Here is a 57,465-nt window from a genome sequence, read left to right on the forward strand (position 1 = left end):
ACTCGCCGGCGCCTTTTTCACTTATAAACCCGCCCACTCCGGTAATACCGGAGGCATATGATGGTCCAAATTGTGCCCCTGCGTTGAAAGTCATTCTACCTTTGAACGTATCGGGTGCCTGCTTGTTGGCAAACTCCCATATTGCCCTTCGTGCAGAATAAGCATTTGTATCGGTCGGGAAAGTATTATCGTATCGGGTGATTAGATATATAGCCGCTCCATTCTCCGCAATGCCTATACGTTGGGAATAGAGCGATGCTTTCACGTCCGATTCAATACTGCCCAGGCGGGAATAAGGAGTATTGTCGCCTATCGTATAGGTTGCGATGTACTCGTTGTATAGTTTTTTTTCATAACCTTGAATCCGGGAAAGACGACCGTCTATACCGAATTGAGGACCCATTAATCGTACAGCCTGTCCTGCTTCGTAGTTTTTTTCGTTGTGTGTACAATACACGGGATTCGTTTCACAGTCATAGACTGTCGTGTCGCTGCTATGTTTGGCAGCATAGGAAGTGCCGACCTCAAGAAGTTCTTGTTCTGCTTCGTCTATGCGTTGCTGGGGGAGTTTGACGCCTGTGAGTACGAAAGTGTCAGGCCCTCGGTCATCATCTTTTCCACGAGGACGCATGTTTTCATTCGGTATAATCTGCTGACTTTCGCCGGACGTTTCGACTTGGGCGATGATTTCAAATTTCTTGTTGAATCCGTCTTCGGGTTTCCAGGTCGCGGGGTCGATATTGTCGCCATTGTCGTCGATAAGGGCGAGTTCGAAATCCCAGCCGATCAAATCGCCGCTCGTAAAATGTGCCCCCAGCGTTTCTCCTTCGATTACGTCTGAAGGTAGAAATGGCGTGTCGTTGCATACCATGACGTATGCCTTGTCGGTCTGCCCTTCAATGATTGTCCGATCGATAGTTTCTACCGAAGTGACGGTTTCCGTGTTCTTCGGGTAGATGTCGTCGAAAAACACTACGACTTCCTTGATTTCGTTTTTTGTAAGTCCGGGACGTGCGTCTATGTATTGCTGCCCATCCGGAAGCCGTAACCGGACTTCGGAAACGTGGTTCGTTACGCCGCCCTGTTCGGATTGTCCGTATTCTTTCGTCAGGTTGCGCGTGGAGCCGAATACATAGAAACGGGTCCCGTATTCGGAATCGTCCCCTTTCTTGGCCGGGATGCTTTTGACGACTTCTCCGCGTTTGAATGTTTCCGGCGTTCCGAAGTTCAGTTTTCCGAAATGCAGGGTTACGATACTGCCGTTCTCCTCGGTCCACCATTCGACATCGAAAGTCTCGGCAATGGATGATAAGGCATCCCAACAGGTATCGCCATTGAACGATACGAGCTTGTTGGTTTCCGGATGTTCGACATTTACACTTCCCATCTGCCAGTTGTTTCCTCCCAGTGCCTTGTTCATGTTGGCGACGATGAGCGCCCCGAAGGATGCCAAGTCTGTCGTGTTGTGGAATACAGCTTCAGGATTATCGCCTCCCAGCCAGAAGCAGATGAAATTTTTCATGTGGTTTTGCTGCGCCTGGAACTGAAGCGTGTATTTGTAGCCGCCGGTTTTGTTGTCGAAATCCGGATAAACCTCCGACATGATTTCGAATTTGCGGCCTTTGTAGGTGATGTATGATCCGAGGGGGAAATCCAGCGGGGTAAGCAAACTAAAGGGGAGTTCGATGTAATAATCCCCCATAAGTGCGTATTTGATAATGGCACTCGTTGTTACGGGCGCATCGTATATCGCTTTACCGGAAGGGTTGTATATTGTCATTTCGTCGATATATGTATCCTGTGCCATCACAGGGTCGATACAAAAGTGTGGGGTTTCGGCACATTATGCAAGTAATTTTAAGAAAAAATACAGAAAAACGCCCCGGTCTTTTGACCGGGGCAAGAGGGGGTTGCTTCCATCCGTATTTTAAGGTTTAAGCCATGAACTTTGCGGCTTAACGATTAGACGAGCGTTGTTATATGCCATCTTCAATGTTAAGCATGTGCGCGCTGTATAGGTATTATTCCCTATTTTATGCGTGGCTAAAGCTAAATCCGGATTGGGTGATCCAGGGGTAAGGCATAAGGGCAACAGAAGTTGTATTTTCCCTTCGTAATACTGGGGGACAGCTATTTTGTAATTTGACCTTGCTTTTTTTTGGGCTTCATTAATCGCGCCAACGAGTCTTCTGCGCATTTCGTCTGAACTCAGCCCTTGCATGTGTGCAGGAAATCTGTCCATGTTGTCCGCAATGATATGGTCGATTTGAGGGACTACCCTGCATTGAGGATTGAAAATCAAATCCTCGGGTTTCTGGAAAAAATCAGCAATGTCCGGAATATTATCGCCGAATTTGCTAATTAGCTGAATATCGCTTTCCCTGACAAATGCCTTGAAAACATAAGGCGATAAACCTTTCTCGGCTACATCTGGCCTATTGTTGCGTTCAGCAAGAGCAAATATGCTTTCCAAATTTGCAGTTACAAGTCCAGTATTGAAACATGCAAAATTGTTATCAGAAGAAAAGGATATTTTATTTTCAGATTTAATTTTGCGGAAAGTATGTTCGATATAACTTTTCAAAATGGAATATTTGGCTTGCGTAGCATCTGAGAAATCCCATGGTTCCGGATCTGCTATATTATTCGCAAGATATTCAATAGATGCGTCATAATTAGGGAACCAACAAAAGTCAAAAAGAGCCGAATGAAATTTTTTCATAAACGTAAGTTTTTTATATTGTCAATAAATAAAAAGACCGCCATGTAATATTATGACGGTCTTATTGTATCCTTTATGTTCGATATTCGTGGTTACGGATAGACCCGTACGTCTATATTTCATTATATGATGCAAATATAATACACGTTTTTTCGAGGTGCAAATTTTTTGCCAACTTTTTAGTTGCACTATGAAAACGTAGCCGAATACACGTTTATTGTCCTAACGTATGGAAATGATAAAGAGCGAAATTCGTAAGATTGGAGAAGAACTGCAATTGATTTGATAAGGATGGGGAGGGGCTAACGCATCATTTTACGATGAATAGCAGAAGCGAGTAAAAGGCTGGGATAGATTCCCGGCCTTTCCTATTCGCGTGCCGCCCGATCTGCGGGGTTGGGTTCTCGGAATTTCACTGCTAATTTACAGGCATTCAATCGATAATTTTCAAATTGAGTGCTGTTGCTATATAAAAGATTATACGTATTGCCTAAATCCGGGACATATAGTGTTACGGTTCCTTTGTGTAATTCTGCAACAAAAGCAGCATAGTTAGATAAAAATGCCTCTTGTGATGTTCCTTTGATCAAAAATGTCAATGTTACGTCACGTTCATTTACAACCGGTGAATCCGGAACAATAATATCTATTCCGTTTTGTGTTGGATCGTCATTTTCGACAAATTCTTTGAGAGATGGAGGTGTAAGGAGGGCTGCATATGCTCCTGAAAGCATGGCAACTCCCATTGTAGATAACGGTTTGTTATTTATAGTTACTTCTGTTGTTGGCATGTTTTATAGGTTATCAAGTTTTCGATTTATTGCAACAAGAGTTTCGCCCATTGCAGGCAATATGCGGGTGTATGTTCGAATATCTGCGACATTACCATTCAATTGAATCATAATATCTCGGATGTCGAAAGTCACATTACGCGTATCCATATTGATCGATCGAAGCAGCTCCATACCATTGACAAGGATGTTCATTTTACCTTGCATGTCAGTAAAGCGACCGTTGAGTTCGTCGCTTGTGTCTTGGGACATTGCCTGAAAACCGCGTGAAGTAGCATTCTGGGTAGATGCCTGATTGTCGGATAGCAGAGAACCTGCCCATCCATATTTATCATCTAAATATTTTTGTAAGTCATCAGCCATTTTATAGGCCTCCTCTTGTTCCTCGGCTGAAAATACCCCATCTAACCAGAACTCTTGCAATTTCTCGCGAATTTTCTTCATGGCTTCGGAAGATTGTATGGCAGATTTAATACTTTCTATTACCATTTGACGCATCATATTCCGAACCACATCTCGTGCGGTTCTTGCCCGATCTTCCCCGTTTGCCCATGCATCGGCGTAAGCTGTTGCGAAATTATCAATTGCAGATTTTAGATCTTCGCCAAAAATTGCATCTAAGGCCTTTTCCTTATTTTCTTCTATTTGTTTATTTATCTCATCAATTTGATTTTCCCATTCTTTGATTCGTTCTTCATCCGTGTCTTTTTTACTACGCTCTTCTGCTATTTGATTTTGTATCAATATTTTTTGCTGTTCGAGTAATTCATTTTGTTGTTCGATAAGTTCAGAAGCATCTGTAGAGTATGCCTCTTCAACGGCCTCCCCGAGTTCATCATATGATTTTTCGAGAGCATCAATTTGATCTTGTAAGCGCTGAATGTTACGTTCTTTTCGTCGATCTCCGCTGAAAAGGTTTATCAGGCTGGTGATAGCCGACACAGTTCCTTGAATGCCTTGAACAATATTTCCAGATGCGAATCCACTCACAGCTTGTGCTGCTCCGCCTACAGCACCTGCAATGTTGTTAATGGAGGCCGTCGTGTCTTCATCTGCTCCCAATGCTGACGCAATAGAAGACACACCGCTTATCGATGCAGCAACGATGTCAATTGCCTCCGCTACTGCTTGCCAGGCATCTTCACGTAGCTTTACAGCTCGAAGATCATCCCCATCTGCAAGTGCCTTTTTATAAGCCTTGAAGTTTGCCGAAATACTTGCGAATGGATTCTTCCGAGTGGCTATATCTGCTGCTTGGTCAAGTTGATCGGTTACTGTTTTCAGATTGATAGGGTCGAGGTCGGCATCTTGGAGCAGTCTGTTTATGTTGTCAATAATACGCAATATCTCACGGCTCGACAAGGCGTCGAGGTTTTGGAACAGATTAATCCAGTCATCGGTTTTCATCAGTTCGTCCACCTTGATTTGTCCGATTTCCTCTGTTTCATGTTTGTCGATTTGAGGAATAAGGTCGGAGCGGCCGTTCTTTGTTGCTGTTTCCCTGTCTTTGGCGTGTTTCTCGCGTATCTTGGCAATCTTATCCTCCATCGTACCGTATTTCTCGACAATGGTATTTAGGCTGGCCGCAATTTCCGCTTGGTCGATCTTGATACCCAAATCGGTCGCTTGCTCTTTGGTGATATTTCCAGCCTTCAGAGCATCTTCTACCCACTTGCGGAACTCCTCGTATTTGTCTTTTATGCCTTTGATGCGGCGATCTTCTTCCGAGAGCGTGTCATCGGTGATCTGCTTGTATATCTTGTCAAGCTCTTGGGCGTATTTCAGTTCTATGGCAGCTCGGTCATCGGCATTTTTTTGCTGAATATTCGATTGCCTTTCCTGAAAATCTTTTGTTTGATCTGCAGTTATGATTCCACCCTGCGCGGCTTTAAGTTTCGATTTATCCTGCTCGAGTTTGTTCATTTCCTCTTTTGTGCGCAAGTCTATTTCGGCCAGCTCTTTCTGCTTGCCATCTTTCAAAATATCGATGCGCGATTGCTGAAGGGCTTTATCATTGGCGAGAATAAGATCGGATAGCTTTTTCTGGGCTTTGGCGGCATCCGTCACCGTTTTGCCCGAAACGCTGTATTGTTTAATTTTCGAATCGTATTCGGCGATTTTGGCGATCAGCTCATTCCATTTCGCTGTCCCTTTCAATGAAACGTCCATCGCTTCGAGAGCTGCTTCCGCCTCCTTCTTCTGTCCTTCCCAATAGGATTTGTTGCGATTGGTTTCTTTTCTGTCTGACCGTAGGGATGATATTTCATTTTGTTTGGTTGCGATTTGAGATAGATTCGACTGTTTAAGCGACTGATAATAATCTTCGCTCTCACCATACAGAGGAAGCAAATACGGGGCTTCTTTTTGCTTATTGCGTGCATTCTCAATTAAACGGTCGATTTCTGCGTTTTGGGCTTTCAGCTCGTCGATATTGCCCTGCAATGTGGCAATCTTGACCTCCGCAGGGGCAGCGTCCCACTCGGCGGCTTTTTGTGTTTCTTTTAGTTCATAGAGCTGTTTGCGGTACTCGTCCAACTCAGCCTCTGCATTTTTATAAGAAAGACTAAGTCCGGCCATTGCTGTCCTATCACCGAATTTCATAGCATCTGCTATCGCTTGATCTAACCTTTTGACCTTTTCGAGGGCGGCATCATACTGCTCTTGCAGATTGTTCTCCTTGCGTGTGTCGTTGATGTCGTTGAGCTCCTTTGTAAGATCGATAAGCGACAGGAGCTTGATTTCCTCCTCGCTGTACCGCTGCAACAGTTCGGGGTAGAGACGTATCAGCTCCTCGTAGGCTTTGCGCTTGGTGTAGGCCGTGCTGACCTCGTCCTGCATGGTCGCATGCAGCTGCTCGGCCTTATTCTTCTGTTCATCGAGCTTCTGATTGTAGGCGTCGATGGCGGCGTTTACCTTTTCGTAGGCTATCTCCTCTGCGGATTTCGCCGTGATAATCTTGTAGAGTGTGACGGCAAACGCGGAGGCGGCCGCAGCGATCAACACATAGGGATTCTTCATCAAAGCCGCATTCAGTGCCTGCGTCTTCTTGGTCAGCGTTCCCATTACGGTTTGGAGGGTGGAGAGACCGAAAGCGTGGGCGAGCGTTACCGTCCTGTGTACCCTTTCCGTTGCCGTCAGGACAACCAGAGCCGCCTTATATGTACCATAGGCGACGACAAGCTGGGCGACAATGTCCAGCACCTGATTATAGTTCTCGACGAGTGAAATCGTGCCTTTGAGTGCACCTGCAATGATGCCTTCTTGCGACTTGCCGAGGTCGTTGAACATCATGTCGAGAGCATCGCCGAGATTGGAGATGAGGCCCGTAATGGTTTTGGATTGCTCCTGCATGAGGTTGTGGAACTTCCCGCCCTCGTTCGTCATGCTTTCAATAGCCTTCTGCACCTCTGGAAAGCCTATTTTGCCTTCCGTGACCATCTGTGAGATTTCCGCGCGGGTCTTGCCGAGTTGCGTTGCCAACTCTCCCGCGAGGTCGATGCCTCGGCTTTGGAACTGCATTACGTCACGCGTGTATAAACGCCCCTGTACGGCCGTCGTGCCGTACAACCACGTGAGGTCTTGCAGGTTCAGTCCCAGACCGGCCGCAACATTACCGAGCCGAGTCAGTGTGTTGGTAATATCCTCTGCTGCGAATCCATATGCGAGAAGCTGGCGGGCGCCGCTGGCCACGCCTTGCAGGTCAAACGGCGTTTTGGCGGCCAGTTCGACCATTTGTGACATCAATGCATCAGCCTTTTCTTTACTTTGGAGCAGAGTTGCGAAGGCCACTTCGAGCTGTTGAAACTCGCCACGAGTTTGCGCGATTTGTTTCACCAGCCCCGCAAGCGACACTCCGACGCCGATTTGTCCGAGGGTGGTAGCCAGGCGACGCATTGCAATATCCATACGGTCGGCGTCCGTCACGACACTGGACGTTACGGTTTTGGCCGTTTTCTGAAGTTCACGGAACTTGCGAATTGCTTCATCGTTATCTATGACTACGGTAAGGTTTATACTCATAATACGATGACGGTTTTATCTTTATTGATTTCTACCTTTGATCCGCTGATGTTCACGACTTTTATTACGGCATAATTCGAAGCGTTGATTGTGGCCGAGGCTCCATGCATAAGAATGACAGTGTGGACGAAATCTACTCCCGAGGCTTCTATTTCAGCCGACGTATTGCCGACTAAGCAAATGTATTTTCGCTTGTCGAGCCTTATGCATCCGCAATCCACATACATGTTGCAATCACTCACTTCGTTTTTGTGAGCTTGAAATATTCCCAGCGGAGGGAAATTGTTTTTATGGCAAAATTCAAGTCCTTGTGGCGTAAAAAACAGAGAGGTCAGGGAGTGAAAATTTTTCACTTTGTCCAGTCGTTCGCAGGCGCCGAGTGCGGACGCGGATTTTAGGATGTTGTCAAGCATATAAATTATTTCGTTTGTTATCGTTTGCCTCCTGCCATCAGAAGAAGTGTGTTCATTGCATTAGGATCGTTCATGTCAATTATATCGGGAACTTTTGATTGTTCATTGTTGGGAATATTAGTTGTTGATTTACTTTTACAATCCGTTTTTAGAGCGTCGGAAATCATAAGCTGTACGTTAGCCCATGAAATCCCCCAAAGAATATATTCAAGAGTCCAATGATAGCGGTTTATAAGATTATCTATTTGTCCCCAGATACTGCGCCCTCCGTAGTGGCTATCCGCTCCGCTGTTGTCGTTGGGGAAATCATTACCCGCAGCGTTCTTACCAAGCGAATAGCGTTCATAAAATCCGCGTAGTAGGATTGAAATACGATGGTGGACAAAATGTTTGTAAGAGCTGTTGTATCCATTGTAGGGGACCAGTATATAAGTTTTGTCCGCTCTTTTAGCATATCTTCGATTTCTTGTTGCGTCCGAAGTGTGGCGATAGCGATTATTTCGGCCACCTCTTTTGATTTTTCGGAGCATATGGTCCACATACGTTTAACAGCACCCTCCATCTGTTCGTCGTCGAAAATCAGATCAAGGTCTATTAGTCGGCGACTTATCATCGCGAGTCGTCCGAGTTGGAGGGGGTATAGGTAAAGGGTTATTTGTTCTTTGTCATTGCCTTCAATCTCGAACGATTCAATTTTTTCAGTCAGTGTGTCAAGTGCACGTTGTTCTGTAAGGCGGCCGACTTCTTCTTTTTTCATATTATAAACTATTGTTTTTGCTCCCGCCCCGTCCTCGAGACGTGATGCAAGTCGTCAGCTTTCCAGCGGGATAGAGAATTTACAAAACGCTCTTGGTATATTCCGGAGTTGTAATCGGCCACCAGGAATAACCACCTTGTTCCGGAGCTAAAACTTTCGCAGATACTTGAATTTGGAGCGGGTCGGTTTTATTGATTCCACCACCCAATGTCGCTACATATTTTAACCTTGCAAAAGCGATGGAGCCTCCACTTTTGGAATCGAATACGAATGCTTTTACTCCTTCGTAAATCTCGCCTTTTGCAGGTTCTGTAGTTCCGAAGTAAAATTCCATCGTGTCGTCGTCAAAATCTACGACATTCCAAGTAACTTCTTTTGTGCCTGTCGTTTCGTCGATTGCAGAGTAAAATGGGTCTGCTTCTCCTTCCCGATAAAAATCATTACTGGAAGGTATCGCGAAATTGGTGGAAACACCACCATTATAAGGCTGACTGATTTTGGTGAAAGCCTTCATTAAGTCGGCAGCCTCAGCGTCTTTTACTCCTTTCGGGAGAGGATTACCTGCATGAACGGCTTTCAGTCCGATTATTTGTCCCATGTTTAATATTTTTTAAGTTTTACTTTGAGGTTTGAAAATGTGTAGGAGATCCCCTCCTCACTAATAAGAGTTTCATCGCTCACATCAAAGAACCAGCGTTCGTTGATAGGGTAGTATCCTAGTGAATCGAAAGCGAGACGAGTTAGTTCGTTCAGACGGTTGCGATCGGGGTAGCGTTGCTCTTCACGACCGATTGTCGGTGTTGTGTCCGGTACATAAATGTTTACATTTACGGTTGCCACCTGCGAATCTCCGACGACATTTGACAATGAGCCTACGACGATAAATTCTCCCGAAGGATTATTCGGGTAGTGGTCCGCATACATCATCGGCACGGTCTTCCCTAACAGCGAATCCCGGATGCGATCCCAGACGAGTTTGAATATTTCCGTAGAGGTCAGGTTCATCGCTTTTTCGATTTTAAGAATCGAGCGAACTCCGCTTTGAGTTTTTCAGCAGTAGATTCCACCCAGTTTCCCGACCCTTCGAGAACGTCGAAACCTTTAGCCTCGACATATTTCGCGTATTCCATACCGGCTACCCATACGAGATATGTTTTGTTAGCGGGAAGTTCACGGGCGACAGACCGGGCATGTTCAAGCCCTTTGGCATGAGCTTCATCGGCACCTTTGTTCCCTTTAGGATTGCCGTCCGGTCTGACACGGCGGTTATACTTGAAAGATTCAGCAATGATTCTTCCGTATTGTACCACAACATACCCGATGGAGTTGCGTAGGTTACCCGTGTGATCGGTATAACTACCGTGTTCGCGGGCGTACTTCACCACTCTTTCCCCCAACGCCGACAACCATTCTACAGCTTTTCGGTCGTACTCTTCTTTTGCTCGCGCAAATTCAAGTTCCACCTCACGCCAGTTGGTACACTTTACAGCCATAATCTCGTGTTTTCGTAACGTTGTCCGCTTTTGTAGAATCCCTGTACCGGATACGACGCCGTGTCCTTGTCTTTCGGTTTGGCCTCAGTGCGGAGCGAACGGTCGAAGATGTTGAATCCTCGGCTGTCGAATATGCGTACTTTCGTCCCGATAGGAATTGGCTGTGTATCTGCAGGCATCGTAACCTCGAAAGAGTAGAGGAAGGCATCCCCGTTTTGCCCTTTGATTTGCTGTGCTCGTCCATTCTGACGGGCATTGCATCGTCCGATGACACGCCATTCATGCGCACCTTCGATCCACGAACCATCAGGATTTTGCGAGGCGTCCTCCTCGTACCACATTTCGAGCGTATAGGGGAATCTTACCATTGGTCGGAAATGTCGGTAATTTTCGATCGAGTATCGAACTCTTCGGCAATATCGTCCAGCCCGTTTTCCTTTGCGATATGGAAAATGCGCTTTTCCAGTTTGTCCGTGTACGACAATGAATAGCCCCCGTTGCTCTCACTCGCAAGAACAATGAGATTTCGCAGAATGGCGATTGTGGCTTTTGCCACGCTAATTTTATCGGTTACCGTATAGTCTGCTTGAGTGTCTATTCCCTCGTCAATGCAGGCCTTTTCTTTGAGGAAAGGATCCACATCGTAAGGATACAGACTTGCCGATATTGCCTCGAAATTCTTCATACAACTACGATTCTACGGTCAGCGAATAGATGCCGTTGATTTCGGTGATAACCGGAAGTGACAGCGACTGTGCTTTCGTGAACTCTACGCCGTTAGAGTTGTCGGTTTCGCCCTTGCCCCACTGTGAAATGCGGATGCGTCCGTAGTTAGAGTAGGTGACACCCGGCTCTTGCCGCAGCTCGTTGTCGGCATAGGCGTTCTTGATGACGCCCAGTTTGCCCGCAGGTACGAACACGAGGTTCTTGTCGTTCCACGGCGAATACTCCGTAAGTTTACCGTTATCCTGAATACGGGTCATGCGGCGGATGACTTCGAATGTCGGGAATCCGTTCGAACGCATAAACTCGTTCAGGTTCGCCAGCAACAGCGGTGTGGACGACTTGTCACTACCGAATACCGCCAACTTCATCTTCTTGTTGCGGAGGATATACGACAGGCGTTTCTGCGAGAGCAGAATGCGGTCGAACGTAACTTTGTCCTGTGCAGCATCGAGGATGGCTTGAATATCCTCCAGCGTATCGACCGTATCTTTATTGCCATCCGTCCATAACGTTTTCGCGGTGGCAATGTTCTCGCTCGGCATTTTGTAGTCGATCGTACCGCGCACACCACCCTCTGGGTTATTGGACGCGTCAAACGTGAATACGCCTTTGTTCGACAATGCTCCGAGGAAGATGATGTCCAGTTTCGATTGCACGGAGTTCACGACCTTCGTAACATTGTTCCACATCAGATTGATGAGCTGCTGTGTCTTGGCCGAATCGGACAGCATCCGCGAATCGAGAATCTGCAACACCTTACGATACTCTTCGATAGGCATCGAATAAGACATCTGGTGGGTTAATACCTTCTGCTTGATCGTTTCCAGTCCCTCGGTTCCCATGATAGGCTCCTTACCTTTGGAGTCGAGCGTTGCAGCGGCGACGCTCAAATTGTACGAGCCGATCAACTCCTCGAAGTTCAGTCCGACGGTGGGGGTGTCCCAGTCGAGGAATCGCTCGTAAATATTTTGGTCGAATAGCCGCTTACGCAGTTCAGAGGCGGCATCGATGCGAATCTGCACCTGTTTAGTCAGTTCGCCGAAAATGGATGAATAAAATACTTCGTTCATTGTTTACCTCCTCTTTTACTGTCGTACATACTTGATTTCGGGGTTGTTCTTCAGGCTGTAACCCTGAAGCCATGCAGCAGGGACGGGATAGGCTACATCCTTGAGGATGATACCTGCATATCCGGCCGATACGGTCTGGAATCCGTTATTGGCGGAATAGACCATGTCGGTTTCGACAACTGCATCAGGCAGATTGTCGTCCGAGAGGACATCTACGCCTTCAGTCGCACCCGTTACGGCCGCTGCGAACGTGATCACATCGTAATCTGCATTTTTGGTATCAATGCTTTTTACGGTCGAATTTGACTCGCCGACCTTAACCGCATCTCCTACTTGGAGCATGGAACCCTTCTTGACATGTGGAGCAGTGGTTGTGCCGCCCGACAGAACACGTGCACTCTTGCATATGGAACATTCCATGTTGTCGAAGTCGAGCTTGATCGGCGTACCTTTGGGAATCTTTGTCCCTTCGGGATAGGTTCCCTTCAGTTTGAAGTCCCCCGGCAATACGGCGAACTCACCGCGCCAGAATATGGGGAAACCGCCCTTTACTTTTGTTTTTTCAAATACGATTGCCATGATTTTACGTTTTGGTTACTCTTTGTCCGGAAGTGTTTCAGCCCACGCCTTTGCGAGTTCTTTGCCCTGCGCTTCGGGCGTGGACATCGGGAATCCCGAACCTTTCCCTTCCAGCCCTGCGGTAACCAGATTTTTCTGCACGTTTGCGAGGTAGTCGCCGATCGTTTTTTCATCTGCATCGTCGGCGATGACGAATCCCTCTTTCATGCGCCACTCCGGAATACCGAGTTCTTTTGCCTTTGCGGAGATGAGATTGGCCCGGTCGTTCTTGGCCTTTTCAGCTTTCAGAGTATCGCTCTCCGCTTTGATGGCGTTGTAACGCTCCTCCTGTTGCTTCTTGTAGGCTTTGAACCACGCAGGTTCCTCATCGTCGGGTTCGTTTTTTTTGCCCTGCCCGCCCCCATTTGCAGGAGATGCCTCACTCTTTGCCTTGAGTTCGTCATACAGTCCTTTCAGTGCGTTGTACTCGGTGCGTGCACGATCAGCGTCAGACTGGAAAACTTTAAGGAAAGGTTCGACCCCGCTGACTGCGGTTTCAATTTGCGATTCATCGGTGACGGATTTTTCCAAAATGGAGGCTACTCCGTCGAGAGCCTTCGCTCCGAACCCCAAATTAGAATACTTGGTTTTCAGCGCTACGAGAATTTTCTCTTTCATGTTTTTTCGTTCTATATGGTTTCGAATAAATCATCATATTCGCACAAAAAAGGTCTGTCAGCCGACGCCAACAGACCCACTAACAATTACATGAAGGTTATATCGTTCTGCAACTGGTGGGCTGCGACTTCACAGCCTCTGCGACAAAAGTCAGTATGTTCGGCACATTATGCAAATTATTTTAAGGAAAAATTCGTTAAAAAAAGAGGAGAGCAATTCTCACTGTCGGAAAATAGCTTTATTGAAATGATTCATTCCAAAAAGTGCGAAAAATAGTGCAAGAAGGAGAGGTATCCCGCAATGGGAAATTAGATTGGGTTTGTGTCTAAATTGTGTGCCCGACTAAAAACAAACCAGTCACCTACAGGGCTGTAAGTGACTGGTTTTCTGTGTGGTGCCACCGGGAATCGAACCAGGGACACAAGGATTTTCAGTCCTTTGCTCTACCAACTGAGCTATGGCACCATCATCGACTGAAACTCGTGTGGGTTTCGAATCGTGGTGCAAAGATAGATATTATTTCCTGAAAACCAAAAAAACGACCGAATATTTTCCATCTCAGACTTTCATTTCAGGAACGGCAGGCCGGAATATCGGAAAATTTTTTCGGCCAGGATACCGGAAATTCAGGATTTTGGTTATTTTTGTAAAAACTGTAAAGATTATGAAAACAAGCAGTTTGATGATGTGTGCGCTGGTTGCATTGACAGCCTGCGGTACCGGAGTGAAGCAGAGTGTCCGTACGCCCGTCGAAATGGGCGAGCGGATCGAATTGAAGACGCCGGATCCCAAGATGGGACTGACTATCAACGAAGCGCTTGCGGCGCGCAGCTCGTCGCGCGACTTTTCTCCGGAGATGCTCTCTCTGGAGGAACTTTCGGGTGTACTGTGGGCTGCTGCCGGGGTAAACCGGGAGGATGGGCATCTTACCGCGCCTTCGGCTATGGCGCTCTATCCCATTCGGGTCTATGCTTTCCTGCCTGAAGGTGTGTATCGTTACGATTCGAAAGCGAATGTATTGAATCGGGTCATCGAAGGAGATCGTCGGGAGCTTACCGCGATGCAGGATTTCGCTTACACTGCGCCGCTCAATTTGGTGTATGTGGCCGATTACAGCGTTTATGCGGACCGGAATCAGCCGGTGGACCGCATCCGTTTCTGGTGCGCGGCCGATGCGGGCGGATATACGGAGAACGTGAACCTTTATGCCGCCGGAAACGGTCTGAAGGCCATTACACGGGGCAGCTTCAAGGAAGAGGCGCTGTTGGAGTTGCTGGGGCTCGATCCCGCACAATACGGTGTGATTCTCGCCCAGACGGTTGGCCGGTAGTATTTTCGGAAAGAGTATCGACGAGGAGTTCCCGGAAACGGGTGGCTCCTCGCTGCGTTTTGTCAGGAGCGGGCAGACTGCAGGTCCGGTACCGGGTGGATTTTTCGGACGAACCGTGCTATCGTCGCTTTTTCCTGACAAATGAAAGGGGAATTTCACTATCTTTGACTTCGTTTTGGATACTCCGCCTCGGCAAAACGCAATAAAAATTTGCTTTTGCATTCGGCTTATTCGTAATCTTTGACTTTGTCTTAGATACTTCGCCTCGGCAAAATGCAATAAAAATTTGCTTTTGCATTCGGCTTATTCGTAATCTTTGACTTCGTCTTAGATACTTCGCCTCGGCAAAATGCAAATAAAATTTGCTTTTGCACTCGGCTTATTCGTATCTTTGCCGTGGAAAATTTTCGTATGGGCGGCCAGCTGTTCGGCGTAGTTCGAAAAATTCGGCATTACGTTCGATGTGCGCTGTCTTTGTATTGTAAATAACGACGATTTTATGCTTTCAAAACCCGAACGGGAGCAGATAATTGCTCTGATAAAACGAGAGGTCGTTCCGGCGATCGGCTGCACGGAACCCATTGCCGTTGCGTTGTGCGTGGCCAAGGCCCGCGAGATACTGGGGACGGAACCGGAAAAGGTTTCGGCCCGGTTGAGTGCCAACATACTGAAAAATGCGATGGGAGTGGGAATTCCCGGAACGGGCATGATCGGATTGCCGATCGCGATCGCTTTGGGCGCTTTGGTCGGACGGTCGGAGTATCAGCTCGAAGTGCTGAAGGATTCGGATGCGAAGGCCGTCGAACGGGGTAAGCGCTTTATCGAGCAGGGGCGGATCGACATCTCCCTGAAAGAGGGCATTACCGAGAAACTCTATATCGAGATCGAAGTTTCGGGCGGCGGACACTCCGCTGTGGCGATCATCGCCGGCGGGCATACGAATTTCGTCTTCATTTCACGGGACGGCGAAACGCTTCAGGAGAGTCGTCGTACCTCCGGCAGCGAACAGGAGGCGCAGGGCGTCGAACTCAACCTGCGCAAAGTGTTTGACTTCGCCATGACCACACCGCTGGATGAAATCCGCTTCATTCTGGAAGCCAAGCGATTGAATAAGGCTGCGGCAGAGGATTCGTTCAAGAACAACTACGGGCATTGCGTGGGAAATACTTTGCGCCATGCTCCCGAATTGCGGATTATCGGGGATTGTGCCCTCTCCCGCATTCTCTCCTATACTTGCGCGGCCTGCGACGCCCGCATGGCGGGAGCCATGGTTCCGGTGATGAGTAATTCGGGCAGCGGCAACCAGGGCATCGCGACTACGTTGCCTGTGGTCGTTTATGCCGAGGAGATCAAGGCGGACGAGGAACATCTGGTGCGTGCGCTCGTTTTGAGCCATCTGACCGCTATCTATATCAAGCAGAGCCTGGGACGTCTTTCGGCCTTGTGCGGTTGTGTCGTGGCGGCGACCGGTTCGAGTTGCGGCATCACCTACCTGATGGGCGGCGGGTACGAGGCCGTTTCCTTTGCCGTGAAGAATATGATCGCCAACCTGACGGGTATGATGTGCGACGGTGCGAAGCCGAGCTGTTCGCTCAAGTTGATGACGGGAGTTTCGACGGCTGTGCTTTCGGCGATGCTGGCTATGGAGAACCATTCGGTTTCGTCGGTCGAGGGCATTATCGACGACGATGTCGATAAGTCGATCCGCAACCTGACGCTGATCGGACGGGACGGCATGAACGAAACGGATCATCTGATCCTGAAGATCATGACTTCGAAATAGCCCCCTCGAAAAATAACAAGCGTGCCTGCCTTGCGGCCGGTGCGCTTTTTTTGTACAGAAAGTAAAGACGGTGCGGAGCGTTTATCCGTTCGATCGGAATATGTGCGGAACAGGGCGAATCCCGAAACCGGTATTGTCGGGAAAGGGGTGCGGAACGACCGGTCTGAACGAAGAACCTATTCCGGCTTTCCGAAAACGGTATGCAGGACGATGTTCGTCGCCCCTTGGTGGGCCGTCGTGTAGTCTTTGGCGATGCGGCTGCATTGTTGAAGCAGATGCTCGTCGTCGCGCAAGGGGGTGAACCAGGTTTTCAATTCTTCGTATGAGTGGATGGGCGTTGCCGCTCCGAGCGTTACCAGGTCGCGGGCTTCCTTGAATTTTTCGTAGTTGGGGCCGAAAGCGATCGGCAGACCGAACGTGGCGGCTTCGAGCGTGTTGTGGATGCCTACGCCGAATCCGCCGCCGATATAACCCCATTCGGCATAGCCGTAGGCCGAGGAGAGAATACCTACCGTATCGAGAACGAGCAGTTGTTTGCCATCGAACGATGTTTCGGCGGTGCATTGCGTATAGCGGACAGCTCCTCCGAGGGTTTCAGCGAGCAGGCGGTTGATGCGGCTTTCGTCCATTTCGTGAGGTGCCACGATGAATTTGACCGAGGGGTTATCGTTTATCAGGCGGATCAGAAGGTCTTCGTCCGGTCCCCAGGTCGAGCCGGCGATCAACAGACGGGTGCCGCCTTTGAACCGTTCGATGAGGTCGATTTTTTTCGCCGCAGCCGCAATTTCGGCAACCCGGTCGAAGCGGGTGTCTCCGGCGACTACGACGTTGTCGAAGCCCAGTTCTGCCAGTAATTTTTTGGAATCGTTGTTCTGAACGAAGATCGTGTCGAAACTTTCGAGTGCCATGCGCCAATAGCCTCCGTAGGGGCGGAAGAAGATCGAGTTGCGGCGGAAGATGGCCGATACGATGTAGCTGCGGATCGAGCGGCGGCGCAGCTCGGTGAGCAGGTTGATCCAGAATTCGTATTTGACGAAGATGGCGATTTCGGGGTGGGCGATGTCCAGAAAACGGCGGGCTTTGCGCGGTGTGTCGATCGGCAGGTAGAAGATGTAGTCGGCCTGATCGTAATTTTTGCGGATTTCGTAGCCCGAAGGGGAGAAAAACGTGAGCAGGATTTTGTATTCGGGATGTTCCTTGCGGATTTTTTCGATCAGGGGACGGCCCTGTTCGAATTCGCCCAGGGAGGCGGCATGTATCCAGATAATGCGAGCCGAGGGGTCGATGCTCTCTTTCATGCGGCGGAAGAGTCCTTTCCGGCCGTCGATCCAGAGTTTCGCCTTTCGGTGCCAGGGTGAGGCCAATGCAATGGCCCAAACGTAGAGTACCAGCCCCAAATTATAGATCCACATCCGCTTTCGTTTTGTGCGTCTTTATATCGCGGATGCAAAGATAAGATAAATTGTCAGAACTGCCAAATTACCAGTGGAGTTCGATGGCGTCTTCGATATAGCGCACCTCCGGTGTGCCTGCGGGGGCGGTTTCGACTGCGATCAGGTCGAATTGCACCTCTCCTGCGAACGGATTTTCTGTCAGATAAGCATTTGCGGCCCGGACGAGTGCCCGGCGCTTGTGCGAGTCGAGTGCCTGTTCCGGCGGGGTGAGGCCGTCCCGCCGGCGTGTCTTGACCTCGATGAAGTGGAGGGTGCCTTTTCTGGCAGCGACGATGTCCAGCTCGTAATGTCCTTGCCGCCAGTTGCGGTGGAGCAGGGTGAATCCGTGGTCGAGGAGCCACCGGGCGGCGGTCTCTTCGCCCAGCCGCCCGGTATGCTGTGTCGTGGTCATCGGTTCGTCGGAGAAAGCTGTCCTGTTTTTTCGAAATATTTTTTCATGACCAGCAGCGAAATGAACCGTTCCCGGCGACTGTCGTAGAATTGTCGTGCGAAGTCGTTCGCATGGTCGATGATCTGTTGGGCCTGTTCGGGGTGCGCGATGTAGTAATCGATCTTCTCCTCCAGGTCGGAGTAGTCGTCCCTCACTTCGATGTAGTGGTAGCCGGGGCGCAGGCGTCCTTCCATGAACCAGGATTCGTTGCGAGGCCGGGGCATCACGGCGATCGAATTGGTGGACATGACCCACCGGATGTTGCTGGCGATGTCGTTGCCTTCGAACGTCATGATGAACTTCGAATCGAGGTGGGCGTAGAGCGTGATTTGTTTTGCTGTACCTGTTTCCTGGGCGCTGTGTCCGCTGCGGGTATCCGCCGTGTCGATGCGGGGATTGTCCCGGAATGTTTCGATGAAGCGCCGACGCTGCTCGCTACTCTTAACCGATCCCCGGAAAATCACCCGGTCGGCTTTCTCCGTAAACGGAATTTTGTCGTGCAGCCGGATATCTAAGCGGCAGCGGTCCAAGTTGAGCAATACGGAGTTATCTCCTTTGCCGGAAGCGGCTTCTCCCCCCCCCGGTCGATTTTTCGAGCCTTGATGATCGTCGGATGAAGCAGGTCGAAAACTCCGTCGCCGAAATAGGTCTGCCAACGCAGGGAATCGTCGAAAAAACGGGTGGTTTGGTAGGAGTCGAAAATATAGGCGCTGTGCCGGCCCCTGAACTTGTGTTCTTTCAGGGGTGTCGCTTCGGTCGGAGAGAGGCGCTCTGCGCCGGTCAAACGGTTGTAGTAATTGACGCGGTCGAGCACATAGTCCATGTCATAACGTTTCTCTCCGTCGCGCAGAATCTCTTCCAACCGGCTGCGGAGGAGCACCTTCGGTACGGCATAACGGGATAGCTGGGCGATGAAGTAGGGCAGCTTGATGTTCTTGCCGCCGTGCAGTCGGTTGAGAGCGGTCATTAATTCCATACTTGCGAATACGGTTTGTCAGGGATTGCGGAAAATACGGGGCATACCATAATTATAATAGGAATGACAGGTCGTCCCCGGCTTTCACCTCGTAGGGGGCGATGCCCTTCTTGAAAATACGCATCGGACGGCTGCCGATCAGTTCCAGTTTTCCGTTTTCATAATGAAGCATGCAGCCTTCGCGCAGGCCGACGACGTAGCGGCGCGGATTGGCCGTGATGTACTCCAGAATACGCTGCTCGCGGGTCTCTCCGGCGTGACCTTCGGGGTTGGCGTCCAGGTAGTGGGGGTTGATCTGGAACTTCACGGCCCCGATAGCCTTGAACGATTCCGGTTCGACGATGGGCATGTCGTTGGTGGTGCAGATCGTCGGGCAGCAGACGTTGCTGCCGGCCGACCAGCCGATGTAGGGCGTGCCGGCCTTGATCTTGCCGAGGATGGCTTTCAACAGCCCCTGCTCCTGCATTTTCTTGGTCAGGGCGAAGGTGTTGCCGCCGCCTACGCAGATGGCCTGCGCCTCGCGGATCATACGCCGGGGATCTTTCGAACGGTGTACGGAACGTACCTTGATGCCGTATTCCGCAAAACGGGCCTGCACTTTCGCTTCGTATTCGGCGTAGGAAAAGGTGATGCCTGCATAAGGGACGAAAACCACTTCGCGGACACTTCCGAGGAACTCGTCGATGCGGGGCATCGGGTATTTCAGATAGGGTTCTCCGGCGTTCGTGGAGTTGGAAATTAACAGTAGTTTCATAAAGTATTGATTTATATTGTGTTATATTGAATACGCGACCGAAGAACGGCAATTTCTTTGGTTGTAATGTCAAAAGTAATAAAAAAAGTGTTATTTTTGTGCGATTGTTTGATAGAAAGAATTTCAATTTTTAATAAATGATTGTTTAACTAAAAAATTAAAATTATGTCAGAAGTACAGTCAAAAGTTGTCGAGATCATCGTTGACAAATTGGGTGTTAAAGAGTCTGAGGTTACTCCGGAAGCGAGCTTCACCAACCACCTGGGAGCCGATTCACTCGACACCGTTGAGCTGATCATGGAATTTGAGAAGGCTTTCGATATCCAGATCCCTGACGAGGATGCAGAGAAGATCGCTACCGTTGGCGACGCTATCTCCTATATCGAGGCACACAAGAAATAATTTACGATTTTTCCAACCGGCAAACCTTAAAGCCTTAAATTTATGACAGAAAGACGAGTAGTCGTGACGGGTATCGGTACCATCAACCCGCTCGGCAATAATATTGCAGAGTTTTTTTCCAATCTCGAAAAAGGAGTTAGCGGCGCCGCGCCGATTACTCATTTTGATGCCGAGAAATTTAAGACGAAGTTCGCTTGTGAAGTAAAAAATTACGACTGGACGCAGCATTTCGACCGTAAGGAGGTGCGTAAATACGACCTCTTCACTCAGTATGCCCTCATCGCGGCCACGCAGGCTGTCGAGGATTCGGGACTCGATCTCGAGAAGGAGGACCTGGAGCAGATCGGCGTGATCTGGAGTTCCGGTATCGGAGGACTTAAGACGTTCTTCGATGAGTGTTTGGGCTACGCCGCAGGAGATGGAACTCCTCGGTTTAGCCCATTCTTTATTCCGCGCATGATCGCCGACATCGCGGCGGGCTACATCTCCATCAAATATGGTTTCATGGGCCCCAACTACTGTACGGTTTCGGCGTGCGCTTCGTCGAATCACGGTCTGATCGATTCGTTCAACGCCATCCGTTTCGGTGTGGCCGACGTGATGGTCGCCGGCGGTTCGGAGGCTGCCGTCAATGAACCCAGCGTGGGCGGTTTCAACTCCATGCAGGCTCTCTCGACGCGCAACGACGATCCGGTGCACGCTTCGCGTCCGTTCGATAAGGATCGTGACGGTTTCGTCATCGGCGAAGGCGCCGGTGCGCTGATTCTCGAAGAGTACGAGCACGCCAAGGCACGCGGTGCGAAGATTTACTGCGAGATGGTCGGCGGCGGCCGTTCTGCGGACGCATATCATTTTACCGCTCCCCATCCCGAAGGCAAAGGCGCCATGAAATCCATGCGCGACGCGATCAAGGATGCGGGTATCAAACCCGAAGATATCGACTATGTGAACGTACACGGCACTTCGACACCTGCGGGCGATCTGCCCGAGCTCAAAGCTCTGCACGGCGTGTTGGGCGATCACATCTACGATGTCAATATTTCATCGACCAAATCCATGACGGGGCACCTGTTGGGTGCTGCCGGTGCTGTCGAGGCGCTGGCCTGCATCTTTGCGATCAACAACGGTGTGATTCCCCCGACGATCAACAACGAAAACCTCGATCCCGAAATCGACCCCCGACTCAATCTGACGCTCAACAAGGCGCAGAAGCGCGATGTGAAGTGTGCGATGAGCAATACGTTCGGTTTCGGCGGTCATAACTCGACGGTTATTTTCCGTAAGATTTAACACCTCGTCCGTGCCGTGTGGAATTTCGTACGCCGTGCCGTAAGAAGAAATTACGGGCAGGATAAGGAGTATTACAGAATTATCGATGAGCTGTTCGGATTCGTTCCGCACAACATCGAACTTTACAAGCTGGCTTTGATTCACAAGTCAGCTTCTTTAGTTTTAGCCGACGGACGGCAGATCAACAATGAACGGCTCGAGTTTTTGGGCGATGCCGTGATCGAAGCCGTGACATCGGACTATCTTTATATCGAATTTCCCGACCGGCAGGAGGGATTTCTTACGCAGTTGCGCTCGAAGATCGTTTCGCGCCAGTCGCTCAATACGATCGCCCGGACGATCGGGTTGGACCGGTACGTGATCGCCAACCCGACCGGAAGCACCAACCAGAAACATATCTACGGGGATGCTTTCGAAGCGATGATCGGGGCGATCTACCTCGATCAGGGATATGAGTTCGCCAATCGATTGCTTATCAACAATATATATTACCGTTACCTGAATCTCGACAACCTGACGGACGAGGAGACGGATTTCAAAAGTCGGTTAATCGAATGGTGTCAGAAGACGCATCATACCATTGCTTTCGAAACGGTGCACGGCCGGAATTATTCGTCGAATCATCCGATATTCGACGCTACGGTCGTGATCGACGGTATCCGTGTGGGACATGGGCAGGGCGAGTCGAAGAAGGAGGCCGAACAATGTGCGGCCCACTCCGTGTCGTGTGCTATGAGTGACGAAGCGTGCGGGGATATTCTGGATAAAATCGACCGGCTCTACCGGCCGAAAGGAACCGGGGTGTCATGAGCGAGGCATCTGTAAAACTGCTTTCCCGGGGCGTTGAAACGCTGACCGATCAGGAGTTGTTAGAACTGTTGCTGGATGACGGTGATTCGGAGCGGCTTGCCGGGGCGCTGCTGTCCAGTTTCGAAGGGCGGCTCGCTGCATTGGGATATGCCGACATCGCACGGTTGCGTATGGCTGCCGGGATCGGCCTCAAACGCGCTGCCCGGATTCAGGCGGCTGTCGAATTGGGCCGGAGGGTGCTTGCTGCCAGGGAGTTGGGCCCCGATCCGATCGGTTCGAGCAACGATGTGGTCCGAATATTCAGACCCCTGCTGACGGAGATGAAGCACGAGGAGTGCTGGTGCCTGTACCTCAATACGGGCAACCGGATCGTCGAGCGGCAGCGGGTAAGCCAGGGCGGGGTGCAGGCGACGGTGGTGGATCACCGGTTGGTCATCAAACGGGCCCTCGAACTGCTGGCCACGCAGATTATCCTGGTTCACAACCATCCTTCCGGTGCTGCCTTGCCCAGCGAGCAGGATAAGATTCTCACGAAGAAAATTGCCGAGGCGGCTGCGCTGTTCGATATTCGGCTGCTCGATCACCTGATTATCGCGCGGGGCGGTGAGTACAGCTTCCGACAGAGCGGTTTGCTGCAATAGTTCCGGCTGTGACGAAGCTGTCTGCCAAATCCCCGAAATTGAAAGTTGCCCCTGTCGGAGTTTATCCGGCAGGGGCGAAAACATTAAAATCGGACGTGTTAGACAGCTTTTTGTTCTGCCGCTGCGGTCCATCGTTGCGCAGGTTGTGGGCAGGAAGAGACGGGACCATCGTAACGGGGCGTGCGACTCTTTAATCGTTGCGGGAAGAGTTGGCTGTGGATTATCGTCTTCCGGGTTCACTTTGTTTTGTCGTAGAAAGGTTTTTCTTCCGAAGGGAGAACGTAAGTTTAGACTGCCGGGAAATTTTTGCCGATCTGTGCCGTATTTCTTTTTTGAGGAAGAGCATAAGGTGAATCTTTTTTCGAATGATCGGAAACTCTGAAATAAGGACTGCAAGTCGAACGAATGGACGATTATCCCGGAGATGGGAGCGAAATGACCGGACCGGGCATCGGTAACGAAAAGCGAGGAATGGCAAGAACCTTTCCTCGCTTTTCGTTGCCGGGTGCGCACAGGCTGGCCGCAAAGTACGAATTTCTAATTTTGGAGGTCGAAGCGGCGGAATTGAATCTCGAATCGACAGACGCTCTCCCGCTCGTCGCTTCGGGTCGTGCGGGTAATGATGAGCGGTGTCGCAATTTCAGCATCGTGTGCGACTGTCTGACGCGTGTATTCGAAGGTCTGGGTCGTAACCGCGTCGTCGGAACGGGTCGTGACCGTTCGGAAAAGATCGTTGTTGAGACTGCTGAAGAAACCCAGTCCGCGCAGGATATCCGGTTCGGCAACCAGCAGCAGGACCGGGTCGCTGTTGAGGAGGGGAGTGCCTTCCAATTCGTAGATGAAATCGCTCCAAGCCGTCGTTTCATCGTAGTCGTAACCGTACTCTTGCCGGAATGTTTCCGTATTTGGCTCGTTCTCGAGCGTTCGGATGACAGCACTGCAATTATCCCAAGCCTCCAGCGGACCCCAGGGATCTTTTTCCCATTCGTATTTTTCGCAGATGGGTTCCAAAGTCAGGGAATTGTAACGCGATATGGAGGTGAGTTTGTCGGAGTTGAAGGTGCCGGTGCCGTATGTGCAATCGAAGCCGTACGTTTCTATTTCACTGCCGGAAAGTGTCGAGGTGAGTTCGTATCCTCCGCTTCGTACATCGCAGAAGTAGCCGTATAGGGTTCCGTCTGCAGTTTGCGTATAAGGTTGCTCGCCATCGATTTCCCGGGTGAAGGAGAATCGGATGCAATCGTCTCCCTCGTAGGTGAACTGCCATGTTTCGACGGGACGGAGCGTGCCGTTCTTGTCCGCTGCGGATATTTTGAAACCCGTGATACGGCACTCCTTGCTGAATTCCGCCGGAAGTTCATAAGTATATTCCATTTCAGCAATCAGACTTCCCGAAGCGTCGCGCCCGACGATCTTGTGCAGTTGCCAATACCGAACCTGTTCTCCGATGTTGGGTTCGTCCGGTTCATTGGTATCCTCTCCATCGGTTCCCGGCTGGGTGATGGTGATGAGAATCGAGTTCGTGCCGCAGGTGATTTCGATAAAGGCCGTGCGGGATTCTTCGGCGGTGTTGGGATCCGTTTCGACGCGGATGTCGTAATCGCCTGCCGCATCTCCGTGATCGGGATTTATGCGTACCCACGTCGGGGCTTCGGCGCGGGATTCGTCCGTGATGGCGGAATTCCAGGCATCGTTCGTCGAAAAGAAAATTTCCGAATTCCCTGCGGTTTGTCCTGCGGGGATCTTCTGGGAGAGCTGTCGTGTATCGGGGACCTGAATGGAGCCGAAATCTCCATGCCATTCATCCGTTGTGTCGTCGCTGCAAGCCGTAATCGCGAGGGTTGCAAACGTGAGAAGAAGAAGTTTCAATCCTTTCATTTGTGTATTTTTTGATGGTTATTCGTTCGGGTACGATGAATATGAAACAGATGTATTTGTCTTCCGCTCCGGATATTTCCGAATTTTGGCGTAAAGATAGAAAAAACGGTTCGGAGTACCTTACATTCCCATTTATTTTGTACTTTTGTTTTTCAGAAAATAGTAAATGCAAAATACGATGACTCAGGAAGAACTTTTCAAAAAACTGGTAGCCCACTGCAAGGAGTACGGCTTCATCTTTCCTTCCAGCGAAATATACGACGGACTGGGTGCCGTGTACGATTACGGGCAGAACGGCGTCGAGCTGAAGAACAATATCAAGCGTTACTGGTGGGATTCGATGGTGCGTCTTCATGAGAACATCGTCGGCCTCGATTCGGCGATCTTCATGCATCCCCGCACGTGGGAGGCTTCGGGCCATGTCGGGGCGTTCAACGACCCGTTGATCGACAACAAGGATTCGAAGAAGCGTTACCGCGCCGACGTGTTGATCGAAGAGTGGCTGGCCAAGCAGGACGACAAGATTCAGAAAGAGGTCGATAAGGCGAAGAAGCGCTTCAAGGAGAACTTCAACGAGGAGCAGTACCGCTCGACTTCGCCCCGTGTGCTGGAGATTGCCGCAGCGCGGGACTCCGTGCACAAGCGCTTTGCCGACGCGTTGAACGCCAACGATCTGGAAGAGCTGCGGCGGATCATCCTCGACTGCGAGATCGTCTGCCCGATTTCGGGTACGCGCAACTGGACCGAGGTGCGGCAGTTCAACCTGATGTTCTCGACCCAGATGGGATCGACGGCCGAAGGCGCCAATACGATTTACCTGCGGCCCGAAACGGCGCAGGGTATCTTCGTTAATTTCCTGAACGTGCAGAAGACCGGCCGCATGAAGCTGCCGTTCGGCATTGCCCAGATCGGCAAGGCGTTCCGCAACGAGATCGTGGCGCGGCAGTTCATCTTCCGCATGCGTGAGTTCGAACAGATGGAGATGCAGTTCTTCGTCCGCCCGGGCGAGGAGATGCGGTGGTGGGCCGAATGGCGCGATACGCGTATGAAATGGCATCGGGCGCTCGGTTTCGGGGCGGATAACTACCGTTTCCACGACCACGACAAGCTGGCCCATTACGCCAATGCCGCGACCGATATCGAGTACAATTTCCCGTTCGGGTTTAAGGAGGTGGAGGGCATCCACTCCCGCACGGATTTCGACCTGTCGAACCACCAGAAATTTTCGGGCAAGAAGATCCAGTATTTCGACTCCGAAACAGGCGAAAGTTATGTGCCTTACGTCGTGGAAACCTCGATCGGCGTGGACCGTATGTTCCTGCAGGTGATGTCGGCGGCTTATACCGAGGAGAAGCTCGAAAACGGCGAAGAGCGCGTCGTGCTGCGGATTCCTGCAGCTCTCGCTCCGACGAAGGTGGCCGTGTTGCCTTTGGTGAAGAAGGACGGCATGCCCGAAGTGGCGCAGCGGATCGTCGATCTGTTGAAGTATGATTTCAACGTCGTGTATGACGAGAAGGATTCGGTGGGCAAGCGTTACCGCCGGCAGGATGCGATCGGTACGCCGCTGTGCGTGACCGTCGATGGCCAGACCCTCGAGGATAATACCGTGACGGTGCGCCACCGCGATACGATGCAGCAGGAGCGCGTGGCGATCGATGCCCTCTTCGGACTGGTCGATGCGGAGTGCTCGCTGCGCAGCCTCCTCAAGAAATTGAATGTCTGACAGGGCTGTATGCGGGTTTCGCGCGGGTGTGTCGGACGGCGAGTACAGTGTGCTTTGTATCGGGGATGTCCGTGAGGGTGTGTGGGCCGGTGTTGTTCGAGCTATTGGATAAGGTAAGATCGTGGGACGTATTTTGGCCATAGATTATGGAACGAAGCGCACGGGAATCGCCGTGAGCGATCCCTTGCGGATCATTGCCGGAGGGCTCGAAACCGTCGAAACCAAAGGGTTGGAACGCTGGTTGGCGCAATATTTCGCGGCGAATGACGTTTCGACCATAGTGATCGGAAAGCCGATGCAAATGAGTGGCGCTCCGTCCGAAACGTGGCGTTACGTGGAACCGTTGGCGGCCCGCCTGCGCAGGGCCTATCCCGACAAGGAGGTGGTGTTTTACGACGAGCGTTTCACCTCGGTCATCGCTCACCGCACGATGCTCGAGAGCGGTATGGGCAAGATGGCCCGCCGGGACAAGGCGCTTGTGGACAAGATATCGGCGACCATTATCCTGCAAGGATATATGGAGAGCCGAAGTTAGTTTTCCGGCTGCGGCCGGGTTAAAAATGGAAAAAAGTTATGATTTATCCGATAGTTGTTTTCGGGGCGCCGGTACTGCGCGAAAAATGCCGGGAGATCGGACCCGACTATCCCGAAGTTAAAAAGTTGATCGAGGATATGTTCCTCACGCTCGAGGAGGCCGAGGGCGTAGGGCTTGCGGCTCCCCAGATCGGTAAAAGCATCCGCCTGTTCATCGTGGACTGCACGCCTTGGGGCGAAGATCATCCCGAACTGGCCGATTATCGGCGTGCGTTCATCAATCCCGAAATTTACGAAGTTTCCGAGGAGACGAAACTCTACGAAGAGGGATGTCTTTCGCTGCCGGGATTGCACGAGAGCGTGCGGCGTTCGCTTGCGATCCGGATGCGCTATCTGGACGAGAATTTCGAGCCGCACGACGAAGAGTTCACCGGGCTGCCTGCCTGGGTGATCCAGCACGAATATGACCATCTGGAAGGAGTCGTCTTCACGGATCGCCTGTCTCCGTTGCGCAGAAATCTGATTAAGAGTAAGTTGATGAGCTTGACGAAGGGGCGTTACAAATGCTCGTACAAGACTAAATAGGGATTGCTCCGGTAAAAGTTACGGATTGACCGAAAAGAGAGCGATATTGGCCTAAAAGTTGAAATTTTCCGGAGAAAGGGGTAAACTCCGGAAAATTATTATTACCTTTATATATCTAAATTAGGAAAGTATATTTCAATTATTTTAAATTTTCATACGATGAAAAAACTTTTACTTACATTGGCAATGGGCTTGCTCGCGTGGTCGGCATCTGCCCAGAATTGGACGGTCGGTGGTCGTATCGGATCCGGTTTCCAGGCTGTCGGACAGTATGTATTCAGCAACGATAATTATGTGGAAGCCCGTTTCGGTGCTTATTGGGCCAATGCCGGCGGTACGGTGACGGCCGATTTCTCGGTGTTGTATAATTGGAATGTTTGCAATATGGATTGGACTCCGTCGGCAGGCCGTTGGTTCTTCGATGCCGGTGCAGGTATCAATGTGGGCGGCAAAGGGCATTACGCTTATGTAGGCGTGGCCGGCTCGGCTAAACTGGGTATTGCCTTCAAGGGGGCTCCGGTACGTCTTTCGTTCGACTGGTCGCCGGCTTTCGGTCCCGGAATCGCTTATTGGGACGGGGGATCGCATTCCGAGTTCAACGAACGGGCGTTGTGCAACTTCGGTATTACGTGCGTTTATTGCTTCTAAAGAGAGAACCCGAGGAAATAAAAGAAGCCCGGAGCAATTTGCTCCGGGCTTCTTTTATGCTGTCGGTTCGGTGCTTTTTCTGTTCGATCATTTCCCCCCCCCTTGCTGATGAAGAACGTTTTCCGAGGGGAGGAATTGAGGAACTGAACGTAATATGGACCCGGAACGGTTGCGGTCGGAGGCGAAAAACGGGCTGGACTTTCGGGTATTCAACGACGTGTGTAGAATTGTCTTTGGAGGTTGTATTCGTTTATATCGGATTTGTTTCGGGCGACGAAACTTTATTTTGCTTTGGGCGGCGTTTCTCTTGGCTGCGGTTGTAATCTTCGCTGCACCTGTAGGTTCTTTTCGGGAGGGAGGGTGCGTGTACACTCCGCGATCCCGAAGCATTTGAATCGCAGGTCCGAATAGCGATAATCGCCGTGTTTTTCCGTTAGAATGTGAAAGTTCCGCCCAGGGAGATCAGGATCGGATTCCGTGCGAACATGGCTGTCTGGAAACGGTATTTGAGCATGAGCGATGTACTCCAGCGGCGGCTTATCCGGTAGTCGCAGCCTCCGCCCACATCGAAGCCGCAGGACCATTTGCCCAAGTCGTTCACATTGACGCCGACTGTGGGGAAGAGGCTCCATTGTTCGGTTATGTGGAAGAGATAATGAGCGTCGCACCCGATGTCCACCGAACATTCCGATTTGCAGGGAATGACGATTCCCATTTCCAGCCGCAGCGCATCGGTCAGGCTGTATCGGAAATAGCCGCCGATGCCGAAGACGGCGCCCCGGCCGGTATGGGTGTAGAGATTGATCTTCGGACCTATGCCCCAGGAACCTCTATCCTGTGCCGATGCGTAGAAAGCGCTGAATAAGATAAGTATTGCCAGCAGTGTTTTTTTCATAGCTTTTGCAGACTTCGATACGGCTTTTGCCGGAATGATTCCTTGCTGCCGTCGGATAATTTAGATTCTCTCGAGAACAAAGATACGAACGAACCGGCCGTATGAGCAAATTTATATTTGCACTTTGCCGAGGCGGAGTACCTAAGATGAAGTCAAAGGTACGAAAAATTTCCGTTTCGCCGAATCCTGGGGAGCCGAATGAAAATGGAGATACTCTGAGATCGAACAGTATTTGTCACAGGATCGTGTGTGGGGTTTATACGTGCTGTATTTTGAAAATTATTTTTTATGATTAAAGAGGCATGTGGTGGTTGGTTTGATAATGGACGGTGTCTTGTTCTTTTTTGTAAATAATTTGTGTGTGTCGTTATAATGTTGTAAATTACATGGGAATAAATATTTTACAAACAATCCCTCCTAATGTTTCGATTATGAAAAGACTATTATTCGGTATATTGGCAACGTTGCCGCTGGCGTATTGTATGACGGGATGTAGCAACGATACAGACTACGGAGGTTTTAGTTACTTTATCTGGGCCAATGACAGCGATCACCGGATTACGCTCTCCGTGGCACGCGAGTACGGTGAGTTGGTAATCGAAAACGAAATCATAGAGCCGGGCGAAAGTTTTGAGAGCGAAAGGGTGGATGGGGCAATAGCATACTGTCCACCTCCGTCGAGCTATATCCGGTATGTGGAAGTTGTCTTTGAGGATGGGACTAAAGCGATTTATATCAAGGGGTATCAGCCGCCGCGCGATTCCGATTATTATTCGAGGCAGGACTCTACTATCGATTGGAATTATGAGGAGGAGGTAACGGCATCTCATGCGGTCAGAACCCGTTGGACCTATACTTTTACCAATGCCGACTACGATGCGGCGGTGGCGCAGCAATTCGCTGAATAGGAGTTGCCGGTCGTGGTTATAAAAATCCTCCCGAACCGATTGGTTCGGGAGGATTTCGTCGCATGTATATCGTTTTATGCCTCTTTGAGAGCCGCATGCGCTGCCGCCAGGCGTGCGATGGGCACGCGGAACGGAGAGCAGCTCACGTAGTTCAGACCTGCGAAGTGGCAGAACTCCACCGACGAAGGTTCGCCGCCGTGTTCGCCGCAGATGCCGCATTTGAGGTTTTCGCGTGTGCCGCGGCCTTTGAATACCGCCTCGCGGATCAACTGTCCCACGCCGTTGCGGTCGAGGATCTGGAACGGGTCGTTCTTCAGAATGCCCTTCTCGAGGTAGATCGGCAGGAACTTGGCGATGTCGTCGCGCGAGAAGCCGAGCGTCATCTGCGTCAGGTCGTTGGTGCCGAACGAGAAGAATTCGGCGACTTCGGCGATCTGGTGGGCGGTGACTGCCGCACGCGGAACTTCGATCATCGTGCCGACCATGTATTCCAGGCGGTCGTTGCGTTCAGCGAAGACCTTCTCGGCCGTCTGGTCGATGATGTTCTTCTGGTAACGCAGCTCCTTGTGGTTGCCAACCAGCGGCACCATGATCTCCACGTGTACGGGAATCCCCGTTTTCTTTACGTTCATAGCCGCCTCGATGATGGCCCGGGTCTGCATCTCGGTAATTTCGGGATAGGTGTTGCCCAGACGGCAACCGCGATGGCCCAGCATCGGATTGACTTCTGCCAGCAACTCCACTTTGGCCGCGATTTTTTCGTAGGGAACGTTCATGTCCTTGGCCAGTTCGCGCTGTTCCTTCTCGAAGTGGGGGACGAACTCATGCAAGGGGGGATCGAGCAGGCGAACCGTCACGGGATGGCCCTGCATCGCCTTGAACAGACCCTCGAAGTCGCCGCGCTGCATCGGCAGCAGCTTGGCGAGCGCTACGCGGCGGCCGGCTTCGTCATCGGCGAGAATCATCTCGCGTACGGCCTTGATGCGGTCGCCCTCGAAGAACATGTGCTCCGTACGGCAGAGACCGATACCTTCGGCACCGAATGCGAATGCCTGCGCCGCATCTTTCGGCGTGTCGGCGTTGGCGCGTACTTTCAGCACCGAGTACTTGCGGGCCAGCTCCATGAGCTGTCCGAAGTCGCCGCTCAAATCGGCGGCCTGTGTCGCTACCTGCCCCAGGTACACCTCGCCTGTCGAACCGTTGAGCGAAATCCAGTCGCCCTCCTTGATTTCATATCCGTTTACGCGGATCGTACGTGCCTTGTAGTCGATCTGCAGCTCGCCTGCACCCGATACGCAACACTTGCCCATGCCGCGCGCTACGACCGCGGCGTGGGAGGTCATGCCGCCGCGTGCGGTCAGGATGCCGACGGCGTCGAGCATGCCCTTCAGGTCTTCGGGCGAAGTTTCGATGCGGACCAGAATCGCACGTTGGTTTTTCTCTTTGAGCATTTTTTCGGCATCTTCGGCGAAGAACACCACCGGACCGGTCGCTGCGCCCGGCGATGCGGGCAGTCCCTTTACGATGACTTTGGCGTTTTTCATCGCCGTCTTGTCGAAAACGGGGTGGAGCAGCTCGTCGAGTTTGGCCGGCTCGCAGCGCAGTACGGCGGTCTTTTCGTCGATCAGGCCTTCGCGCAGCATGTCCATGGCGATCTTCACCATCGCGGCGCCCGTACGCTTGCCGTTGCGACACTGGAGCATCCAGAGTTTGCCGTCCTGGATCGTGAATTCGATGTCCTGCATATCCTTGAAATACTGCTCCAGGTGGTGCTGTATCTCGTTGAGTTCTTTATATACGGCCGGCATCACCTCTTCGAGCGAGGGGTATTTGCTGCGACGCTCGGCTTCCGATACGTTCTGTGCTTTCGCCCAGCGACGCGAACCCTCGATGGTGATCTGCTGGGGTGTACGGATACCCGCTACCACGTCTTCGCCCTGCGCGTTGATCAGGTATTCGCCGTTGAAGAGGTTCTCACCCGTTGCGGCGTCGCGCGAGAAGGCTACGCCCGTCGCCGAGTTGTCGCCCATATTGCCGAATACCATCGCCTGTACCGATACGGCCGTGCCCCATTCCGCCGGAATGTTGTTGAGCTTGCGGTAAAGGATGGCACGCTCGTTCATCCACGAACCGAATACGGCACAGATAGCGCCCCAGAGCTGATCCCAGGGATTTGCCGGGAAATCCTCGCCGGTCTGTTTCTTTACGGCTGCCTTGAAGTTGTGCACCAGCTCCTTCAGGTCGTCGGTCGTCAGGTCGGTGTCGTTTTTCACGCCGCGCTTCTCTTTCTGCGCATCGATCAACTCCTCGAACGGATCGTGCTCCTCTTTCGAAGCGGGCTTCATGCCCAGCACCACGTCGCCGTACATCTGTACGAAACGGCGGTACGAGTCCCATGCGAAACGGGGATTGCCCGTGCGCTTGGCTACGGCTTCCACGGCCTGGTCGTTCATACCCAGGTTGAGGATGGTGTCCATCATGCCCGGCATCGAAGCGCGTGCGCCCGAACGAACCGATACCAGCAGCGGCATCTCTTTGTCGCCGAACTTCATGCCGGTCAGTTTTTCGATGTTCTTCATCGCCTTCTCCACTTCGGGGCGAAGCAGCCCCACGACTTTCTCGCGTCCTTGTGCGTAGTATTCGCTGCATACTTCGGTGGTGATGGTGAATCCCGGGGGAACCGGAATACCGATCAGGTTCATTTCGGCCAGGTTCGCACCCTTACCGCCGAGCAGTTCCCTCATTTTGCCGTTACCTTCCGCTTCCTTGTTGCCGAAGGTATAGACTCGTTTAACGTCTGCCATAACTTGTCGTTGTTGATTATAATAGTGTTTTTCCCAATAAATGTGCTGTTTCAGAGTTGTTTCCGCCGGGCTGCGGGCGAGGCCTTCCATTGGGAAGGCAACGGTGAAAAAACCGTCTTTTCCGGAGGGGCAAAGATACGATGATTTTTCGGATAATCAAAAAACTTATTTAATATATAAAAATATTGGAAAATATCGGCCGATGCCACCCGTATAGCGTTGTCGCCGATAGGTCGGCAGGGGCGTTCCGCTGCGGGGATCGAGCAGGTCGCGCCGGGCAAAAACATCGGCCCGGATGACGGTTAGCGCCGTGTCTGTCAGGATTCGGTCGTGCAGCCACCAACCGCCCCGTGCGTAGGCATTGCCCCGCCCTCGGCGCTCGGCCGGAGCCAATGCATCCCTGAGCGAGAGTTTTTCCGCAGTTCCAGACGGAAGCTTGCCTGCACAGAGGATCCGGATGCCGGGTGTTCGTTCGCGCAGCTCCTCCAGTAGTTCGGCAGCATACCGGTCGCCGCGTGTCAGCAGTACGGCTGTCGGTTTTCCGTCCAGCGTACCCTCGACGCAAAGATAGCCATAGCCCGTTTCGATGCGTTCCGTGAAGAACCGGTCGGCATAGTAAAGCAAGGCGAAATCCATCCCGTCCAGCGTATTGAGGGTGCGGTGCACATAACTGTACGGCAGGTCCGACGCCCGGACCAAGTCTTTGACAACCTCCTCGTTTTCGACTCCATACACTCCTGCGAGCGGCATCGCCATTCGGCCGATTACAGCGCCCGCCCGTTCGACTTTGGCGCGGTAACGCTCGCCGCTCCAGCGCAGCCGTCCTTCGGGTGTGTAGTCCGTGTCGTCGTAGAAGAGCGACGGGATCGTGTCGTAGAGGCGGTCGAGGTCGTAATAGGCGAAACCCGTGCGTTGTTGGGCGTGGATGGCACCGAGAGAAGCGATGACGAAGAATATCGCCAGAAAGCTTATTCGTTTCATATTCGCTGCCGCTGCGGTTTTTCCTGTCCGACTTTACGTAGGAAACTGACCGTGTTATAATTTAATAGGGTAAATTTCAGTTCTTCGATATTCCGGTTGATTTGTTTGAATCCGTGATTTTTGAAAATTCGTACAGTCGCTTTTACCATCAAAGAGTATCGAATTGCAACCCAAATTACGCAATATTTCCGATAATGCCAAATCCGATGCCGTAAAATGTCGGAATTATTTTGAGCTGCTGAGAAATTTTGAGCTTTGCCCGAACAATCTTTAACTAAGTTTTACCTGTAAATCGCTGTCAAGTCGCCGATATGGTAGCTTTTTTTCATCGTATCCGCTGTTGCAGGTTTCGTATCGTCTATAAAATCGTCGCCGGTCAAAAATGCTTCCGTAGTAACCGTGTAAACATACAGGCTGTCTTTAGTCAGCACGCTATATATTTTTTTTGAGCGGGGACCATCTCCATATTCCGCCGCAATTTCGATATAGCGAACAATTTTACCGTGTTCGTCGTGCAATATTAAATATTCTCGCGGCCCCGGATCGTCGCCTCCGTCGAGGACCAATCTCATGGTACGATTCCCGTCGAAAGGAATTCGATAATATTGTTTCCAATTTCCGTATCCCGTCGTATCGTTACCTAAAAGCAGCGCTAACCGATAGATCGTATCCCGATCCGTAATCATGGAATTGCCTGCTCGGTCCAGGGTGTAGTCCGATAATTTTAACCGATTGTTGAGATTGTCCGATTGCCGATCGATGCAAAATACCGTGCCCTGCAAGTTACGACAACTCGAACAAATGAATAATGTCATAAATATTATCGTGTGTTTCGTCATGGAAGGTAGCCTTTGTCCGAGAGGATCAATATCACCAAATTAAGCAAAATCCGGCAAAAATCCAAATTCGGAGGTAGAAAACCGCTGTGGGGATCATTCGGTGCGAACGAATATGATAATTCCATCTATTTTCCGGGCTTTGCGGCTGGTCCGGACTGTTTATGCCGGAAGGTTTTGTATTCCGGTGCTCCCGAAGCATACGCTTACCTTTACCGACCGAGGCGACGTTGCCTCGGTTAAAATCATTTGTATTATGATAATAGGTTATTTACGTGTCAGCATGGGAAAACAGCATCTTGCCAACCAGCAGGATGAGATCCGGCGTTTCGCCGAAAGCAGGAATCTCGTCGTGGATCATTTATTGCGGAAATAGATAGCTGGTGAAATTTTCTGTTTTTGTTTTTTTATAAAATAATTTTTATATTTACACCCGTATTTTGCGAAAAGGCCATGCAGATGGTTTGCTTTAACCGCAGACGAATGGTGATATGATAATATTGTAAACGAAGAAACCCTTAATTGCCTTATTAAAAATTTTTTTATGAAACATTTATTTGTTAATTTATTTTCTCTTGTATGCATGCTGCTTGCAGGAGTAGGATTGACGGGGTGTACCGACGACAAGACAGAACCAGACCCCGGTACTTGGCCTTCATTGGAAGTGAAGTTCCTTGAAGCACAGTATTCGACAGTCAAATTGGAGGTGACTGCCGCTAATTTGACAGAAATTGCTTACCTGGCGACGCCCAAGGCCGATGCCAAGGAGACCCCGACGGCAACGATCGTCTTTGCGACCGGCGTCAAATCTGCGATTGCGGACGGCGTTTCTTCGCTGACCGTAAGTAAATTGGACCCCGATACGGAGTATGTGATCTATGTGGCTGCCACCACTGCGAACGAAGAGTTCTTTGAGAAGGTTCTCGAGGTTGAGGCCAAGACCGCTTCGTTCGGCGATAACGCGTACGACGTGTTTGACGTGGACTACATGAGTTTTAGCATGAACGTGAAATTCCAGCCGACCGATCCCGAGAATGTGATCAGATATCTGTTGATAGACATGTTGACGTATAACTATCAGAGTATGATGGGCAATACCGACGCCGACATGATGAATTTATTCGACGATATATATCACAACTATATCACTGAGAACACCGTTTTCGTATTCAACGAGGAGAATTCGATTATACGCGACGAGAACGGCGAGCCTGTGACCGATGAGGAAGGCTCGATGATAACGCTCTGGAATCCGCTGGTACCCGGACAGCTCAACTATGTGTTGCTCGGCGAGTTCGCATATGGCGAGCACCCTTGGGGCTTCGGTCAGGGATATTATCTTCCCCTTTGGGATAAGGACGCATACTACGAAGCTGTCGGCGGCGGCGGTATCTTGGAAGGAGCCAGTTCCCGTGCCGACGATGTAGAGCAGGGCGATTTCTGGACCGGCTACTACCAGAAGATAGAGGTTACCAACAAGAAGCCCGAAAAACTCGGTGAGATCAAGATCAATACCGATAAATTGAAACCCAACGGCGGTCTGCTCACTTTCGAGTTGTGCGAGGGGGTATCCTACCTGTGTCTTGGTATTTTCGAGGAGTATGATATGGAGGTGATTAAGACGTCAATGCTGAAAGGCGACCTGTCGAATATGCAGTGGGCGCTGACCTCTTACAACGCACCTTACATCCTCAATGTCCAGACTTATGAGATAGCCAAAGGGCAGACCGACTTCTCTTTCAACCTGACGGAGTATTTCACTAAGTTCACGCCGGGTACGAAGTATTACGTCTATGCGGTGGGTATCAACGATAATACCGGTTCGAAGCAGGCTTTCGCCAAACTCGAAGGCTTTACGCTGCCCGAACCTACGAAACCGGCTCCCGAGGTAACCGTTACCGGTATCGATGCTCCGGAAGGTCATGAGGAGTCGCCCTACGAAGTTTGGTTCAATATCAAATGTACTACGGGTGACGCGGTGACTGCCAAGTACGCTGCCAACTACGAGCGTGAGTGGGAGGTCGAACTCAACGCCGGCAAGACTAACACCGACCTGATCGAAAACGGTAACGCGTTTACTCCGGATGATATCGAGAAGATCAACTCGGCCGAGGGTTACAACGTAATGTTCTCGACCCGTCCCGATGCCAACACCTACCTGGGTGTAATCGCTTACAATGACGAGGGTACCGGCAACGATCCCGACAAAGATGGTTCTGCCATCGGCAAGAAGCGTTCTATGCCTGTACCTGATAAAGAGCTGGTAGATTCGAAGTATTTCGAAAGTCTGCTGGGTGAGTGGACGCTGTCGGCTGAATACGAGGGCGGCGAGGCGCCGATGACCTGCAAGGTGGAGATCGTTTCTGGACTGACGTGTCCGGAGAGTCTGTCCCAGGAGGTCATTGACTACTATCTGAATAACACAAACTACTCGAAAGAGCAGGTAGAGAAGTTGTACGAGGGCTTCAAGAAGCAGCTTAAGCTCTACAATGAGCGTCTGCGCGGCCAGAACCGCCTGCTTTGCCTGGGACTCGATATCGACCGTCCGAAGTACGAGTACAGTACCAACTACCTGGCCGGCTGGAAGACGCCATACGACCTTTTCATCGCAACTACGGAAGAGTACAACGGCTACGATACGGAGTCTATGTTCTTCGATTTCGGTCCGAAGTGGTATCTCGAGATGAAATCCGACGGTTCCGTAGTCGCTCCGTTCGACGTAACCAACCTGCCGCCGCTTACGTTATGGAACAAGGGGGCCGAGTACTATTTCATTGGTATCAGCAAAATGGCGATTACGCAGGGTGAGTTCCCCGTAACGATTAGCAGCGATAACTCTACGATCACTGTAGGGGGATATGAGTACGAAGGTGATACTTACTACCCGAATGCAGCGAAGATAATGTTCGGAGGACAGTATTCGACCAACACCCGGGTATGCGGCGCACTGACGCTGACCAAGGGTTGGAATGGTGAGTCCGTGAAGTCGGTTGTCAAGGGCGGCAAGTCCGTGACGACGAACGATGTGCTGGGTGCCGAGCGTGCTGTCCGCCCGTTGAGCCGCACGAGCGTATCTGATGCGAAGAGCTACGAGCCGCTTAAGGTTACTCCTCTTGCCGAGAAGTCGCTCCGCGAGCGTTGGAAGCAGCGGGCGGCAGGTAAATATATCCGTCGCTAACAGACTCTTTTGAAATAAGGCAGGGGGAGGTACCCGGAATGGGAATTTTCCCCCTGCTTTATGCTTTTATAAAATAACCGGATGCGCAAATCCGCTGGAGGTGCGGAGGCGTATTTTATGGAAGCAGAAGAGAGTTACTCTTTAAATCGAAAAAAGATTCCGATATGTTGAAAAAACTGTTTGGCTTGGCGCTTGCACTCTTGGCGACGCTTGCCGTTTCGGCGCAGGTTCGCGTGGGGGAGGGCCAGCTCTCCGGTAGTTTCGAGAGCAACTCGATCTACTACCAGGACGACTCGGGATTGGGTGCAGCAGGCACTGCTCCCGACGATCGTTTCGGTTCGAACAACTACATGAAACTCGACTACATGAACGGTCGTTTTTCTGCGGGACTCCAGATTGACGCTTATCTCCCTGCATTGCAGGGATATGAGATCGGTCAGCAGCCCGGAGCCTATCACTTCTATCTCTCCTCGAAGTATATCCAGTGGCAGGATCACAACTATTCCGTGCGGGTGGGTGATATTTTCGACCAGTTCGGCAGCGGACTTATTTTTCGTTCGTTCGAAGACCGTCAGCTGGGATTCAACAATTCGATCGAGGGTGTGCAGGGTATCTACCGCTTCGGCGACTACGTCGAGGTGAAAGGTATGTACGGTCGTCCCCGGCTCTACACCGACTATGCGGATTCGTGGGTGCGCGGTGCCGATCTGCACATTTCATTGAATGATATTTTCGGTTGGAACGCTGCGCAGTTCTCGGCTGAGGGCAGCTACGTCAACCGTTACGAGTCGCTCGACAAGGATCAGACGATCGACTTCGCCTCTCGCGGACTTACCTCGCCCAATCTGAACATGTATTCGGGCCGCCTGAATTTCGACTGGAAGGGGCTTTCGCTCAAAGGCGAATACGTATATAAGGGGAAGGACATCTACTCGACTGTTGCGGACGTAGCCGCAGCCGGCAACGCCATCTTGGTCGAGGCCGGTTATAACTACGGACCTTTCAGCATCTCGGGTAGTTTCCGTCGGTTAGACCGTATGGGGACGATGCTTTCGCTTTACGGCTCTGGTACGGGCAATGTACTCAACTACCTGCCCTCTCTGACGCGCCAGTACACTTACCTGTTGGCCAATTTGGAACCGTATATCGTTAATACCGACGGCGAAATAGGCGGTCAGGTGGATCTCTACTATACGTATCGCAGCAAGTCGAACCGTCATCGCTACTGGAATTTCCACGCCAACTTATCCACTTTCTATACGCTGCGTTCGGAGCAGAGCGAATCGGGCGAGCGGGAGTTGATGTGGCGTGATATTAACATCGATGTAGAGCGCCAGTGGAACAAGAAACTCAAAACCTCGCTGCTTGTTTCGATCCAGAAGCGCAACCCGAGTCATGGTTTCCAGCGTCAGACCTACGTATCCAACATTTTCATAGGCGATGTCACCTACAAATTCGACTCGAAAAAGTCGTTGCGCGTCGAGGCGCAATACCTTTATTCGACCGACTACGAGGGTGACTGGGTCGCGGCTTTGGTGGAGTTCAACATGGTGCCGCATTGGAGTTTCTTTGTGAGCGATATGTATAACCTCGACGAGACCGAGGCTAACTCCTTTACTAAAACGAATTATTACAGTGCAGGATTCAGTTACCTGAAAAATCGTACGCGTATTCAACTCAGCTACGGCCGCAATCGTGCAGGCTATGTTTGTTCGGGAGGGGCGTGTCGTTATATGCCGGCTTACACGGGTCTGAACCTTGTGATCACTTCATCCTTTTAATTAAAAAACAGATTATGAAATTCAAGAAATTCATTATCCCTGCGCTTTGTATGGCTATGTTGAGCGCGGGATGTTCGGGGCAGGATCCGGTGACCCCCGGTGGCGGTCAAAACGGCAATGGGGGTACGAATGAAAACATCGAAAACGGTCTGCAGGTGACGGCATCGACGACGGTAATCAATGCCGACGGGCAGGATGCCGCCCGCATTAATGTCTATTATGACAAAGTGAAATTGTCGCTCGACGCAGTCGCTTTCTACGATGCCAAAAGTAACGACGTGCTCGACCTTTCGAAATTCACCATCGAGGACAACACGCTTGTGTACACTGTTACCGAGCCGGGTGAATTTTCGTTCTGGGTTGCTTATAAGACCCACAATACCAAAGATCGTCCGACAACCATTTCTGCTGTAGAGTTCTCGGTGCCTGACGCTCCGGAAGATCCCCAGCCGGACAACACCTCGTTCGTCCGCCGGACGCTCATCACGCAGTTCACGGGCTTGGGTTGCGGCTACTGTCCTTTTATGATCGCTGCGATGGAAGATGTACGCAAGTCGGCCGAATATGCGGACAAGTCCGTATTGGCAGCCTGTCACACCTATGGGGGTGATCCTTATCAGCCCGATGTGCCTTTGGATTACGCTATGGGTGTCAGCACGTATCCTTATGTAAATTTCGATTTCCAGACAGGGATTGGTAATTTTGGTTACAACAGCAACGTATCTAACATCAAGAAAAATATCGACAAATCGCTCTCTGTGGATGCCGGTGCCGGTATTTCGGTCGGTATGGAAGTTGCTGGAAACAAACTGGTCGCTCGTGTTACGGTGAAGGCTGCTCGCTCCGGTTCGTTCCGCGTAGGCGCTTGGGTGCTGGAAGATGGTCTGACAGGTACTCAACTGAACAATGGTATGAAGGGGGATTACGATTTCAACACGCATAATAATGTTATCCGCCACGTGAATAGTCGTTACTCTGGTTCGGATTATTCCGGCCATGAGGTCGGTGCGTTGGCTGCCGGCGGTACCGGTGAGCATCTCTTTACGATGACCTTGGATGAAAGTTGGGTCGTGAAGAATTGTCATGTGATATTCTTCGTAACGGAGCTTGTCGATAAGGGTTACGCCGTAACCAATGCTATCGACGTTCCCGTTAAGTCGTCTACTATACCGTTCGAGTACAGATAGTGTATTCGAACGTAGCAGCATACTGCTGTAAAATTTGCGGGGCGCCTCCATCGGAGTCGTCCCGTCTTTTTGACGCACGGCCGATCCGTGATGCCGGCCGCAACGCAGTGGAGGTGCGGTATGACGCGGCTGAAGAACTCCGGAGGGAAGACAACACAGCACAACGGCCCGTATTCCTTTTTGGCTGAGGCAGATTGTCGATGCCTCCGGGGACGCACCGTGATCGAGGATGTGGGCAGCCCCTTGGGAGCGAGAACGGTTCCATGAAAAAAGGGATCAAGATGTAAATGAAAAGTCGGTGGAAGTCTGTATTTCCGCAGACTTTTTTCATATGCCCGTGACCAGTATCATCTTTCCGGTAAGAGTGTTTTCAGCTCATCCTGCGTGGAAAGGTAGGTCATGTATTGGATGGTGAAGACCTGTTTGTCATCTTCCGTGCGCTCGATCTCTCGGATGTGTAGCAGGTCATATATGTGTAAATCAATGAGTTGCCTTGCGTGTCGACAGATTCGGTTATAAGGTCGAAATCACCGACGAGGCGAAGCGGACGCTGACAGTCATCGGCTACCAGCGCAAATACGGCGTCCGCACCCTGCTCGAATGCATCGAGGAATTTCTCTCGGGACTGATTGTCGACGGCAAACTGTACAGCGGGGAGCGGGTGATCGTGGAGCCCGACGGCGAAAAGGAGGTGATTCTCCGGGGCGCCTAACATAAATTCGTACCAGTGTCGGACGGTTTTCGAATTCCGGCCGAAGCAATTATCGGTAAGAATAACACACTCTTCGCATTGGGTGACAGCACGGTTCCTTTCTGCAAAAAACGCGAAAGCAAATCGTATGTAAGCGTTACTCCGCTGAGCGTGTAAAAGAATCGCTATACGGATAAAAAATGCTGTAAATTTCGCAGCATTTTTTCAATAAACTTCGATTACAATCACGTCGCTTTGGTAGCGTGCAAACTGGTTTGCTTTCTGCGCTCGGTTTAAACGTTTATTTTAAAGGAAACCCGAAGTCGAGAACAAAAACGGTCTCTGTTATTCTCGAGGTGTCTTAAATATAAATAAAAGGAGTTGCTCCGCAAGCCAACCCATCCTATGATGGAAATGTTGTTAAATTTAATATTCTTCAGTTTTAAACGGCTCGCTGAAAGCAACCACTGAGTTGTATTCTCCTGTTTTTGCGTCAACACCTACAACCACGACTTTATATATTCCCGGCTCGAGTTTCTCGAAGCGTCCCATATAACTGCCCCAATACTCTCCTTCGAAACCATAGGTTTTAAAGAAATGAGCACGGTCTCTGCACCATCCTGACGATATTTTTTGTTTTGCAATCTCGTCAATGATTTGCAGAGATTCCTTTACTGTGGTCTCCTCTGTAACTATCTCATAATAGTACAATGCAGTTATCGGATTAGGTATAATATGAATGTTATGGAAACCCCAAGACATATCGACATTAATACTGAAGGTAATTTTGGCTATATCTGTCTCAGTAGTGAAATCTTTTCTGAAAAGCCCTGTTGTTACAGACTGTCCTTTATATCCAAATGCAAAAATAGAATATTCAGTACTACTATCCAGTTGTGTATATGAACCTTGGGTTTCGCCGCGCTCCAATCTGCTTCTCGCAATCTGATCCTTGAAATAGGCTATAATTTCCTCATCTCTCTTCCCTTTAAAATTAGAAGAAGGTTTCATAAATACCGCATAAGGATCGGAATTTGTTGTGGTAATGTTGAAAGATACAGCATCAGAAGTAACTGTTCCCAGCACAATCTCGATCTGATTGTCCGAAGGAGAAACCTTCCCTGTAGCAAACTCGACAGATGCCACTTCCGAATTCACTGTTCCATATGGTGTCAACGAACAAGCAAGGCAAAGATAGTCTGAAGACTCATACTCCAACTTGCTTTCCTTTTCACTCGGGCCGTATAACGCTATTTCAGAAATAACCTGATGTGCAGTTTTATTCAAGATTTGACAAGTACAATATACTGATCCACTGAAGCCTGCATATATTCTGCATTTGACATGCCTGTTCCTGCAAGTTCCGACTTGGAAACTATCTTGGAAAAATAACGGGACTCTGTATCGTCAGGAGTAATTGTTATGGAAAGGTCGACTCCGTCTTTGACATTATTAAGAAAAATCAAACTTGACATCATTAGGTCCCTCATATCCTTCTGCAAAACACTCCTTAAAGACTTTTGTTGTCATTTGTTTATCTTCACTCACACCGAAGATAGTAATATATCTAAGAGATTTTCCAACTCCAATAAAGTTAAAATCAGCATAGACTAAAACAACTACATATCAACAAGTTAATTGATTCTTCGGGTGACGGATTGCCTCCGTTTCCACCCGAATACGGTGGATAGTTCTATTCTTATGTAGGCACCCATGTAGGGAACCGGCAGGAATACATGAACCACTAAAAAATTAACGATATGTATTGTTCGATCACATTCAAAGGTCGCAAAGACCCCCAGGACCCCAAGATGGTCAAACTGGAAATGATTTTCTACAAGACCGGTTACACCCGCATTCCCCGGGTCGTCAGTATCACCGGAGCTTACAAATGCTGGAACAATGAAACCCTGAGTTTTGAATCCGCTTCCAGCGAATACCTCAAGAAAAACCAACTGCTGCTTGAACTCAAAGAGAAGTACATGTCCGTTGCCGAACGGTGGGAAAAGGAATGGCGTAACTTCTCCGTACTGCAATGGGCCGATTGCTTCAAACCCAAAGAAGAGGAAAAGGCAAAGCAGGAATTGAAAGTGCTGACGGTTCTCAAGCTCATCAACGTCCGAATCGAATACTTCGAGAACCACGAAAAATTCAAGAACGGCAAACTCGTTAAGAGTGTCGGCACCGCCAGTATGTACAAGCAGTTCCGCACTTCGCTTTCGGCCTTCACCCAGAGGCAGTACAACAAAGACCTGTCTCGCTTTTACTTCACCGACATTACCCAGAAATTTCTTCTGGAATACATCGTCTATCTGGAGCGGCGCGGCATCGAAAACGGTAATCGTGCCGGCTTGCGCCAGCTCCTTCGCATCTTCCGTGCATTGGTAAACTACGCCAAGGACGAACTCCACATGTACGGAGCCAACCCCGCAATCTTCGAGGCAGCTACGGAAAAGATGGCGTGGGGACAGTTCGAGTCCAAAGCCGTCAATCCGAACATCATCCGCCGGATAGAGTTCATGGACCGCAGCCTCTTCTCCGAGCAGGAGTAGCTTTGTCTCGACCTTTTCCTCTTCAGCTTTTACAGCGGCGGTATGGCCAACGTTGATGTTGTTAACCTGACATGGGACATGATTAACGAAAAGGAAGGCATGATTGTCTATGAGCGTACCAAATTCCCCAAGCTGGCCAAGCCACTGCTTATCGACCGTCTCATCGTAATTCTGGAAAAATACAGAGGCAAGGGGATCGGCAACTACGTCTTCCCTGTCTATACTGAGAAACACGTGACCGACAAACAGAAGATGGGACGCCGTAACAGCTTCTCAACCCTCGTAAGTGAAACATTGGACAAGGTTTGCGAGATTCTGGGAATCGACGAGAAAATGACGTGGTACACGGCACGAGACACATTTATTTCCAGCGAACTCGATGCGGGCACTCCGATTACCCATGTTGCAGAAATGGCGGGCAACAGCGCCCGAACCATCGAGAAGCACTACTACAAGAATACCAAGCAGAAAGAACTGCGCCAGCGCATGAACGCCCGTTACGGTAGTTAAAGTTATTTATTGGTTGGGGCTGCATAAAATTATAAACAACTCGCTATTTTTTCGCTTAATTCTGCAATAAAGAACTTAAATTCTTTTTTATGTTTTTTTATAAGAGATTGAGGAGCTATCGCTTTGTAATCACCTCCGATATGAACTTCATCATCTGGATTTTCAACTATTCTTTTCAAATGTTGAGTTAGATGTCCTATATTGGATATCACGTTTATCCGCTCTAAACTTTCTTTCATGGCAGGATATTCTTGTTAGTTCGTCAGGAAGGCAATCGTCAGGTGAGACGTAACATTGACCATTACAATCTTGACATGGTTATCGCCTTGGGCTATCGTGTGCAATCTCAGGTTGCAACCCGTTTTCGCCGTTGGGCGACTCAACGGCTTCATGAATATATCCAAAAGAGATTTGCTATGGATGATGAGCGGTTGAAGAAGGGGGTAATCGTTACTTCCGTGAGTTGCTGCAACGTATCAGGGATATTCGTAGTAGTGAACGTAACTTCTGTCAACAAGTTGCGGACATATATGCTTTTTCAACCCGCAATCCCGAGCGATACGTTGCAGCGTGCGGTTCATGTTGTCGCAGACCGATGGCACGGGAAAGACGAGGTTGTTTTTCGATGTGGGACGGTAGTTTTCGATCAGTTGTTGGGCGATGGGCAGCAGTTTGATATGGAACGGCGTTCCGGTTTTCTGACGGTGCGCGATGATTCAGCTGTCCCCGTCGAACGAGGTTTTAATATGATCGAAGGTCAGTTTCTTCATATCTGAATAAGACAAACCGGTGAAACAACAGAATACGAAAATATCTCGCACGTTTCCCAACCGCAGATTCGGCATCGGCTTGGCGATCAGCATCTCGATCTCTTTTTTCGTTAGATGTTCTTTCGGCGGTGGCGCAACTTCTTTCAGTTTATAGTTCTTAAAGGGATTCTTCTCGATCCATTCGTTACGCAGGCAATAGAGTATGAAATTTCGCAGGCAATCCAGAATGTTGATGGCACCGTTGTGGTGGCAACGGTGGGCGGTCTGCAAAAAGGTATTGAATCCGTCGAGATAGCCATAGGTCACCTCTGTCAACCGAATATCTTCTTTCTTGTACTCCAAACGTGTATATTCATGGAGGTAGCGGCAAAGACGATAATACTTGTTGGAGGTCAACTGCGTGATTCGTACGCCGACCTCTTTTTGTCGCTTCTCGCAATAAAGCATCAGCTCGGCCAGCAACATACGAACCTGCTTGCCGGGACTTTTCAGCCGCTCTTTGATTTCGATGGCATTACCCTCGAACCCTTCGGCTTGCAAGGTACGGTAGATCTCGATGACTTTCGCTCGGAAATCGTCGATGTAGGCATTTACTTCATAGGAGAGTCTGTCTCGCCCTGTCGCTCGTCCTTTGGCGGGATCCCACTTATCGACCGCCGTACGACATTGGGTATAAATCTCTTTGGCGATCCCATTGACCGAGATTCTCGCCATGATCGGCGCCGTCCCGTTCTTCATCACACGATCGCGACGCAGGAAGAACGAAACGAAGAAAGTTTTTCTGTTCAGCATTTTCAATCTGTTTTTTGTGAATCAAATACGATTGAAAAGCTCGGAAAGTTTTGTGCAAATAAGCGTTATTCAGCGTATTACGCTCATTCAAATCTACCGATAAACATTCAAATCTGCCATGTACACACTTTGGTAGATGGAGAGCGTGCCTTTTTCGGAACTACCCTGCTTCGGTAAAGATTGCGATCTCTTAATATAAGGTGTTGATAAACAGGTTAAAATACTCTTGTTTGCGGCGAACAGTCCAAAAAAAGTCCTCTTTCGAGGACTGAAAAGTGCGGATAAAGGTGCTTCCGTACGAATGTAAGCCCGATGTATATCAACGAATTGCGACGGTTTTTCGGCTTCCGTCCCCGCATCGCCTACTGTCATTTTGCACGGTCTTGCGCCCGCCTGCCCGTTCGCCTGCGCGGCCGCCGTATCTCCTTGCATGACAGTACAAAGATAGCGATTTCGGGCGAGAAATCCAAATGCCGGAAAATTTTGAGATGCAGGCGGATTTTTCTATATTTGTTCGTATGGACAGAGGGGAGATCATCATTTACCGGACGGCCGACGGCGAGACCCGTCTGGAAGTCCGCATGGAGAGCGACAGCGTATGGTTGACGCAGGCGCAGATTGCGCGATTGTTCGGAGTCGACAGAACGGTTATTGTCAGACATGTCAACAACATTTATAAGTCGTGCGAATTGGAGCGGGAAGCAACATGTGCAAAAATTGCACATGTTCAGCATGAGGGGCTACGGCAAGTGCGGCGTATGATTCCATATTATAACCTCGATATGATTTTGTCGATAGGTTATCGTGTCAACTCCAAAAACGCCACGCAGTTCCGCATCTGGGCGAACAAGGTGCTGAAAGAGTACCTTATAAAGGGGTATGCCGTCAATAACCAAGCGAAAGCCGAGCAGTTGGAGGAGTTGAAAAAGACCGTCCGCCTGCTCTCCCATGTCTTGGCTGCGAAGGAGGTTACGAAATCCGAGGCGGTCGGGCTGCTGCGCGTGATTACGGACTACACCTACGGCCTCGATACGCTCGACCGCTACGATTATCAGCAGTTGGAGGTATCGGCCACTACGTCTGAGGAGCCGTTCCGCGCGACCTATGAGAATGCGATGGCGGCGTTGCAGGTGTTGCGCGACAAGTTCGGCGGCAGCGCCCTGTTCGCCCGCGAGAAGGACGAGTCGTTCAAGAGCACGATGGGCGCGATTTACCAGACCTTCGGCGGCCGCGACCTCTACCCGAGCGTCGAGGAGAAAGCGGCCAACCTGCTCTACCTGACGGTCAAGAACCACTCGTTCAGCGACGGCAACAAACGCATCGCGGCGTTCCTGTTCCTCTGGTTCTTGGAGAACAACCGCATCCTCTACCGTCCCGACGGCTCGCGTCTCTTGGATAACAACACGTTGGTGGCCCTGACGCTGATGATCGCAGAGAGCCGCACCGAGGAGAAGGACGTGATGACGAAGGTGGTGGTGAATCTGATCAATAAGAATAATTAGAAGGATTTTGTATCTTTACATAAAATTGTTGCATAATGGCAACCATGAACACGGCCGATATCGGCTTTGAGAGGGAAATATGGAAGGCCGCGGACAAGATGCGCGGCAATATCGACGCATCGGAGTACAAGTCCGTTGTGTTGGGGCTTATTTTCCTGAAATATATTTCCGATAAGTTCGAAACGAAATACCGGCAGCTTGTCGCCGAGGGCGAAGGATTCGAGGAGGACAAGGACGAATATACGGCCGAAAATATCTTCTATGTCCCGACCGAAGCCCGCTGGGAGCGGATTGCGGCCGAGGCGCACACGCCCGAAATAGGCCAGGTGATAGACAATGCGATGCGGGCGATCGAGAAGGAGAATAAGCGATTGAAAGATATTCTCCCGAAGAATTTCGCTCGTCCCGAACTCGACAAGCGCCGGTTGGGCGATGTGGTTGATCTGTTCACGAATATCCGGATGCACGAACATGGCGACTCGAAAGATATTCTGGGACGCGCCTATGAGTATTGTCTTTCGAAATTTGCCGAGGCGGAAGGGAAACTCGCCGGCGAATTCTATACGCCCGCCTGTATTGTCAAAACGCTCCTTATGCTTCTACCATAAAAGTCTTAATAAATCGAGCGAGCGTATTTCTATCCACTTTACAAATTTTAGCGATTTTGCGTTGTGAAACTTCAGCTTTCAATAGTTCTTGTATGAGAATCCTCTTATCGTGGAGTTTGTACTTCTCTGGAGCACTTTTTTCCCTTTAGGACGTCCTAATATTACCCCTTCTATTTTCTTTCGTGCTAAGGCTTCTTTTGTTCGTTGGCTAATAAGGTTACGTTCAATCTCTGCTGACAGTCCAAAAGCAAAAGCCAACACTTTACTTTGAATGTCCTCTCCTAACTTATAGTTGTCTTTGATAGTCCAAACCCTACATTCCTTGCTCATGCAAATATTCAGAATTTCCATTATCATAAAGAGATTACGACCCAATCTGGACAATTCAGCGCAGATAATCAAATCATCTTTCTGTACCTTATTGAGCAATTTTCCGAGTTCACGTTTGTTATAGGCTTTTGTTCCACTAATGGTTTCCTCTATCCAACCATCAATTTTTATGTTTTGATTGTCGCAGAAATTCTTGATTTCAAAACGTTGGTTTTCTACTGTCTGCTTATCACTGCTTACTCTAATGTATCCGTATATCATATGTCTAATTATAAATGTTTATAGATATATAATATGGATAGTTTTTCTATAGAAACCTAAGAGAGCGTTGATTTTACATTTAATTCTTTGCCATTTCGTTTTTAATGAACTTTCAATTTCCATTAGTCGTAAAGACCGTGAAAAATGTTTAGCCCCCACACTCTTACATCAGAAACCGGATAGTTCAATGGGCTTTTGAGCCCCCGCATTCGTAATGATGGCTCACGATGTAGTGATGTTGTTTAATTAAAGTTTCAGACTATGACCTACGTTGGAATCGATGTCAGCAAGGCGACCTTTGTTGTCGCTTATTCGTCCGCCAAGACCGGCAGGACAAAAACATTCAAGAACCACGGTTAAGGGTGTCCATGAGTTCATCCAAACCATTTCAGTAGCAGAGCACCATTGAGTATTAGAAGCCACAGGCAATTACAGTGCGTTGCTCGTCTATCTGCTTTCCGAAGCAGGGATAACCGTCAGCCTTGAGAATCCGCTGAAGATAAAGAACTTCGCCCGTGCCATGCTCTCCGTCACCAAGACGGACGAGATAGATGCCCGTCTGATAGCCCTGTACGGGGAGAGGATGCAGCCGGATCCTTATAAGCTCCGCAGTGACTCAATCCTCGTACTGAAGCAGAAACGAACGGTACTACGCCAGCTAAAGAAGCAACTTGTGGCAACACGCAACCTTAAAGGCTCGATGGAGTTCTTTCTTCTTTTGACCCTGAATGCAAGAAAACCATCGAAAAGACGATTGCTTTCCTCGAGAAGCAAATCAAGGCAATGGAAGAGAATATCACTTCCTTGGCGTAAGGCGAGTACAGGAAACAGATGGACTTGCTCACCTCCATCAAAGGCATCGGTGTTACACTGGCAGCCGCGCTTATCGTGGCCACAGGCGGGTTCACCTATTTTGATAATGCCAAGCAACTGACCCGTTATCTGGGCCTGTCACCTATTTACCAACAGTTCGGTACGTCAGTCAATGTCAAAGGTCACATCAACCAGAACGGGGATTCAAACCTCAGAAGCCAGCTCTATGTGGCGGCTTTCTCGTCACTCAGGTGTAATGCCGAGTGCAAGGCTTGTTTCGACCGTTTGCGGTCTAACGGCAAGCCAGGCAAGGTGGCGGTCGTTGCTGTCGCCAACAAACTTATAAGGCAAGCCTTCGCTGTGGTCACGCAAGGAAAACCGTATGTCGATGGGTTCAAGTCCGAGAAACCGTAAATACTCATCTGCGGAGGGAACGCCATGCGGCAACCTTAGATTTGCAGCATCAAAATATTTATCTTTGAATTGATATTGAAAGGAAAGCAAAAGGAAAACCATCAGCGGCAATAGAAGTCAAGTCTAAGTCCCTATTCGGTCCTTTTGCTCCTTCCTTGAACTCAAACCCATATAAGAATTTCAGTAAACCTGTTTAAGATTATTAGGTCAAGTTCAGGTCCTTTCTTTTTTGTTTAATGTTCAAAAACAAAAGTATGAAAGTTTTTTATTTAGGAGTTGATGTGAGTAAGAAAAAATTGGATTTATGTTTAAGGAGTAACGGTAAGGACATCCTTTATGATGTTATTCCTAATGATCTATCCTCTATTAAATCTTGGTTAACAAGAACGTTTGAGAAATTTTTCCTCTCTGAGGACAGTTTGGTTGTCTGTGCGGAACATACAGGGCAATATACCTATCCTTTGGTCTGTGCAACAAAAAGTATAGGAGTCTACTTATGTTTGGAAGATGCAGCTAAAATAAAATATTGTCATGGAATACCTCGTGGCAAAAATGATAAAATAGATGCCTGCCGAATAGCAATGTATGCAGAAAGATATAATGATTGCCTACAACCGTATACCGCATCAGAGCTTATAATACAAAAACTCAAAAACTTATCAACAGAACGCAGTATGCTTGTTGCAGATAGGGCTAAATATCAATCCCAGCTAAAAGATCAGGTAGACTATATGGAACACTCAATATATATTGCTAAATGCAATAGAGTTGAAGGGATTATCAATACATTTACGGATTACATAGCACAAATAGACCTTGAAATAAAAGAACTTATAAATCAAGCACCTGTCATTGCTCATCAAATGGATTTACTCATGTCTGTGGATGGAGTTGGGGAACGTGTTGCACTGAAGATGATCATGGAAACAGATGCTTTCACTTCTTTTACTGATCCCAGGAAGTTTTGCTGTCATGCAGGAGTTGTTCCGTTCGTCTATGTGTCAGGAAGTAGCCAACGTTCTAAAAATAGAGTATCTAATAGGGCTGACAAAAGCATCAAGCATTTGCTACATATGGCGGCACTATCTGTTTCACAAGTGAAAAATAGTCCATTGAAGAAATATTATGACAGAAAGGTCGAAGAGGGAAAAAATAAGATGTCGGTTCTGAATGCAGTTAGAGCGAAATTAGTTACGATTATGTTCGCTGTAATTAGGGCGGATGCTTTTTTTTCGAGAAATTATCAAAATTCGCTTGCGTAATCCATAAGAATAGGGGCTGAGCAGTCAGCCCCGACGAGCTTTCCATGCACGACAACTGCATAAATATACTAATTATCGTTAACCATATTCAGTTTTCTTATTATAGTCCATTTTTCTTTCCATTTTAAATAGCTTCCTGTCAGAAACTCAAATTATTGAAATACAGTTCAAAATACTTTCCAAAGGCACTTCCGGCTGGGTGTCGTGGTTTCCGACTCCCCCTCCGGAGCTGTTTGAAGAAGGAGTTCAATATATTTTTTACCGTTTCTCCGTTATCGCCTTTTTACTTTCCGACCGGTGATGAAAAGTCCTTGTGGGCGCCACCTCTTTCCGGTCCCCGGAAATGCGGTTCAAATATGAACCTTTAGCAGCAACGTATATCCGGCATCTTCTTCCCGTCGATATGATACGGATTTGGGGGTTCCTTTCAATGCTGTCCATAACCATAACTTCTGATTTATACATTAATTCCATGTGATAACCGGGTGTTTGGTCAGGCGGACGTTCCCGGTGGCGGATTGTCGTCCTACGCCGCAAAGAAAAAAAGAGTAAATGTATGAGGGAATACCTTGTCAGTTATAGTCATATATAGACATAAATAGTCAATGCCGGCAAAAGATATGACAAATGGCAGTCCGGCGAGAGCCCGGGATTCTTCCCGATATTGCCGGGATTGTGTGTAAAAGTACGACAATCCGTTGATAGCAGTATGAAAAGAGAAAAAAATGATTGAGGAAGGAGGTCGTGAAACCAGCCTCCGGAAAACAGGATACGGCGGAGATCAGATACCGTGAAAAAAGAAAAAAATCCCCACCGGAGATGAATGAACCGGCAGGGAACGTAACAATAAAGGAACGGGCCTCTCAACCCTTGATGTAACCGTACTTTTTCAGGTCGTCCATGAAATGCTCCGGCGTGTCGGTCCTCACCGTCACCCCGTGCAGTTCCCTGTACCGCCCGGAGAAATTCATCATGTACTCCTTATCGGTGCACCCGCTGTCAAACCAGCTGCCCTCACGCAGGAGGCGTACAAACTCGGAAGGGCCGGAGGCGGCAATCCTGCCGCCATCCGCCAAAATATACATATGCCTGTTCATGCCGATAATTTTTTAGTTCTCAGTTTATAATATAGTTTCTGTTCACCATCCAGGAAGGGGATGTCCTGGAGCGCGGTGCCCGCAGGCACCTGTCCCCTTGTGGCAAAGGTAACCAATTTGTGGAGAAACAGCACCCAATTTCGCATTTTTGTGAAGCTGGTCGTTCCCGAATGCTGCCGGAACTCGACCGTCTTGTGCCGTGAGTAGGCCTCAAGGTTCACCTTGTGGTAACGGTCACCGATCCTTCCTTTCAGCTCGTCCACCGTCCGGGCGGAACGTATCATCCCGTCAGAGACATGGCCCAGCCCACGGCAATAGTAGTTGTCCCTGCGGGATGCAGGCATGAACCTGTCGATGACCGGTTCCAGGTGTTTGTAGCTCAGGGCCAGGTTGCGCCAGGTCTCCATGCTGAAACCGGCGGCATCGATATGCACGTGAAGCCCGCAGCTCCCGTTCACCTTCACATCACACAGCTCAAGCACCCAGCAGACCTTCTCCAGTTCACGTAACCCGGCTTCGCCGACAAGGATCGGACTGACCAGCTCGAAGGTGTCATTCCCGTTCAGACTACTGTCTGTCACGAGTTTCCAATGCGGACGGGTGGTATGGTTGTAACCTTCCACCACAACCTCGATACCGGACTCCCTGAGCTCGCGTGCGAGCCGTTCGCGGGAACAGTTGTAAGCCTCGATCTCGATACCGAACTTGCGGTTGAAAGTGTAATCCGGTGCGGCTGCCAACGGTTGGATGTTCGGACCGCACTCACATTCACTCATACGGCGCAGGGCGTTCACTACAAAGCCGTAGTTTCCGTTGGTCACCATTCGTGCGATTTCCGCACGGGGAACACCCAGAAGATACAGTTGCCGGATCTTGCTCGTCTTTGTCGTTTCTTGTGCTAAAATGCTTCTGATTTGCTCGTTCATAATTTATTACCTCCTTTATTATTACACTACTAAGGTAATGCTTTTACAGGAGATATCGTAATTATAAGATCCTTATTATCACGCCATTAGCTTACTTTATCTTAGGCTAAAAGTCCTTATTTAAGGTGTCTATACCCTGACATCCGCTACCGGTCGGTATCGGGTTCCTCCAGGCCGATGGTACGGCATATCTCCTCCACCAGTTCAGGAAGGCCGGAGCCTTTCTCCTGATGGGGATCGGGTGGAAACAGCGTGGAACGGAAGACACCCTTGCAGACAGGGTCCGCCTCCCTGTTGTAGCGGAGGGTGTTCGGAATGTGTGAGGACAGCAGCCGCAGCCCCATCTTGTCGATGACCCGGTTCCAGGCGTCATACAGGTCCTTCCGCCCCCTCCTGTCCACCATGTTCCAGAACAGCCAGGTCCCTTTCAGGTTGCAGTTCTTCCTGGCGACCAGCTCCTCTTCCAGAGCCTTGGTAAACTGCAGGGAACTCTGCATGACGATGTTGTCCGCCTTGAGCGGGACGAAAATGTAGTCCATCGCGGCAACAGTATAGACCACCCCCTCGCTGCGGAGCGTTCCGGGAAGGTCGAAAAGCACGATATCGAAAGTTTCCCCCTTTTCGTCCATATAACGATGCAGGTCCTCCACCGCCTTTTCCGGATCGCTTTTGATGACCGGATAGGCAGGCTTCCGGATTCTCTCGTGCTGCCGGTAAAGGCTCACCTTCAGGTCGTCATTTTTCATGACACTCTCCATGTCCCTCTCACGCATCAGGGCGATGCTGTGCTGCGGGTAGTCACAGTCCACAACCGCCACACGCAGGCCTTTGCGGTAATGCAGCACACTGGCCAGCAGTACCGTAAAGACGGATTTTCCCACGCCACCCTTCTGGCTGGCGACGGCAACCAACAACTCTTTTTCTTTTTTCATCATACTTCTTGCATTAAATGTTAAACACTATTATGACCGGTCGGGCAGGGACTCTTCCAGAATCATCTCCACCGTTTCCCTGTATTCTTCCAGATGCCGCGATACAAGGTGGTTGATGAACCCCTCCAGCGTGACCGTTCCATTTCTCGAGGCTCCCGCCAGGATGGACAGTTTCCGGTGCAGGGCGGCAGGAATATGCAGTGACCGGCGCTGCACGCCCGCAATGCCATGCAGGTATTCCTCCCCATAGACGGACGGCTGCATGGGGCCGCTTTTCCTTGCGGGACGCATTATGTCGTTACCGGACGTTCCACGTCCCTTCCGGGGACAGGCAGGTGCTTCCCCCATGATCTCACGGATGCGGTCCGCGTCCATCCCGCCGGGACCCATCCGGTCTTTTACGTTCTTTCCTGTCATGATATATCTTCTTGGACAATGACAACATTTTATCGGCGGGCCGGTTCTCCCGGCTGCCCGTCCTCATCCCAGGGACGGTAGACCTCACCGAGCAGGGCGGCGATATCCTCCCTATGTTCCTCCATATGGAGCTCCAGCAGCCGGATGATAAACCCGGAGATGCTGCCGCAACCGGCGGCCCTGACCAGCATGGCGATCCGGCGGTGCAGCCTCCCGTCAATATACGCGGTCTTCCACTCCACAGACTTGGGAGCGGGAACCAGAAACCTCCTCTTGTATTCTTCCGGGGCTGTCACTTTCCCTGCACGGACCTGCCTTTCATGACCCGGCATATCCACCGCCGGTTCCGGGGATGGGGAAACGGGAGCTGACAGAAGGTTTCCCGTGAGTCCGACCCTCTCGAGAACGATATCGGAAAGCCGGTTCTTTTCCTTTTCTGAATCCATTGTCTTAAAATCTTAAATTATTAAATTACACAACTGGCATTGTTTCGGAATACAAAATAAAAAAAGAAGAGGACAGGACGGAACGGAACCACCTGTCACTTATAGTCATCCAAAGTCGGGGATTGTCATGATACACATGACGGGGGGACGAACATATGGTTCCATCCGGATGGTTCTTCCCATGCAGGAGTGACGTCAGAATCCTGCTGTCCGTAGCGGCGTGGAAAAGCGGCGGGATTCCGTTCCTTGTCCACCGCCCCTTTCAAATCCTTATGGGCAGGTGTGGGAGCATGCATCCGTCCTGATACGGATTCTTGAATTATCGGTCTGTGGAAGTGTAAAAATATCAATCCGTTAATGGAGACAAGGAAGAAAAAACATAAGGCGTACACGGCTACATGCACGTTCTCCATTTGCAGAAGTGTAGAAGTGACAATCCATTAATGGAGACAATGAAGGAAAACCATAAGGCATACACGGTTACATGCCCATTCTCCATTTGCAGAAGTGTAGAAGTAACAATCCGTCAAAGGAGACAGTGAAGGAAAGCCATAAAGCATATACGGTTCACTGCCCATTCTCCATTTGTAGAAGTGTAAAAGTAACAATCCGTCAAAGGAGACAGTGAAGGAAAGCCATAAGGCATATACGATTCACTGCCCATTCTCCATTTGTAGAAGTGTAAAAGTAGCAATCCATCAAAGGAGACAGTGAAGGAAAGCCATAAGGCATATACGGTTCACTGCCCATTCTCCATTTGTAGAAGTGTAAAAGTAGCAATCCATCAAAGGAGACAATGAGGGAAAACCATAAGGCATACACGGCTACCTGTCATTCTCCATTTGCAGAAGTGTAGAAGTAACAATCCGTCAAAGGAGACAATGAAGGAAAACCATAAGGCATACACGGTTACATGCTCATTCTTCATTTGCAGATGTGTAGAAGTAGCAATCCATCAATGGAGACAAGGAAAAGAAACCATAAGACATACACGGTTACATGCCCATTCTTCATTTGCAGATGTGTATAAGTAGCAATCCGTTAATGGAGACAATGAAGGAAAGCCATAAGGCATATACGGTTCACAGCCCATTCTCCTTTTGTAGATGTGTAAAAGTAACAATCCATTAATGGAGACAATGAAGAAAAACAATAAGGTGTATACGGCTACCTGCCATTCTCCATTTGCAGAAGTGTAAAAATAACAATCCATTAATGGAGAATAGGGTATGGAAAGGGCAGATTTCCAGTACATACGTCTCCCTTATTCCTGAATTATGGGCGTAAGTCACATGATTCAGGAGAGACAGCCACCTTTTTATGGGGAGAGCAGCCGGCAAATGCCTGATGGAAATGACCCGAAAATCACAGGAGAATAGCCGTACAATGGGCTGATACACAATTCCTATTGGAGAATGTTGTCCCCATTAGGGGACAGCAAGTTGTGTTTTCGTTTAACGAAAACAGGACGGTTTAACGGAGAATACACCGATAAACCGTTACTTATTTCAAGCTCCAGCGTCGCTTTTTACATATCTAACTATAATTCATTTGAAATCACAAAACAGATTGAACCGAATGTGGTTAGTTTGTCTGTTTATTTCATGTCCGAATCATTAGTATGCTATGTTGCAAAGTTCGTATTCATTATGAAAAAATCCGCTTACGAGAACAAGATATTCAGGTAATTTGCCATCCTTTCCCCAAAGAAGTTCGATGTTAAAAAGTTCAGAAAGCGTTTTGGCTATGTCAAATCCGAAGGCTTCGAGTGACGGACGCACTTTTTCCGGGTGTCGGCATGGTGTGCCGCAGTTACGCGTACACTCGTTATCTGAGCAGTGAAGACATTTACCTATATAGGCAAATGAACGCCCTCCATATTTCCGTTCCATATCCAATAATTCGCTCTCGATTCGTATCCGTTCCGGTAAAATGAGTTTTTGTGTATATTCAATCGGAATATCTTTGTCTTCAGGGATTATCTTCGTTGCCATAAGATGTGCATACTTGTATTGTCGGAGAAACGATTCCGTATCAAAATCAAATGGAGGACACCCCCAACTTTTACCGTAATTGGTACATTGTTTGCAAAGTTCAAGAAAATGT

Annotated in this window: 52 protein-coding genes, 1 tRNA gene and 6 pseudogenes (1 of these 59 only partly in view); 24 read left to right on the forward strand and 35 right to left on the reverse strand. The window is 49.7% G+C overall.

What is annotated here, in order from left to right:
* The 15 genes from ALIPUT_RS08755 to ALIPUT_RS08825 all read right to left on the reverse strand — a co-directional run.
* A partial coding sequence (locus ALIPUT_RS08755; RefSeq protein WP_147554445.1) for a hypothetical protein occupies positions 1–1,702 on the reverse strand: 1,702 nt, incomplete at its 3' end.
* Positions 1,703–1,927: 225 nt separating this feature from the next.
* The gene (locus ALIPUT_RS08760; protein ID WP_004327672.1) at positions 1,928–2,722 is read right to left on the reverse strand and encodes a DUF3825 domain-containing protein; all 795 of its coding nucleotides are present in this window, start codon (positions 2,720–2,722) and stop codon (positions 1,928–1,930) included.
* 368 nt (positions 2,723–3,090) lie between these two features.
* A complete protein-coding gene (locus tag ALIPUT_RS08765; RefSeq protein ID WP_040293740.1) occupies positions 3,091–3,513 on the reverse strand; it encodes a hypothetical protein in 423 nt (140 codons plus the stop codon).
* A gap of 3 nt (positions 3,514–3,516) precedes the next feature.
* Positions 3,517–7,533 (reverse strand): tape measure protein, encoded by a 4,017-nt coding sequence (locus tag ALIPUT_RS08770; RefSeq protein WP_004329528.1) that lies wholly within the window; start codon positions 7,531–7,533, stop codon positions 3,517–3,519.
* On the reverse strand, positions 7,530–7,946 hold the full coding sequence (locus tag ALIPUT_RS08775) for a hypothetical protein (protein ID WP_004329529.1): 417 nt from the start codon (positions 7,944–7,946) through the stop codon (positions 7,530–7,532). Before ALIPUT_RS08775 ends, ALIPUT_RS08770 begins: the two co-directional genes overlap by 4 nt.
* Before the next feature lie 241 nt (positions 7,947–8,187).
* Entirely contained in the window at positions 8,188–8,703 is a 516-nt protein-coding gene (locus ALIPUT_RS08780) for a hypothetical protein (RefSeq protein WP_004329530.1), read from the reverse strand.
* 79 nt (positions 8,704–8,782) lie between these two features.
* The gene (locus ALIPUT_RS08785; RefSeq protein ID WP_004329531.1) at positions 8,783–9,301 is read right to left on the reverse strand and encodes a hypothetical protein; all 519 of its coding nucleotides are present in this window, start codon (positions 9,299–9,301) and stop codon (positions 8,783–8,785) included.
* 2 nt (positions 9,302–9,303) lie between these two features.
* Entirely contained in the window at positions 9,304–9,708 is a 405-nt protein-coding gene (locus ALIPUT_RS08790) for a hypothetical protein (protein WP_004329532.1), read from the reverse strand.
* Positions 9,705–10,196 (reverse strand): HK97 gp10 family phage protein, encoded by a 492-nt coding sequence (locus ALIPUT_RS08795; protein ID WP_004329533.1) that lies wholly within the window; start codon positions 10,194–10,196, stop codon positions 9,705–9,707. Before ALIPUT_RS08795 ends, ALIPUT_RS08790 begins: the two co-directional genes overlap by 4 nt.
* A complete protein-coding gene (locus ALIPUT_RS08800; RefSeq protein WP_004329534.1) occupies positions 10,187–10,564 on the reverse strand; it encodes a hypothetical protein in 378 nt (125 codons plus the stop codon). Before ALIPUT_RS08800 ends, ALIPUT_RS08795 begins: the two co-directional genes overlap by 10 nt.
* Entirely contained in the window at positions 10,558–10,881 is a 324-nt protein-coding gene (locus tag ALIPUT_RS08805) for a DUF6706 family protein (RefSeq protein WP_004329535.1), read from the reverse strand. Before ALIPUT_RS08805 ends, ALIPUT_RS08800 begins: the two co-directional genes overlap by 7 nt.
* 4 nt (positions 10,882–10,885) lie before the next feature.
* The gene (locus ALIPUT_RS08810; protein ID WP_004329536.1) at positions 10,886–11,992 is read right to left on the reverse strand and encodes a major capsid protein; all 1,107 of its coding nucleotides are present in this window, start codon (positions 11,990–11,992) and stop codon (positions 10,886–10,888) included.
* A 15-nt stretch (positions 11,993–12,007) separates the two neighbouring features.
* Positions 12,008–12,571, reverse strand: coding sequence for a hypothetical protein (locus tag ALIPUT_RS08815; protein ID WP_004329537.1), 564 nt, complete (start codon positions 12,569–12,571; stop codon positions 12,008–12,010).
* A gap of 15 nt (positions 12,572–12,586) precedes the next feature.
* Positions 12,587–13,228: a hypothetical protein gene (locus ALIPUT_RS08820; RefSeq protein WP_004329538.1), complete on the reverse strand. Its 642-nt coding sequence runs from the start codon at positions 13,226–13,228 to the stop codon at positions 12,587–12,589.
* A 392-nt stretch (positions 13,229–13,620) separates the two neighbouring features.
* Positions 13,621–13,693, reverse strand: a tRNA-Phe gene (locus tag ALIPUT_RS08825).
* Between the two features lie 199 nt (positions 13,694–13,892).
* Here ALIPUT_RS08825 and ALIPUT_RS08830 point away from each other — a divergent pair.
* Both ALIPUT_RS08830 and ALIPUT_RS08835 read left to right on the forward strand, forming a co-directional pair.
* Positions 13,893–14,558 (forward strand): SagB/ThcOx family dehydrogenase, encoded by a 666-nt coding sequence (locus ALIPUT_RS08830; RefSeq protein ID WP_040293743.1) that lies wholly within the window; start codon positions 13,893–13,895, stop codon positions 14,556–14,558.
* Positions 14,559–15,057: 499 nt separating this feature from the next.
* Positions 15,058–16,341: an L-cysteine desulfidase family protein gene (locus ALIPUT_RS08835; RefSeq protein WP_004329545.1), complete on the forward strand. Its 1,284-nt coding sequence runs from the start codon at positions 15,058–15,060 to the stop codon at positions 16,339–16,341.
* Between the two features lie 176 nt (positions 16,342–16,517).
* On the opposite strand, the gene ALIPUT_RS08840 is transcribed toward ALIPUT_RS08835, so the two are convergent.
* The 5 genes from ALIPUT_RS08840 to pepE all read right to left on the reverse strand — a co-directional run bounded on the left by ALIPUT_RS08840 (position 16,518) and on the right by pepE (position 19,955).
* Complete coding sequence (locus ALIPUT_RS08840; protein WP_004329546.1) at positions 16,518–17,753, reverse strand: 3-deoxy-D-manno-octulosonic acid transferase; 1,236 nt, start codon at positions 17,751–17,753, stop codon at positions 16,518–16,520.
* A 67-nt stretch (positions 17,754–17,820) separates the two neighbouring features.
* Positions 17,821–18,186 (reverse strand): YraN family protein, encoded by a 366-nt coding sequence (locus ALIPUT_RS08845; protein ID WP_004329547.1) that lies wholly within the window; start codon positions 18,184–18,186, stop codon positions 17,821–17,823.
* Complete coding sequence (locus ALIPUT_RS12140; RefSeq protein ID WP_004329548.1) at positions 18,183–18,755, reverse strand: glycosyl transferase family 90; 573 nt, start codon at positions 18,753–18,755, stop codon at positions 18,183–18,185. Before ALIPUT_RS12140 ends, ALIPUT_RS08845 begins: the two co-directional genes overlap by 4 nt.
* Positions 18,737–19,201 (reverse strand): hypothetical protein, encoded by a 465-nt coding sequence (locus ALIPUT_RS13040; RefSeq protein WP_004329549.1) that lies wholly within the window; start codon positions 19,199–19,201, stop codon positions 18,737–18,739. The genes ALIPUT_RS12140 and ALIPUT_RS13040 overlap by 19 nt, the downstream gene beginning before the upstream one ends.
* A gap of 52 nt (positions 19,202–19,253) precedes the next feature.
* Positions 19,254–19,955, reverse strand: a complete 702-nt coding sequence (gene pepE, locus ALIPUT_RS08855) for a dipeptidase PepE (RefSeq protein ID WP_004329550.1) — start codon at positions 19,953–19,955, stop codon at positions 19,254–19,256.
* Between the two features lie 165 nt (positions 19,956–20,120).
* Here pepE and ALIPUT_RS08860 point away from each other — a divergent pair, with 165 nt between their 5' ends.
* The 4 genes from ALIPUT_RS08860 to radC are packed head-to-tail and all read left to right on the forward strand — an operon-like array spanning position 20,121 to position 23,098.
* Complete coding sequence (locus ALIPUT_RS08860) at positions 20,121–20,357, forward strand: acyl carrier protein (protein WP_004329551.1); 237 nt, start codon at positions 20,121–20,123, stop codon at positions 20,355–20,357.
* 42 nt (positions 20,358–20,399) lie between these two features.
* The gene (gene fabF, locus ALIPUT_RS08865) at positions 20,400–21,647 is read left to right on the forward strand and encodes a beta-ketoacyl-ACP synthase II (protein ID WP_004329552.1); all 1,248 of its coding nucleotides are present in this window, start codon (positions 20,400–20,402) and stop codon (positions 21,645–21,647) included.
* Positions 21,648–21,662: 15 nt separating this feature from the next.
* Complete coding sequence (gene rnc / locus ALIPUT_RS08870; protein ID WP_004329553.1) at positions 21,663–22,457, forward strand: ribonuclease III; 795 nt, start codon at positions 21,663–21,665, stop codon at positions 22,455–22,457.
* On the forward strand, positions 22,454–23,098 hold the full coding sequence (radC, locus tag ALIPUT_RS08875; protein ID WP_004329554.1) for a RadC family protein: 645 nt from the start codon (positions 22,454–22,456) through the stop codon (positions 23,096–23,098). Before rnc ends, radC begins: the two co-directional genes overlap by 4 nt.
* 537 nt (positions 23,099–23,635) lie before the next feature.
* On the opposite strand, the gene ALIPUT_RS08880 is transcribed toward radC, so the two are convergent.
* Positions 23,636–24,976 (reverse strand): BACON domain-containing protein, encoded by a 1,341-nt coding sequence (locus tag ALIPUT_RS08880; RefSeq protein WP_004329555.1) that lies wholly within the window; start codon positions 24,974–24,976, stop codon positions 23,636–23,638.
* A gap of 178 nt (positions 24,977–25,154) precedes the next feature.
* Here ALIPUT_RS08880 and ALIPUT_RS08885 point away from each other — a divergent pair, with 178 nt between their 5' ends.
* From ALIPUT_RS08885 to ALIPUT_RS08900, 4 genes are all read left to right on the forward strand, one after another.
* Entirely contained in the window at positions 25,155–26,699 is a 1,545-nt protein-coding gene (locus ALIPUT_RS08885; RefSeq protein ID WP_022459648.1) for a glycine--tRNA ligase, read from the forward strand.
* Positions 26,700–26,820: 121 nt separating this feature from the next.
* Positions 26,821–27,234, forward strand: a complete 414-nt coding sequence (ruvX, locus tag ALIPUT_RS08890) for a Holliday junction resolvase RuvX (RefSeq protein WP_004329558.1) — start codon at positions 26,821–26,823, stop codon at positions 27,232–27,234.
* 38 nt (positions 27,235–27,272) lie between these two features.
* Positions 27,273–27,818, forward strand: a complete 546-nt coding sequence (def, locus tag ALIPUT_RS08895; protein WP_004329559.1) for a peptide deformylase — start codon at positions 27,273–27,275, stop codon at positions 27,816–27,818.
* A 159-nt stretch (positions 27,819–27,977) separates the two neighbouring features.
* Positions 27,978–28,466 (forward strand): hypothetical protein, encoded by a 489-nt coding sequence (locus ALIPUT_RS08900; RefSeq protein ID WP_004329560.1) that lies wholly within the window; start codon positions 27,978–27,980, stop codon positions 28,464–28,466.
* Between the two features lie 433 nt (positions 28,467–28,899).
* Here ALIPUT_RS08900 and ALIPUT_RS08905 read toward each other — a convergent pair whose 3' ends face one another.
* Positions 28,900–29,361 carry a hypothetical protein gene (locus ALIPUT_RS08905; RefSeq protein ID WP_004329561.1) on the reverse strand — a complete coding sequence of 154 codons (462 nt, stop codon included), beginning with the start codon at positions 29,359–29,361 and terminating at the stop codon, positions 28,900–28,902.
* 482 nt (positions 29,362–29,843) lie between these two features.
* Between ALIPUT_RS08905 and ALIPUT_RS08910 the strand changes: the two genes are divergently transcribed.
* Positions 29,844–30,269 (forward strand): hypothetical protein, encoded by a 426-nt coding sequence (locus ALIPUT_RS08910; RefSeq protein ID WP_147554446.1) that lies wholly within the window; start codon positions 29,844–29,846, stop codon positions 30,267–30,269.
* A gap of 74 nt (positions 30,270–30,343) precedes the next feature.
* Here ALIPUT_RS08910 and ppdK read toward each other — a convergent pair whose 3' ends face one another.
* The 3 genes from ppdK to ALIPUT_RS08925 all read right to left on the reverse strand — a co-directional run bounded on the left by ppdK (position 30,344) and on the right by ALIPUT_RS08925 (position 34,869).
* Positions 30,344–33,073, reverse strand: coding sequence for a pyruvate, phosphate dikinase (gene ppdK / locus ALIPUT_RS08915; protein ID WP_040293854.1), 2,730 nt, complete (start codon positions 33,071–33,073; stop codon positions 30,344–30,346).
* Between the two features lie 165 nt (positions 33,074–33,238).
* Positions 33,239–34,054, reverse strand: coding sequence for an endonuclease/exonuclease/phosphatase family protein (locus tag ALIPUT_RS08920; RefSeq protein ID WP_004329565.1), 816 nt, complete (start codon positions 34,052–34,054; stop codon positions 33,239–33,241).
* A 281-nt stretch (positions 34,055–34,335) separates the two neighbouring features.
* The gene (locus ALIPUT_RS08925) at positions 34,336–34,869 is read right to left on the reverse strand and encodes a hypothetical protein (RefSeq protein ID WP_040293747.1); all 534 of its coding nucleotides are present in this window, start codon (positions 34,867–34,869) and stop codon (positions 34,336–34,338) included.
* A 277-nt stretch (positions 34,870–35,146) separates the two neighbouring features.
* Between ALIPUT_RS08925 and ALIPUT_RS12810 the strand changes: the two are divergent.
* The 6 genes and pseudogenes from ALIPUT_RS12810 to ALIPUT_RS13285 all read left to right on the forward strand — a co-directional run.
* A pseudogene (locus tag ALIPUT_RS12810) lies at positions 35,147–35,245 on the forward strand (recombinase family protein); the annotation flags it as partial.
* A gap of 189 nt (positions 35,246–35,434) precedes the next feature.
* Positions 35,435–38,068, forward strand: coding sequence for a hypothetical protein (locus ALIPUT_RS08930; protein ID WP_147554447.1), 2,634 nt, complete (start codon positions 35,435–35,437; stop codon positions 38,066–38,068).
* Positions 38,069–38,232: 164 nt separating this feature from the next.
* Positions 38,233–39,849, forward strand: a complete 1,617-nt coding sequence (locus ALIPUT_RS08935; RefSeq protein ID WP_004329572.1) for a DUF6029 family protein — start codon at positions 38,233–38,235, stop codon at positions 39,847–39,849.
* 14 nt (positions 39,850–39,863) lie between these two features.
* A complete protein-coding gene (locus ALIPUT_RS08940; RefSeq protein ID WP_004329573.1) occupies positions 39,864–41,036 on the forward strand; it encodes an Omp28-related outer membrane protein in 1,173 nt (390 codons plus the stop codon).
* Between the two features lie 493 nt (positions 41,037–41,529).
* A complete protein-coding gene (locus tag ALIPUT_RS08945) occupies positions 41,530–41,748 on the forward strand; it encodes a hypothetical protein (protein ID WP_004329574.1) in 219 nt (72 codons plus the stop codon).
* Positions 41,749–41,784: 36 nt separating this feature from the next.
* Positions 41,785–41,904: pseudogene (locus ALIPUT_RS13285) on the forward strand (bL27 family ribosomal protein); the annotation flags it as partial.
* Between the two features lie 249 nt (positions 41,905–42,153).
* Here ALIPUT_RS13285 and ALIPUT_RS08955 read toward each other — a convergent pair.
* The gene (locus ALIPUT_RS08955; RefSeq protein ID WP_004329576.1) at positions 42,154–43,014 is read right to left on the reverse strand and encodes a hypothetical protein; all 861 of its coding nucleotides are present in this window, start codon (positions 43,012–43,014) and stop codon (positions 42,154–42,156) included.
* 473 nt (positions 43,015–43,487) lie between these two features.
* On the opposite strand from ALIPUT_RS08955, the gene ALIPUT_RS08965 reads away from it, so the two are divergent.
* A complete protein-coding gene (locus ALIPUT_RS08965; RefSeq protein ID WP_004329578.1) occupies positions 43,488–44,279 on the forward strand; it encodes a phage integrase SAM-like domain-containing protein in 792 nt (263 codons plus the stop codon).
* A gap of 78 nt (positions 44,280–44,357) precedes the next feature.
* Positions 44,358–44,789, forward strand: a complete 432-nt coding sequence (locus tag ALIPUT_RS08970; RefSeq protein ID WP_227088964.1) for a site-specific integrase — start codon at positions 44,358–44,360, stop codon at positions 44,787–44,789.
* A gap of 29 nt (positions 44,790–44,818) precedes the next feature.
* On the opposite strand, the gene ALIPUT_RS08975 is transcribed toward ALIPUT_RS08970, so the two are convergent.
* Entirely contained in the window at positions 44,819–45,028 is a 210-nt protein-coding gene (locus ALIPUT_RS08975) for a hypothetical protein (protein WP_004329580.1), read from the reverse strand.
* A 9-nt stretch (positions 45,029–45,037) separates the two neighbouring features.
* On the opposite strand from ALIPUT_RS08975, the pseudogene rhuM reads away from it, so the two are divergent.
* Positions 45,038–45,333 (forward strand): annotated as a pseudogene (gene rhuM, locus ALIPUT_RS12470) (RhuM family protein); the annotation flags it as partial.
* A gap of 172 nt (positions 45,334–45,505) precedes the next feature.
* Here rhuM and ALIPUT_RS08980 read toward each other — a convergent pair.
* Positions 45,506–46,351: a site-specific integrase gene (locus tag ALIPUT_RS08980; protein WP_004329581.1), complete on the reverse strand. Its 846-nt coding sequence runs from the start codon at positions 46,349–46,351 to the stop codon at positions 45,506–45,508.
* A gap of 518 nt (positions 46,352–46,869) precedes the next feature.
* On the opposite strand from ALIPUT_RS08980, the gene ALIPUT_RS08990 reads away from it, so the two are divergent.
* On the forward strand, positions 46,870–47,853 hold the full coding sequence (locus tag ALIPUT_RS08990) for a virulence RhuM family protein/type II toxin-antitoxin system death-on-curing family toxin (protein WP_040293857.1): 984 nt from the start codon (positions 46,870–46,872) through the stop codon (positions 47,851–47,853).
* Positions 47,854–47,888: 35 nt separating this feature from the next.
* Positions 47,889–48,455, forward strand: a pseudogene (locus ALIPUT_RS08995) (type I restriction-modification system subunit M N-terminal domain-containing protein); the annotation flags it as partial.
* Here the strand turns inward: ALIPUT_RS08995 and ALIPUT_RS09000 are convergent.
* Positions 48,445–49,052 (reverse strand): annotated as a pseudogene (locus ALIPUT_RS09000) (master DNA invertase Mpi family serine-type recombinase). The pseudogenes ALIPUT_RS08995 and ALIPUT_RS09000 overlap by 11 nt on opposite strands.
* Positions 49,053–49,313: 261 nt before the next feature.
* Between ALIPUT_RS09000 and ALIPUT_RS12815 the strand changes: the two are divergent.
* A pseudogene (locus tag ALIPUT_RS12815) lies at positions 49,314–50,279 on the forward strand (IS110 family RNA-guided transposase).
* A 254-nt stretch (positions 50,280–50,533) separates the two neighbouring features.
* Positions 50,534–51,541 (forward strand): IS110 family RNA-guided transposase, encoded by a 1,008-nt coding sequence (locus ALIPUT_RS09010; protein ID WP_022459586.1) that lies wholly within the window; start codon positions 50,534–50,536, stop codon positions 51,539–51,541.
* 863 nt (positions 51,542–52,404) lie between these two features.
* Here ALIPUT_RS09010 and ALIPUT_RS13045 read toward each other — a convergent pair.
* The 6 genes from ALIPUT_RS13045 to ALIPUT_RS09040 form a co-directional block, all read right to left on the reverse strand.
* Positions 52,405–52,638 carry a hypothetical protein gene (locus tag ALIPUT_RS13045; protein ID WP_004329589.1) on the reverse strand — a complete coding sequence of 78 codons (234 nt, stop codon included), beginning with the start codon at positions 52,636–52,638 and terminating at the stop codon, positions 52,405–52,407.
* On the reverse strand, positions 52,635–53,564 hold the full coding sequence (locus tag ALIPUT_RS09020; RefSeq protein WP_004329590.1) for an amidoligase family protein: 930 nt from the start codon (positions 53,562–53,564) through the stop codon (positions 52,635–52,637). The genes ALIPUT_RS13045 and ALIPUT_RS09020 overlap by 4 nt, the downstream gene beginning before the upstream one ends.
* 146 nt (positions 53,565–53,710) lie before the next feature.
* Positions 53,711–54,499, reverse strand: coding sequence for a ParA family protein (locus ALIPUT_RS09025; RefSeq protein ID WP_004329591.1), 789 nt, complete (start codon positions 54,497–54,499; stop codon positions 53,711–53,713).
* A 27-nt stretch (positions 54,500–54,526) separates the two neighbouring features.
* Complete coding sequence (locus ALIPUT_RS09030) at positions 54,527–54,913, reverse strand: DUF3408 domain-containing protein (RefSeq protein WP_004329592.1); 387 nt, start codon at positions 54,911–54,913, stop codon at positions 54,527–54,529.
* Positions 54,914–54,942: 29 nt separating this feature from the next.
* Positions 54,943–55,359, reverse strand: a complete 417-nt coding sequence (locus ALIPUT_RS09035) for a DUF3408 domain-containing protein (protein WP_004329593.1) — start codon at positions 55,357–55,359, stop codon at positions 54,943–54,945.
* A gap of 1,616 nt (positions 55,360–56,975) precedes the next feature.
* Positions 56,976–57,465, reverse strand: partial view of a DUF2284 domain-containing protein gene (locus ALIPUT_RS09040; protein WP_004289236.1) — the 3' portion only. The gene runs 77 nt beyond the window's last position; 490 of the gene's 567 nt are visible here — the last part of the coding sequence; the start codon falls outside the window, past its right edge; its stop codon occupies positions 56,976–56,978.

It is taken from the genome of Alistipes putredinis DSM 17216, from assembly GCF_000154465.1.
Classification (GTDB): domain Bacteria; phylum Bacteroidota; class Bacteroidia; order Bacteroidales; family Rikenellaceae; genus Alistipes; species Alistipes putredinis.

Coding starts and splice junctions, on each gene's coding strand:
- ALIPUT_RS08780 (WP_004329530.1), bottom strand. CDS start 8,703: ATGAAAAAAGAAGAAGTCGGCCGCCTTACAGAACAACGTGCACTTGAC.
- ALIPUT_RS13045 (WP_004329589.1), bottom strand. CDS start 52,638: ATGAACAGGCATATGTATATTTTGGCGGATGGCGGCAGGATTGCCGCC.
- fabF (WP_004329552.1), top strand. CDS start 20,400: ATGACAGAAAGACGAGTAGTCGTGACGGGTATCGGTACCATCAACCCG.
- ALIPUT_RS08965 (WP_004329578.1), top strand. CDS start 43,488: ATGTATTGTTCGATCACATTCAAAGGTCGCAAAGACCCCCAGGACCCC.
- ALIPUT_RS08775 (WP_004329529.1), bottom strand. CDS start 7,946: ATGCTTGACAACATCCTAAAATCCGCGTCCGCACTCGGCGCCTGCGAA.
- ALIPUT_RS13040 (WP_004329549.1), bottom strand. CDS start 19,201: ATGGAATTAATGACCGCTCTCAACCGACTGCACGGCGGCAAGAACATC.
- ALIPUT_RS08860 (WP_004329551.1), top strand. CDS start 20,121: ATGTCAGAAGTACAGTCAAAAGTTGTCGAGATCATCGTTGACAAATTG.
- ALIPUT_RS08920 (WP_004329565.1), bottom strand. CDS start 34,054: ATGAAACGAATAAGCTTTCTGGCGATATTCTTCGTCATCGCTTCTCTC.
- ALIPUT_RS08925 (WP_040293747.1), bottom strand. CDS start 34,869: ATGACATTATTCATTTGTTCGAGTTGTCGTAACTTGCAGGGCACGGTA.
- ALIPUT_RS08885 (WP_022459648.1), top strand. CDS start 25,155: ATGACTCAGGAAGAACTTTTCAAAAAACTGGTAGCCCACTGCAAGGAG.
- ALIPUT_RS09010 (WP_022459586.1), top strand. CDS start 50,534: ATGAAAGTTTTTTATTTAGGAGTTGATGTGAGTAAGAAAAAATTGGAT.
- ALIPUT_RS08930 (WP_147554447.1), top strand. CDS start 35,435: ATGAAACATTTATTTGTTAATTTATTTTCTCTTGTATGCATGCTGCTT.
- ALIPUT_RS09035 (WP_004329593.1), bottom strand. CDS start 55,359: ATGGATTCAGAAAAGGAAAAGAACCGGCTTTCCGATATCGTTCTCGAG.
- ALIPUT_RS08770 (WP_004329528.1), bottom strand. CDS start 7,533: ATGAGTATAAACCTTACCGTAGTCATAGATAACGATGAAGCAATTCGC.
- ALIPUT_RS08765 (WP_040293740.1), bottom strand. CDS start 3,513: ATGCCAACAACAGAAGTAACTATAAATAACAAACCGTTATCTACAATG.
- ALIPUT_RS09025 (WP_004329591.1), bottom strand. CDS start 54,499: ATGATGAAAAAAGAAAAAGAGTTGTTGGTTGCCGTCGCCAGCCAGAAG.
- ALIPUT_RS08990 (WP_040293857.1), top strand. CDS start 46,870: ATGGACAGAGGGGAGATCATCATTTACCGGACGGCCGACGGCGAGACC.
- ALIPUT_RS08980 (WP_004329581.1), bottom strand. CDS start 46,351: ATGCTGAACAGAAAAACTTTCTTCGTTTCGTTCTTCCTGCGTCGCGAT.
- ALIPUT_RS08805 (WP_004329535.1), bottom strand. CDS start 10,881: ATGAAGAATTTCGAGGCAATATCGGCAAGTCTGTATCCTTACGATGTG.
- ALIPUT_RS08800 (WP_004329534.1), bottom strand. CDS start 10,564: ATGGTAAGATTCCCCTATACGCTCGAAATGTGGTACGAGGAGGACGCC.
- ALIPUT_RS08970 (WP_227088964.1), top strand. CDS start 44,358: ATGATTAACGAAAAGGAAGGCATGATTGTCTATGAGCGTACCAAATTC.
- ALIPUT_RS08790 (WP_004329532.1), bottom strand. CDS start 9,708: ATGAACCTGACCTCTACGGAAATATTCAAACTCGTCTGGGATCGCATC.
- ALIPUT_RS08835 (WP_004329545.1), top strand. CDS start 15,058: ATGCTTTCAAAACCCGAACGGGAGCAGATAATTGCTCTGATAAAACGA.
- pepE (WP_004329550.1), bottom strand. CDS start 19,955: ATGAAACTACTGTTAATTTCCAACTCCACGAACGCCGGAGAACCCTAT.
- ALIPUT_RS08830 (WP_040293743.1), top strand. CDS start 13,893: ATGAAAACAAGCAGTTTGATGATGTGTGCGCTGGTTGCATTGACAGCC.
- radC (WP_004329554.1), top strand. CDS start 22,454: ATGAGCGAGGCATCTGTAAAACTGCTTTCCCGGGGCGTTGAAACGCTG.
- ALIPUT_RS08845 (WP_004329547.1), bottom strand. CDS start 18,186: ATGACCACGACACAGCATACCGGGCGGCTGGGCGAAGAGACCGCCGCC.
- ALIPUT_RS08880 (WP_004329555.1), bottom strand. CDS start 24,976: ATGAAAGGATTGAAACTTCTTCTTCTCACGTTTGCAACCCTCGCGATT.
- ALIPUT_RS08795 (WP_004329533.1), bottom strand. CDS start 10,196: ATGGCTGTAAAGTGTACCAACTGGCGTGAGGTGGAACTTGAATTTGCG.
- ALIPUT_RS08815 (WP_004329537.1), bottom strand. CDS start 12,571: ATGGCAATCGTATTTGAAAAAACAAAAGTAAAGGGCGGTTTCCCCATA.
- ALIPUT_RS08760 (WP_004327672.1), bottom strand. CDS start 2,722: ATGAAAAAATTTCATTCGGCTCTTTTTGACTTTTGTTGGTTCCCTAAT.
- ALIPUT_RS08905 (WP_004329561.1), bottom strand. CDS start 29,361: ATGAAAAAAACACTGCTGGCAATACTTATCTTATTCAGCGCTTTCTAC.
- def (WP_004329559.1), top strand. CDS start 27,273: ATGATTTATCCGATAGTTGTTTTCGGGGCGCCGGTACTGCGCGAAAAA.
- ALIPUT_RS08810 (WP_004329536.1), bottom strand. CDS start 11,992: ATGAACGAAGTATTTTATTCATCCATTTTCGGCGAACTGACTAAACAG.
- ALIPUT_RS09020 (WP_004329590.1), bottom strand. CDS start 53,564: ATGAACGAGCAAATCAGAAGCATTTTAGCACAAGAAACGACAAAGACG.
- ALIPUT_RS09030 (WP_004329592.1), bottom strand. CDS start 54,913: ATGACAGGAAAGAACGTAAAAGACCGGATGGGTCCCGGCGGGATGGAC.
- ALIPUT_RS08785 (WP_004329531.1), bottom strand. CDS start 9,301: ATGGGACAAATAATCGGACTGAAAGCCGTTCATGCAGGTAATCCTCTC.
- ALIPUT_RS08820 (WP_004329538.1), bottom strand. CDS start 13,228: ATGAAAGAGAAAATTCTCGTAGCGCTGAAAACCAAGTATTCTAATTTG.
- ALIPUT_RS08840 (WP_004329546.1), bottom strand. CDS start 17,753: ATGTGGATCTATAATTTGGGGCTGGTACTCTACGTTTGGGCCATTGCA.
- ALIPUT_RS08940 (WP_004329573.1), top strand. CDS start 39,864: ATGAAATTCAAGAAATTCATTATCCCTGCGCTTTGTATGGCTATGTTG.
- ALIPUT_RS08910 (WP_147554446.1), top strand. CDS start 29,844: ATGACGGGATGTAGCAACGATACAGACTACGGAGGTTTTAGTTACTTT.
- ALIPUT_RS08975 (WP_004329580.1), bottom strand. CDS start 45,028: ATGAAAGAAAGTTTAGAGCGGATAAACGTGATATCCAATATAGGACAT.
- ppdK (WP_040293854.1), bottom strand. CDS start 33,073: ATGGCAGACGTTAAACGAGTCTATACCTTCGGCAACAAGGAAGCGGAA.
- ALIPUT_RS08900 (WP_004329560.1), top strand. CDS start 27,978: ATGAAAAAACTTTTACTTACATTGGCAATGGGCTTGCTCGCGTGGTCG.
- ALIPUT_RS08935 (WP_004329572.1), top strand. CDS start 38,233: ATGTTGAAAAAACTGTTTGGCTTGGCGCTTGCACTCTTGGCGACGCTT.